52 protein-coding genes (2 of these 52 cut by a window edge) are annotated in these 56,400 nt (G+C 61.3%); 25 read left to right on the top strand and 27 right to left on the bottom strand.

The genetic code is table 11. The features are described 5' to 3' along the window. From AC07RO_RS12535 to AC07RO_RS12525, 3 genes are all read left to right on the top strand, one after another. Positions 1-1,269, top strand: partial view of a PqiB family protein gene (locus tag AC07RO_RS12535; protein WP_346628885.1) — the 3' portion only. The gene continues 408 nt to the left of window position 1, outside the view; only the last 1,269 of its 1,677 coding nucleotides appear in the window; the start codon falls outside the window, past its left edge; it ends in the stop codon at positions 1,267-1,269. After that, positions 1,266-1,889 carry a PqiC family protein gene (locus AC07RO_RS12530; RefSeq protein ID WP_495086179.1) on the top strand — a complete coding sequence of 208 codons (624 nt, stop codon included), beginning with the start codon at positions 1,266-1,268 and terminating at the stop codon, positions 1,887-1,889. The genes AC07RO_RS12535 and AC07RO_RS12530 overlap by 4 nt, the downstream gene beginning before the upstream one ends. Before the next feature lie 317 nt (positions 1,890-2,206). Beyond that, positions 2,207-2,677, top strand: coding sequence for a helix-turn-helix domain-containing protein (locus AC07RO_RS12525; protein ID WP_192172378.1), 471 nt, complete (start codon positions 2,207-2,209; stop codon positions 2,675-2,677). A gap of 71 nt (positions 2,678-2,748) precedes the next feature. On the opposite strand, the gene araH is transcribed toward AC07RO_RS12525, so the two are convergent. From araH to AC07RO_RS12500, 5 genes are all read right to left on the bottom strand, one after another. Next, entirely contained in the window at positions 2,749-3,714 is a 966-nt protein-coding gene (araH, locus tag AC07RO_RS12520) for an L-arabinose ABC transporter permease AraH (RefSeq protein ID WP_166650464.1), read from the bottom strand. 45 nt (positions 3,715-3,759) lie between these two features. After that, positions 3,760-5,289, bottom strand: a complete 1,530-nt coding sequence (gene araG, locus AC07RO_RS12515) for an L-arabinose ABC transporter ATP-binding protein AraG (protein ID WP_346627813.1) — start codon at positions 5,287-5,289, stop codon at positions 3,760-3,762. A 93-nt stretch (positions 5,290-5,382) separates the two neighbouring features. After that, entirely contained in the window at positions 5,383-6,393 is a 1,011-nt protein-coding gene (locus tag AC07RO_RS12510) for a substrate-binding domain-containing protein (protein WP_282371908.1), read from the bottom strand. 164 nt (positions 6,394-6,557) lie between these two features. Continuing rightward, positions 6,558-7,436: an SMP-30/gluconolactonase/LRE family protein gene (locus tag AC07RO_RS12505; RefSeq protein ID WP_495086178.1), complete on the bottom strand. Its 879-nt coding sequence runs from the start codon at positions 7,434-7,436 to the stop codon at positions 6,558-6,560. 76 nt (positions 7,437-7,512) lie between these two features. Beyond that, entirely contained in the window at positions 7,513-8,223 is a 711-nt protein-coding gene (locus AC07RO_RS12500; protein WP_495086177.1) for a FadR/GntR family transcriptional regulator, read from the bottom strand. A 345-nt stretch (positions 8,224-8,568) separates the two neighbouring features. On the opposite strand from AC07RO_RS12500, the gene AC07RO_RS12495 reads away from it, so the two are divergent. Next, positions 8,569-9,711: an aldose epimerase family protein gene (locus AC07RO_RS12495; protein ID WP_495086176.1), complete on the top strand. Its 1,143-nt coding sequence runs from the start codon at positions 8,569-8,571 to the stop codon at positions 9,709-9,711. A 258-nt stretch (positions 9,712-9,969) separates the two neighbouring features. Then, positions 9,970-10,194 carry a DUF6555 family protein gene (locus AC07RO_RS12490; protein ID WP_037011182.1) on the top strand — a complete coding sequence of 75 codons (225 nt, stop codon included), beginning with the start codon at positions 9,970-9,972 and terminating at the stop codon, positions 10,192-10,194. Between the two features lie 387 nt (positions 10,195-10,581). On the opposite strand, the gene AC07RO_RS12485 is transcribed toward AC07RO_RS12490, so the two are convergent. The 3 genes from AC07RO_RS12485 to AC07RO_RS12475 all read right to left on the bottom strand — a co-directional run bounded on the left by AC07RO_RS12485 (position 10,582) and on the right by AC07RO_RS12475 (position 13,149). Then, a complete protein-coding gene (locus AC07RO_RS12485; protein ID WP_346627816.1) occupies positions 10,582-11,322 on the bottom strand; it encodes an S-methyl-5'-thioinosine phosphorylase in 741 nt (246 codons plus the stop codon). A gap of 9 nt (positions 11,323-11,331) precedes the next feature. Next, on the bottom strand, positions 11,332-12,333 hold the full coding sequence (nagZ, locus tag AC07RO_RS12480; RefSeq protein ID WP_495086214.1) for a beta-N-acetylhexosaminidase: 1,002 nt from the start codon (positions 12,331-12,333) through the stop codon (positions 11,332-11,334). A 105-nt stretch (positions 12,334-12,438) separates the two neighbouring features. After that, positions 12,439-13,149: a TetR/AcrR family transcriptional regulator gene (locus AC07RO_RS12475; RefSeq protein ID WP_495086175.1), complete on the bottom strand. Its 711-nt coding sequence runs from the start codon at positions 13,147-13,149 to the stop codon at positions 12,439-12,441. A gap of 228 nt (positions 13,150-13,377) precedes the next feature. Here AC07RO_RS12475 and lexA point away from each other — a divergent pair, with 228 nt between their 5' ends. Further along, positions 13,378-13,986, top strand: coding sequence for a transcriptional repressor LexA (lexA, locus tag AC07RO_RS12470; RefSeq protein ID WP_065988571.1), 609 nt, complete (start codon positions 13,378-13,380; stop codon positions 13,984-13,986). A gap of 11 nt (positions 13,987-13,997) precedes the next feature. After that, positions 13,998-14,501 carry an SOS-induced cell division inhibitor SulA gene (gene sulA, locus AC07RO_RS12465; RefSeq protein WP_495086174.1) on the top strand — a complete coding sequence of 168 codons (504 nt, stop codon included), beginning with the start codon at positions 13,998-14,000 and terminating at the stop codon, positions 14,499-14,501. A 98-nt stretch (positions 14,502-14,599) separates the two neighbouring features. Here sulA and AC07RO_RS12460 read toward each other — a convergent pair whose 3' ends face one another. The 6 genes from AC07RO_RS12460 to fadB all read right to left on the bottom strand — a co-directional run bounded on the left by AC07RO_RS12460 (position 14,600) and on the right by fadB (position 21,981). Next, entirely contained in the window at positions 14,600-14,836 is a 237-nt protein-coding gene (locus AC07RO_RS12460; RefSeq protein WP_037011193.1) for a hypothetical protein, read from the bottom strand. A 75-nt stretch (positions 14,837-14,911) separates the two neighbouring features. After that, the gene (locus tag AC07RO_RS12455) at positions 14,912-15,433 is read right to left on the bottom strand and encodes a DUF6586 family protein (RefSeq protein ID WP_282371903.1); all 522 of its coding nucleotides are present in this window, start codon (positions 15,431-15,433) and stop codon (positions 14,912-14,914) included. 150 nt (positions 15,434-15,583) lie between these two features. After that, entirely contained in the window at positions 15,584-18,187 is a 2,604-nt protein-coding gene (gene topA, locus AC07RO_RS12450) for a type I DNA topoisomerase (RefSeq protein ID WP_495086173.1), read from the bottom strand. 109 nt (positions 18,188-18,296) lie between these two features. Continuing rightward, positions 18,297-18,533, bottom strand: a complete 237-nt coding sequence (locus AC07RO_RS12445; RefSeq protein WP_065988576.1) for a DUF1653 domain-containing protein — start codon at positions 18,531-18,533, stop codon at positions 18,297-18,299. Positions 18,534-18,634: 101 nt separating this feature from the next. Beyond that, positions 18,635-19,810 (bottom strand): acetyl-CoA C-acyltransferase FadA, encoded by a 1,176-nt coding sequence (fadA, locus tag AC07RO_RS12440; RefSeq protein WP_122534498.1) that lies wholly within the window; start codon positions 19,808-19,810, stop codon positions 18,635-18,637. 23 nt (positions 19,811-19,833) lie between these two features. Beyond that, positions 19,834-21,981 carry a fatty acid oxidation complex subunit alpha FadB gene (gene fadB, locus AC07RO_RS12435; protein WP_282371900.1) on the bottom strand — a complete coding sequence of 716 codons (2,148 nt, stop codon included), beginning with the start codon at positions 21,979-21,981 and terminating at the stop codon, positions 19,834-19,836. A 301-nt stretch (positions 21,982-22,282) separates the two neighbouring features. Between fadB and AC07RO_RS12430 the strand changes: the two genes are divergently transcribed. Next, positions 22,283-22,438, top strand: coding sequence for a hypothetical protein (locus AC07RO_RS12430; protein WP_495086172.1), 156 nt, complete (start codon positions 22,283-22,285; stop codon positions 22,436-22,438). A gap of 115 nt (positions 22,439-22,553) precedes the next feature. Here the strand turns inward: AC07RO_RS12430 and AC07RO_RS12425 are convergent, their stop codons facing one another. Next, complete coding sequence (locus AC07RO_RS12425; protein WP_495086171.1) at positions 22,554-22,991, bottom strand: hypothetical protein; 438 nt, start codon at positions 22,989-22,991, stop codon at positions 22,554-22,556. A 110-nt stretch (positions 22,992-23,101) separates the two neighbouring features. Here AC07RO_RS12425 and AC07RO_RS12420 point away from each other — a divergent pair, with 110 nt between their 5' ends. Further along, positions 23,102-23,548, top strand: a complete 447-nt coding sequence (locus AC07RO_RS12420) for a universal stress protein (RefSeq protein WP_192172363.1) — start codon at positions 23,102-23,104, stop codon at positions 23,546-23,548. A gap of 66 nt (positions 23,549-23,614) precedes the next feature. Here AC07RO_RS12420 and AC07RO_RS12415 read toward each other — a convergent pair whose 3' ends face one another. Further along, positions 23,615-25,525: an ATP-binding cassette domain-containing protein gene (locus AC07RO_RS12415; RefSeq protein ID WP_346627821.1), complete on the bottom strand. Its 1,911-nt coding sequence runs from the start codon at positions 25,523-25,525 to the stop codon at positions 23,615-23,617. A gap of 214 nt (positions 25,526-25,739) precedes the next feature. Here AC07RO_RS12415 and AC07RO_RS12410 point away from each other — a divergent pair, with 214 nt between their 5' ends. After that, the gene (locus tag AC07RO_RS12410) at positions 25,740-27,668 is read left to right on the top strand and encodes a transglycosylase SLT domain-containing protein (RefSeq protein ID WP_192172361.1); all 1,929 of its coding nucleotides are present in this window, start codon (positions 25,740-25,742) and stop codon (positions 27,666-27,668) included. A 169-nt stretch (positions 27,669-27,837) separates the two neighbouring features. On the opposite strand, the gene AC07RO_RS12405 is transcribed toward AC07RO_RS12410, so the two are convergent. Together AC07RO_RS12405 and AC07RO_RS12400 are read right to left on the bottom strand one after the other, a co-directional pair. Continuing rightward, complete coding sequence (locus AC07RO_RS12405) at positions 27,838-28,644, bottom strand: MOSC domain-containing protein (RefSeq protein WP_495086170.1); 807 nt, start codon at positions 28,642-28,644, stop codon at positions 27,838-27,840. A 117-nt stretch (positions 28,645-28,761) separates the two neighbouring features. Then, the gene (locus tag AC07RO_RS12400; RefSeq protein WP_192172359.1) at positions 28,762-29,688 is read right to left on the bottom strand and encodes a chemotaxis protein CheV; all 927 of its coding nucleotides are present in this window, start codon (positions 29,686-29,688) and stop codon (positions 28,762-28,764) included. 550 nt (positions 29,689-30,238) lie between these two features. On the opposite strand from AC07RO_RS12400, the gene AC07RO_RS12395 reads away from it, so the two are divergent. From AC07RO_RS12395 to AC07RO_RS12385, 3 genes are all read left to right on the top strand, one after another. Continuing rightward, complete coding sequence (locus tag AC07RO_RS12395) at positions 30,239-30,742, top strand: hypothetical protein (RefSeq protein WP_495086169.1); 504 nt, start codon at positions 30,239-30,241, stop codon at positions 30,740-30,742. A gap of 307 nt (positions 30,743-31,049) precedes the next feature. After that, positions 31,050-31,937 (top strand): sensor histidine kinase, encoded by an 888-nt coding sequence (locus AC07RO_RS12390; RefSeq protein WP_495086213.1) that lies wholly within the window; start codon positions 31,050-31,052, stop codon positions 31,935-31,937. Continuing rightward, entirely contained in the window at positions 31,934-32,596 is a 663-nt protein-coding gene (locus AC07RO_RS12385) for a response regulator (RefSeq protein ID WP_495086168.1), read from the top strand. Before AC07RO_RS12390 ends, AC07RO_RS12385 begins: the two co-directional genes overlap by 4 nt. 49 nt (positions 32,597-32,645) lie before the next feature. On the opposite strand, the gene yegS is transcribed toward AC07RO_RS12385, so the two are convergent. Next, the gene (gene yegS, locus AC07RO_RS12380; protein ID WP_192172356.1) at positions 32,646-33,554 is read right to left on the bottom strand and encodes a lipid kinase YegS; all 909 of its coding nucleotides are present in this window, start codon (positions 33,552-33,554) and stop codon (positions 32,646-32,648) included. Positions 33,555-34,009: 455 nt separating this feature from the next. Here yegS and AC07RO_RS12375 point away from each other — a divergent pair, with 455 nt between their 5' ends. Further along, on the top strand, positions 34,010-35,461 hold the full coding sequence (locus AC07RO_RS12375; protein ID WP_495086167.1) for a mannose-1-phosphate guanylyltransferase/mannose-6-phosphate isomerase: 1,452 nt from the start codon (positions 34,010-34,012) through the stop codon (positions 35,459-35,461). A gap of 892 nt (positions 35,462-36,353) precedes the next feature. Here AC07RO_RS12375 and AC07RO_RS12370 read toward each other — a convergent pair. Further along, complete coding sequence (locus AC07RO_RS12370) at positions 36,354-37,229, bottom strand: LysR family transcriptional regulator (RefSeq protein WP_495086166.1); 876 nt, start codon at positions 37,227-37,229, stop codon at positions 36,354-36,356. A 141-nt stretch (positions 37,230-37,370) separates the two neighbouring features. On the opposite strand from AC07RO_RS12370, the gene AC07RO_RS12365 reads away from it, so the two are divergent. After that, complete coding sequence (locus AC07RO_RS12365; RefSeq protein WP_495086165.1) at positions 37,371-38,900, top strand: MFS transporter; 1,530 nt, start codon at positions 37,371-37,373, stop codon at positions 38,898-38,900. Between the two features lie 25 nt (positions 38,901-38,925). Here AC07RO_RS12365 and AC07RO_RS12360 read toward each other — a convergent pair whose 3' ends face one another. Then, a complete protein-coding gene (locus AC07RO_RS12360; RefSeq protein ID WP_495086164.1) occupies positions 38,926-40,062 on the bottom strand; it encodes a glycerate kinase in 1,137 nt (378 codons plus the stop codon). A gap of 115 nt (positions 40,063-40,177) precedes the next feature. Next, positions 40,178-41,263, bottom strand: coding sequence for a CdaR family transcriptional regulator (locus tag AC07RO_RS12355; RefSeq protein ID WP_495086163.1), 1,086 nt, complete (start codon positions 41,261-41,263; stop codon positions 40,178-40,180). 188 nt (positions 41,264-41,451) lie between these two features. On the opposite strand from AC07RO_RS12355, the gene AC07RO_RS12350 reads away from it, so the two are divergent. Next, a complete protein-coding gene (locus AC07RO_RS12350; protein ID WP_495086162.1) occupies positions 41,452-42,615 on the top strand; it encodes an alpha/beta hydrolase in 1,164 nt (387 codons plus the stop codon). Between the two features lie 255 nt (positions 42,616-42,870). Here the strand turns inward: AC07RO_RS12350 and AC07RO_RS12345 are convergent, their stop codons facing one another. Next, positions 42,871-43,584 carry a FadR/GntR family transcriptional regulator gene (locus AC07RO_RS12345; RefSeq protein WP_495086161.1) on the bottom strand — a complete coding sequence of 238 codons (714 nt, stop codon included), beginning with the start codon at positions 43,582-43,584 and terminating at the stop codon, positions 42,871-42,873. A gap of 346 nt (positions 43,585-43,930) precedes the next feature. On the opposite strand from AC07RO_RS12345, the gene AC07RO_RS12340 reads away from it, so the two are divergent. The 5 genes from AC07RO_RS12340 (at position 43,931) to pncA (ending at position 49,410) form a co-directional block, all read left to right on the top strand. Continuing rightward, the gene (locus AC07RO_RS12340) at positions 43,931-45,280 is read left to right on the top strand and encodes an MFS transporter (protein WP_192172347.1); all 1,350 of its coding nucleotides are present in this window, start codon (positions 43,931-43,933) and stop codon (positions 45,278-45,280) included. Between the two features lie 86 nt (positions 45,281-45,366). Further along, entirely contained in the window at positions 45,367-46,710 is a 1,344-nt protein-coding gene (gene gudD, locus AC07RO_RS12335) for a glucarate dehydratase (RefSeq protein ID WP_192172346.1), read from the top strand. A 170-nt stretch (positions 46,711-46,880) separates the two neighbouring features. Next, complete coding sequence (locus tag AC07RO_RS12330) at positions 46,881-47,534, top strand: DUF1345 domain-containing protein (RefSeq protein ID WP_192172345.1); 654 nt, start codon at positions 46,881-46,883, stop codon at positions 47,532-47,534. A gap of 195 nt (positions 47,535-47,729) precedes the next feature. Further along, positions 47,730-48,695 carry a D-2-hydroxyacid dehydrogenase family protein gene (locus AC07RO_RS12325; RefSeq protein WP_495086160.1) on the top strand — a complete coding sequence of 322 codons (966 nt, stop codon included), beginning with the start codon at positions 47,730-47,732 and terminating at the stop codon, positions 48,693-48,695. Between the two features lie 64 nt (positions 48,696-48,759). Beyond that, entirely contained in the window at positions 48,760-49,410 is a 651-nt protein-coding gene (gene pncA / locus AC07RO_RS12320; RefSeq protein WP_192172343.1) for a bifunctional nicotinamidase/pyrazinamidase, read from the top strand. A gap of 782 nt (positions 49,411-50,192) precedes the next feature. Here pncA and AC07RO_RS12315 read toward each other — a convergent pair. Further along, positions 50,193-50,678 (bottom strand): GNAT family N-acetyltransferase, encoded by a 486-nt coding sequence (locus tag AC07RO_RS12315; RefSeq protein ID WP_463582161.1) that lies wholly within the window; start codon positions 50,676-50,678, stop codon positions 50,193-50,195. A 174-nt stretch (positions 50,679-50,852) separates the two neighbouring features. On the opposite strand from AC07RO_RS12315, the gene AC07RO_RS12310 reads away from it, so the two are divergent. The 3 genes from AC07RO_RS12310 (at position 50,853) to AC07RO_RS12300 (ending at position 54,149) form a co-directional block, all read left to right on the top strand. Next, entirely contained in the window at positions 50,853-51,776 is a 924-nt protein-coding gene (locus AC07RO_RS12310) for a formate/nitrite transporter family protein (protein WP_346627839.1), read from the top strand. A 320-nt stretch (positions 51,777-52,096) separates the two neighbouring features. After that, complete coding sequence (locus AC07RO_RS12305; RefSeq protein ID WP_062387311.1) at positions 52,097-52,780, top strand: response regulator transcription factor; 684 nt, start codon at positions 52,097-52,099, stop codon at positions 52,778-52,780. Beyond that, positions 52,758-54,149: a sensor histidine kinase gene (locus tag AC07RO_RS12300; protein ID WP_192172340.1), complete on the top strand. Its 1,392-nt coding sequence runs from the start codon at positions 52,758-52,760 to the stop codon at positions 54,147-54,149. The genes AC07RO_RS12305 and AC07RO_RS12300 overlap by 23 nt, the downstream gene beginning before the upstream one ends. An 85-nt stretch (positions 54,150-54,234) precedes the next feature. Here AC07RO_RS12300 and AC07RO_RS12295 read toward each other — a convergent pair whose 3' ends face one another. The 3 genes from AC07RO_RS12295 to AC07RO_RS12285 form a co-directional block, all read right to left on the bottom strand. Continuing rightward, a complete protein-coding gene (locus AC07RO_RS12295; protein ID WP_163022190.1) occupies positions 54,235-54,393 on the bottom strand; it encodes a hypothetical protein in 159 nt (52 codons plus the stop codon). After that, entirely contained in the window at positions 54,390-55,109 is a 720-nt protein-coding gene (locus AC07RO_RS12290) for a zeta toxin family protein (RefSeq protein ID WP_495086159.1), read from the bottom strand. The genes AC07RO_RS12295 and AC07RO_RS12290 overlap by 4 nt, the downstream gene beginning before the upstream one ends. Positions 55,110-55,418: 309 nt before the next feature. Next, positions 55,419-55,829: a PA0061/PA0062 family lipoprotein gene (locus AC07RO_RS12285; RefSeq protein ID WP_346627841.1), complete on the bottom strand. Its 411-nt coding sequence runs from the start codon at positions 55,827-55,829 to the stop codon at positions 55,419-55,421. Between the two features lie 206 nt (positions 55,830-56,035). Between AC07RO_RS12285 and AC07RO_RS12280 the strand changes: the two genes are divergently transcribed. Next, on the top strand, positions 56,036-56,400 hold the 5' end (the start) of the coding sequence (locus AC07RO_RS12280) for an efflux RND transporter permease subunit (protein WP_495086158.1). It continues 2,866 nt past the right edge of the window; 365 of the gene's 3,231 nt are visible here — the first part of the coding sequence; it begins with the start codon at positions 56,036-56,038; the stop codon falls past the right edge of the window.

Below are 56,400 nucleotides of genomic sequence, written 5' to 3'. Positions count from 1 at the left end.
GCTGACGCCGGCAGCTCGGAAGAAACCAAAAAAGACTTCACCGGTCTGGAAACCCCGCCGGCCGTGACCTTCGGCGAGAAAGGCAAGCGCTTCATTCTGCACACCGACGACCTTGGCTCTCTGGACATCGGCTCGCCGGTGTACTTCCGCCGCATTCAGGTGGGTCAGGTGGTGGCCTACGAACTGGCGAAGGATGGCAAGGGCGTCGATGTCGAAATCTTCGTCGGCGCGCCAAACGATCAGTTCGTTCTTGACGATTCACGCTTCTGGAACGCCAGCGGGGTAGACGTCACCCTCGGTGCTTCGGGCCTGAAAGTGTCGACCCAGTCCATGGCCTCGATCCTCTCCGGCGGTATCGCCTTCCGCGAACCCAAATACAGCCCGGACGCCAAACCAGCAAACGGCAACGCCGAATTCAAACTGTTCGAAGACCAAGCCACTGCACTGGCGCCGCCCGATGGCGAACCCAAATACATCCGCATGCGCTTCAACCAGTCGCTGCGCGGCCTGGTGGTCAATGCGCCGGTGGACTTCCTCGGCGTCAACGTGGGCCGCGTCGTGTCGGTGGACCTCGACTACGACCCGGCGACGGGCACGTTCCCCGGCATCGTTGGCGCGGTGATCTATCCGCAACGTCTGGGCGCAGCCAATGACAAGCTGAAGCAGCAGGCCGGCGGTGGCGATGACGAAGAACAGACCTCCAGGATCCTCGGCCAGTTCGTCGAGCGCGGGCTGCGGGCGCAAGTGCGCACCGGCAACCTGCTGACCGGCCAGCTTTACGTCGCGATGGATTTCGATCCGAAAGCGGCGAAGGTTGCCTACAACGCCAAGGCACGGCCACTGGAAATCCCGACCGTGCCCGGCAGCTTCGACAAACTGCAGGAGCAGTTGCAGGCGTTCGTCGACAAGCTCGGCAAAATCCCCCTCGACGACCTGGCGAAGAACCTCAACGGCAGCCTGATCGAACTTCAGAAAACCATGAAGCAGGTCAACAGCGACGTCTTGCCTCAGATGCGCGGCGCCTTGCAGCAAGCGCAGAAAACCCTGGGCACGGCCAACGAAGCGCTGTCGGATGACTCGCCAGCACGTCAGCAACTGGGTCAGGCCATGGACGAAGTCCAGCGCACCGCGCGCTCGGTTCGCGTGTTGACCGACTTCCTCAGCCGCCATCCCGAATCCCTGATTCGCGGTCGCACCGGCGATGCGGCGCCCGGCTCGTACAAAGGATCTTCCTCTTCCCGCGAAATCGCTCCGGAGCCTGCTCAATGACCTTGCGTAACTCTCTTCTTGCCCTGGCCTGCGTGCTGGGGGTGACAGCCTGTGCTTCCACGCCAACCCATTACTACACGTTGATCGCGCCCGCGACCCAGGCTCCGGCGAATGCAAGTCCGGCGCCGTTCCAGTTTGAAATGCAGGCGGTGCTCATGGCGGTGCAGGTCGATCAGCCGCCGCTGGTCATCCGCCAGGGCAACGGCAGTCTGGCGATTCTGGAGAATGAGCGCTGGGGCGCGCCGTTGGGCGATGAGTTCCATGACGCGTTGACCGGCCAGCTCGAACGCCGCTTCGGGTCCCGAGACCTGGCGGGCTTGCCTAAACAAAGTGACCAGCCAGTGCTGTCGGTTCGCACTGACGTACGTCGCTTTGAGTCGGTACTGGACCAATACGCACTGATCGACGTGGTCTGGAACCTGAGCCTGCGCGGCAGCGGTGCCGGTCCGGGTAGCAAGCGGCAGACCCTCACCTGCAGCAGCGTCATTCGGCAACCGGCGGGCACCGGCATGGAAAGTCTGGTGGTCGCGCACCAGAAGGCTGTCTCGACGTTGGCCGATACCATCGCCCGGACCGCCGCACAATGGGCGCGCCAATCCGACGCCCGCTGCCCGTCCTGACATCGAAAAAGCTGGGGCTCCAAGCCCCCGGCCGTTCGCCGACCCGCCCTTTTCTCAGGACGCTATTCAAAAACGCCCGCAAGTGACATCAAAAAGTCTTCATTCGGATAGTTATCATACAACTGTTTGAGAAAACTCCTACAAGCCGGTATGTTTGGATCCTCTTTCCCACCGGATGGCAGTATTGTTCGGAGTGAATAGATAAAACCGCCTAAGCTGCACCCGTTTGCGTTGATCTGCTCATGCTCCTGTCGAGTCGATCCAGGAAGTCGCAACCAGCAGCTTAATGTCAGGGATCGTCAAATGGAGTTGAGCACATGAAAGGCATTGGCCTGAGACTCAGGCAGGAACGCAACAGACTGAAGCTGTCACAGAGCGCATTGGGCGCAATCGGAGGCGTCGAGACCAACGCGCAGGGCAATTACGAGAATGGCACCCGGTCGCCGAAAGCCGATTATCTGCTACGCATCGCCGAGGCCGGTGTCGACCTGAACTACGTCATGAGTGGCAACAGAGCATCGCCGGACGCAGTAAACAGATCACTGGTGATCGATCCTGAGGAAAGGCCGGATGTCTATCCCCATCTGACCAAAGTCACCCATCAGCTGCACCGTAATTTATACGGACTCATTGAGGCATCGCTGCAGCTGACGCAACTCATCGAAGTGCGCAACCACGACGCCCGGTTCAGCGAGGCAAAGGTGCAGCTGGAGACGATCCGGGTTGAAGCGCAGTCGCTGGCCCAGGCCACGATGAAGTTGATCTTCGAGACCTCGAAGCTGGTATAGGGCGGCTTCGCAGGAGATGAGGCTGTGTGGGGGGACGCCTTCCCACACAGCGAACGACTGAGGACTTCGAATCAGCGACGCTTCAACCGGTCGATGATCACCGCGAGCAACAGGATCGTGCCGCGAATCACATACTGGTAAAACGTGTCGATATTCTTCAGGTTCATGGCGTTCTCGATGATTGCCAGAATCAACACCCCGGCGATGACATGGCGAATCATGCCGATGCCGCCGCTCAGGGACACCCCGCCCAGTACGCACGCGGAAATCACCGTCAGCTCGAAGCCCTGACCGATCATGGGCTGACCCGAGGTCATGCGCGAGGCCAGCACCACACCGGCCAACGCACCAATCAAGCCGTGGACTGCGAAGATGATGATCTTGGTTCGGTCAACGTGGACGCCTGCCAGCAACGCCGCTTCCTGGTTGCCACCGATGGCCAGCGTGTTGCGGCCGTAGGTGGTGTAATTCAGCAGCCAGCCGAAGAATACAAAGCACACGATCGTGATCAGGATCGGCACCGGCACGCCGAACAGCTGACCGTTGCCGAACACGAAGAAGGCCTCGTCGCCAACGCCCACCGCTTTACCGTTGGAGAAGATGTAGGCCAGGCCCCGGACGATCTGCATGGTCGCCAGCGTGGTAATCAGCGCGTTGATGCGCAGCTTGGCGATGACGATGCCGTTGATCAGACCGACCAGCAAGCCCATGGCCAGCGCCGCCGATACACCCAGAAAAACGCTGTCGGTGTCGCGAATGACGATCCCGGCAATGACGCCAGAGCATGCCAGCACCGAACCGACCGACAGGTCGAAATGCCCGGAGGCCAGGCAGTAGAGCATGGTGCAGGCGGCGATGCCGACCGTGGAAATCGCCAGACCCAGGCCGCGCATGTTCAGCGGCGACATAAAGTTGTCGATCAGCAGCGCACAGAGCACAAAAATGCCCAGGGCGGCCATGAGCATGGCCCAGTCGTCGACGAATCGACGCAGGTTCATGCCTTGGCGGGGAGCCGTCAGGCTGGATTCGGTAGACATACGCACCTCGTTCTTATTTTTCATAGCCAGTGTTCATAGCCAGGTTCAACCGCGCGTACGCGGCAATGCCAGTTGCAGAAGACGCTGTTCATTAGCCTCTTCGCGGGACAGCTCGCCGGTAATGGCGCCTTCACTCATGACCAGAATACGGTCGGAAATCCCCATCACCTCCATCAGGTCGCTGGACACCACGATGACCGCGATGCCATCGGCGGCGAGGTTGTGGATGATCTGGTAGATCTCGGATTTAGCGCCGATGTCGATGCCTCGAGTGGGCTCGTCCAGCAACAGCACCTTCATCGGCATCGACAGCCAGCGGCCCAGAATGGCCTTCTGCTGATTGCCGCCCGACAGAAACAGCATCTGCTGCTCAGGCGAAGGCGTCTTGACGTTCATCGATTTGATCTGATGCCGGGCGTTGTCACGCTCCCAGCGCCCCTGGATCAGGCAACCCAGGCTGACGTGCCGAGGCCGCGCACCGATGTTGATGTTTTCGGCGACGCTGGACAGCGGCACGATGCCTTCTTTCTTGCGGTCTTCCGGGCACAACAGAATGCCGGCGTCGATGGCGTCCCGAGGCGAACGCAGGTTCAGCGGCTTGCCTTCCAGCTGCAAGGTTCCGGCCTGACTGCGCGTCAGCCCCGAGAGCATGCGAAACATCTCCGTTCGACCGGCACCGACCAGGCCAAAGAAGCCGAGGATCTCGCCCTTCTCCACCGCAAAACTGGCGGGCTCCTGCAGGCCCGGGCCCATCAGGCCGGTCACTCGCAGGCTCGGTCCCTGATGCTGGCGCGTGCGGTAGTTGTAGATGTCCTGGATGTCGCGCCCGACCATGCAGGTGACGAGGCGGTCATGGTCCAGATCGGCCATGTCCTCGAAGGTGCGGACGAAGCGGCCGTCCTTGAACACGGTCACGGCGTCACAGACGCGGAAGATTTCTTCCATGCGGTGAGAGACATAGAGAATGACCCGACCTTCGTCCCGTAGCCGGGTGATGATCGCCATCAGCCGATCGATCTCCCGCGCCGAGAGGCTGCTGGTGGGCTCGTCGAAGGCGATGACGTGGGCATTGCGCGACATGGCCTTGGCGATTTCCACCAGTTGCCGCTGCCCCAGAGAGAGATCACCCAGGCGCGTGTTCGGGTCGATCTCGTCGGCCAGGCCTTTGAGCAACTCCCGCGCGCGCCGGACCATGGCCCGACGGTTGATCATGCCCCAGCGATTGGGCATGTGACCGAGCAGCAGGTTTTCCGCCACCGACATTTCCGGAACCAGGTGCAGTTCCTGGTGAATCACCGCGACGCCGGCCGCGATGCTGTCTGCGGTGGATTTGAACGCCAGATGCTGATCGCCGATCTGCAGATCGCCGCTGTTGGGCTGGTACGAGCCGCCGAGAATCTTCAGCAGCGTCGATTTACCTGCGCCATTCTCGCCCATCAGCGCATGAACGCTGCCTGGCCGAGCTTCGAAATTGATGTCCGACAGCGCCTTCACACCGGGGAAGGTTTTGCCGATCCCGTTGAAACGCAGGCTGCCGCCATGCTGAACCTGTTGCTGAACCGATGCCTGTTGCATGAACCACCTCCACCCCGCCCCACCCTTGCCGGGTGGGACGGGGCCTCGCAGATATCCGCCTGATTTTCAGGCGTCCCGACTCGACTGCCGCGCTTACTTGTACAGACCGATCTTGGTCAGCACGTCCTTGAAGTTGGCGCGGGTGATCAGCGTCACGTCGTCCATCGCGGTGTATTTCGCAGGTTCTTTGCCGGTGGTGACCCACTCATACATCTGCAGGGCGGTGTTGTAGCCTTCTTTGTCGGGGCTGGGCAGCATCGACCCGAAGAAGCCGCTTTCCTTCTTCTTCAGCTCGTCGATGGCGTCAGTGCCGTTGATGCCGATGCCGATCACGTTGGCCGCGGTGAAGCCAGCACCCGCTGTGGCGCGCACGCCGCCCAGAACGGTGTTGTCGTTCATGCCGCCGATGATGAGGTTTTTCGCCCCGCTTGGCAGTTTGGGCAGGGCCGCACCGGTGGAGTCCATGCTGCCTGGCACGTCGAGGGTCTTTTGCGGCGCGAAGAGGATGTGATCCTCAGGCAGACCGGCTTTCTTCAAGGCGTCCACCGAACCGTCGGTGCGCTTCTTGCCGGTGTCCAGCTCGTTGTAGGTGTTGATGATCGCGTAGGTTTCTTTCCAGTCCCACTTGCGGTTCTTCGCTTCGTCGGCCATGGCCGCGCCCTGTTTCTGGCCGACTTCGAACGCGGCCATCCCCAGATACGGCACGTCTTCCATGAACTTGCCTTTGGCGTCGACGAACCGGTCATCGACAGCCATGACTTTCAAATCATTGGCCTTGGCTTTGGCGACGATAGACGGGCCGAGGGAAACATCAGGCGGGCAGATGACAAAACCTTTGGCGCCGTTGGCGGCGAGGCTGTCGATGGCAGAAAGGGTTTTTTCACCGTCGGGAACGGCGATTTTGATGACTTCGAAACCGTGGTCTTTACCGGCCTTTTCGGCAAACTGCCATTCGGTCTGGAACCAGGGCTCTTCAGCCTGCTTGACCAGAAAACCGATCTTGACCTTTTCGACGTCAGCGGCGGATACACCGGCGCTCATGCCCAGAATGGCGGTGGCAACAGCAGCACAGCACAGGGAACGAATCCCGTGGCGACTCAACATAGCTAACTCCTTATTTTTATTGACTAGCTACAGCGTTCAGCAGTGAGTGTCAGAGCGGCATGCAGCAGAAAACACCGCGCGCCGATCGACTGAAAACAGTCATATCATATTATCAATGAAGCCTATGTAACCGAGTGTCACACCTCGACGACGCAGGGTTTGAGTCACCCCGCATAGCGGTGCGAGGCCATGCCCTTGATGCCAATTTCCATCTGAATCACAGCTCCATCCAGCGCCAGCGCGCCTTCTGCAGGTCGCGCGCTGGTGACAAACAACGTGGTCATGTCCGGCCCGCCGAATACGCAGCTGGTCGGATGACTGACCGGCAGCTCGACGATCCGGTCAACGCTGCCATCGGGGGCAAAACGGATCAGGCAGCCGCCACCCCAGCGGGCGTTCCAGACAAAACCGTCTTCGTCCATCGCCGAGCCATCGGGTGCGCCGCGAGAATGCTCATGGGCCCAGACCTCGCGGTCGCCCAAAGAGTGATCGTCGTTGATCGGGTAACGATAGATCACGCCGTCCAGAGTATCGGCGGTCAGTACAGCAGAATCGTTGTCCGGCCAGACCAGCGTGTTGACGATGCCTTGCCCACTGAGCAGAGGCGCGACTGAGGCATCGCCGTCGACGCGGTAAAGCCCGCCGGATCGACGCTCGATCGGCAGGTCGCCGCCCTCCTCGTCCAGGTTGTTCTGCATGGTCCCCAGCCAGAGACGGCCGTGCCGGTCGCAACGGGCTTCGTTGGCCCGGTTGCCCGGCACGGGATCGGCGGCGCACAGCAGGGAAATAACCGGTTTGTCGGACGGGGAGTCAAGGTCGAGACGATGGACGCCGCTGGCCAGGGTGACCAGTGCGTCGCCTTTCGAGGTGGGTATGAAGGCAGAGACTGGCTCGCTGAACTGCCAGTGGGACACCTCACCAGCGTGCAGGCGCAACGCGCGGAAGCCGGCAATGTCGACCCAGTACAACGCTTGGTGGGCGTGGTCCCAGAACGGCCCTTCGGCCAATTTGAAACGCTGGTCGCAGACCGGCAGCCATTTCATGGAAAATTTCCTGCTTATTATTGTAGGTCCGTGAGCCACTCAAAAGGCTCACCTGTAAAACGTCAAACGTGCCTGCTCAGGAATAGCGCGACAACGGTTGCTCCCGTGAACGCGCAATCACCTCACCGGCGTTTTCGATCAGGCTCATGCAGGCCCAGACACCCCGCGCCGAATCACGGTTGGCAATGGCATCCGCCAGATCCTTGTGCAACGGCAAGGTTCTGCCGAGCTCTCCGGGTACCGCCGACGACACTTCGAACGAGATCGCCAGCAACGCACCCAGTGCCGGCAACATCTGCTCGATGAACTGGTTATGACTCGCCGCGAGCACCGCTTCATGGAAGCGCTGATCCGCCGCGTTGTAATCACTCGAATCTGCCACGCTGGCCGCCAGCCGAACATAAGCCGCCTGAATCCCGGCAATCTGCTCCGGTGTCGCCCTTTCACAGGCCCAACGCACGGCCATCGGTTCAATGGCGCGCCTCAAATCCAGCAGGTCCAGCACAAAACTCTCCGGCAGGCCTTTCGCCGCCAGCCATCCCACGACCTGCGGGTCAAACAGATTCCAGCTGCGCACCGGCAATACCCGCGTGCCCAGCTTGGGTCCGACCTCCAGCAACCCTTTGGCGACCAAGGTCTTGATGGCTTCGCGAATCACCGTCCGGCTGACCCCGAATTCTTCACCCAATGCCGCTTCAACCTTCAGCGACTGTCCCGGCATCACATTGCCTTGAGCAATCCAGGCTCCCAGGCGGTCTACCGTCGACGCGTGAAAACTGCTGCTCATTAATCCGCCCCTGTTCGCGGTGTGTTCCGCAAATCGAGGCTAATGATCATACGATTAGGCGTCAATCACCTGTACAGAAGGCCATTCCTGGGCTAGACCTTCCCGCATCGGGACGGACACTGCCTTTCGCCAAATAGTATTACAGTTTATTTTTAAAGCGAGTGATTTTGATCTATAACTCGAAATATCGGGGCCTTCCAAGCTGAATAGTATGACCAATCGCCAGATCCAGGCCATTGACGTACTGCTTGGCGGTAGCGCTTCGAGTAAAGAGGCTAAAGCCTTCGGGCAACACCCCCGAAATACTCACCACAACACGCCTATAAAAACAAAAGGATCGACGCAATGAGAAAGACGCTTATCCCTGCCCTGGGCCTGTCGCTGATGGCCGCCGCCCTGCAAGTGCACGCCGCCGGACTGTCCACTGAACACGGCGCCTTCGGCAAACTCGCCGACGGCACCCCGGTCGAGAAATACACCCTGCGCAACAGCAAAGGCATGCAGGCCACGGTGATCACCTACGGCGGCACGCTGCAATCGCTGCTGGTCCCGGACAAGCACGGCAAGGCTGAGGATGTGGTACTGGGCTTCGATGACGTGGACGGCTACGTCAAAGGCACCGCATTCTTCGGGGCCACCATTGGCCGCTTCGGCAATCGTCTGGCAGGCGGCAAGTTCTCTCTGGATGGCAAGAGCTATCAGGTGCCGCTGAACGATAAGACCAATTCACTGCACGGCGGGCCGAAGGGCTTCGACAAGCAGATCTGGAAGGCTGAGGAGATCAAGGACAAAGGCTCGGTCGGGGTCAAGCTGACGTACGTCTCGGTCGATGGCGAGATGGGCTTCCCCGGTACGCTGAAAACCGAAGTCACCTACAGCCTGAACGACAAGAACGAGCTGCGCATCCAGTACCACGCGACGACGGACAAACCGACCGTCCTCAACCTCACCAACCACAGCTACTTCAACCTGGCCGGCGCGGGTAACGGCGACATCCTGGATCAGGTGGCGGTGGTGCATGCTGCGCATTACACGCCGGTCAACGAGACGCTGATCCCGACCGGCGAGCTGCCGCCAGTCGCCGGCACACCGTTTGACTTCCTCAAGCCGGTCGCCTTCGGCAAGCGCATCCGTGAAGACAACCAGCAGCTCAAGTTCGCTGAAGCGACCCAGGGCGGCTACGACCACAACTGGGTGCTCGATAACAAGGGCAAGCTGTCGAATCTGGCCGCGGACGTGGTCGATCCGAAGTCGGGTCGCCGTCTGCAGCTGTTTACCACCGAGCCTGGGGTTCAGCTGTACACGGGCAACTTCCTCGACGGCACCGTCAAGGGCAAGGCCGGCAAGATCTATCCGCATTGGGGCGCGTTCACGCTGGAAACCCAACACTATCCGGATTCGCCTAACCAGCCGGCCTTCCCTTCCACGCGTCTGGACCCTGGCAAGGCTTACACCCAGACCACTGTGTTCAAATTCCTGACCAAGTGATCGTTTGAGTGTAAAACCGACGCGGCAGGGCGACTTCAAACGTCGCTTCTGTCGCACCGGCCACTGCTTCAAGCCGCCATACCGTCACTGAAACCGCTCAAAACCGGGTGTGCCATTCATTTGTGAGGGTTAAAGACCTTGGGATCATCGTTCTGTACTAAAGCTAACCATTTGGCTTAGAACAGTGATTTCGAGTGAATTTTCCTGACGGTGACGACTCAGTTACAAAGAGAGTGACTGATAGGGAGGTTTGCAAGCGTGGCACAGTACAAGCATTTCAGAATCGATTACCTGCTGCATGGCAGCTACAAAAGCTTCTACATCAGCGCTGAAGCCATGGATAACGCATCTGCCTGGCACTGGGCGTCGGTGGATGCCGGGTTTGGTCAGATTCCCAAATACCGCTCCGACCGGGTGCCGAAAGTGACCAAGCCAAAAGCCGAGCAACTGGGCTTGACCGATGTTGAGTGGGCTGAATCCTGATCAACCCATCAGGGCTTCTTCTCCTCTGAGTTTTCGCTGACCTTCCACCTGACTTTCCCCTGCGGAAATCTGCCTCGGCAGCGCGTCATCCTCGGCGCGCTGGCGGGCAGTCCAATGCCTGCCCCCCTCGCTTAACCCCGCCCTTTTTAAAGCCTGATCTGAAGGGAATTCTGACCATTAACTCGCTGCATCGGCGCCATTGGCAAACCTGATCATTAAACGACCATTGCCGCTAACGCCTTGCAATCACCGGCTTACAGAAACTTATCCACAGAGATATTCACGCTTTCCGTGGACAACTATTTCAACGATATAGCGTTGACTTTGTTGCCCTTTCCGGCCTAGCCAGCGTTGAGAGAAAGCCCTCCAAACCCACGATTTCAGGCCTCAAGCGGCGCTGAGCACTCGCGCCAGTGTCGCCTTGACCTTGCCGATGCCATCGTGCAAAGCCTGCTCGATTTCCGCCATCGTGATGACCGCCGCCGACTTGCCTGCGGCCGGATTCACCACCAGCGCCAGGCAGGCATATTCCAGCTCAAGCTCACGCGCCAGTGCAGCTTCCGGCATGCCGGTCATGCCAACGATGTCGCAGCCGTCTCGCTCGAGCCGCGCAATCTCGGCCACTGTTTCCAGCCGGGGTCCCTGTGTGCAGGCATACACGCCGAAATCGCTGTGGGCGCAGCCTTCGGCCGCCAGCGCGGCAATCAGTCGAGCCCGCAATGGCGCGCTGTAGGGGAAGCTGAAATCGATGTGGGTCACGTGCTCCAGATCATCGGCAAAAAATGTGTGCTCGCGGCCGCTGGTGTAGTCCACCAGATCATGGGGGACACAGAAATGGCCAGTGCCCATGTCAGGGTGAATCCCGCCCACGGCGTTGACCGCCAGGATCGCTTCGGCGCCGGCCTGCTTCAGGGCCCAGATATTGGCGCGGTAGTTGACCTTGTGCGGCGGAAAGCGGTGCGGGTGCCCGTGACGAGCCAGGAACATCACCTCGCGGCCGGCGTATTCGCCGAGATGGATATCGCCTGACGGCGCGCCGTATGGGGTATTCACTGACAGGGACTGACGGATCGTCAGCCCTTCGAGCTGGGTCAGGCCGGTGCCGCCGATAATCGCGTAAACAGTCATGGGAGTTCCTTATTCGATCAGTTGAGCAGCGCGCAGGGCGGTCAGCGCCGCCAGCCAGCGGGGATGCTGCCGGTATTCGGTGGATGCCATGCCCTGCCCGCGCATCCTGTGAAGCCGCGCCGCCGGCGGCGAGACCTTCAAGCGCTGCGCCGCGCTCAACGCCAACTCAGCCGCCGCGCGGTCGTTGCACACCAGGCCCATGTCACAGCCGGCCGTAAGCGCCGCCTCGATGCGACTGGCGGCGTCACCCACGACATGGGCGCCAGCCATCGACAGGTCATCGCTGAAAATCACGCCATCGAACCCCAGCTCACCGCGCAGGATGTCCTGCAGCCAGCGGCGGGAAAAGCCCGCCGGCTGCGAGTCGACCTGGGGATAGATCACGTGGGCGGGCATGACCGCTGCGAGGTGTTTGCTCAAGCGCTGAAAAGGCACCAGGTCATTGGCACGGATCGTTTCAAGACTGCGCTCGTCATTGGGGATGGCCACGTGGGAGTCGGCCTCGGCCCAACCGTGCCCGGGGAAATGCTTGCCGGTCGCCGCCATGCCCGCTGCGTTCATGCCACGGATAAAAGCGCCGGCCAGTAGCGCCGCGCGCTCGGGATCGCCTTCGAACGACCGGGTGCCGACGACCGCGCTGCGCTGATAATCCAGATCCAGCACCGGCGCAAAGCTAAGGTCCAACCCCACCGCCAGCACTTCGGTTGCCATCAGCCAGCCGCAATGCTCGGCGAGGCTTTCTGCATTCGGATGGCCGGCAATGGCGCGCATCGGCGGCAACCGCACAAAGCCCTGGCGCAGGCGCTGGACACGTCCACCCTCTTGATCGACGGCGAGCAGCAACTCGGGACGAATGGCGTGGATGGATGCGCAGAGTTCACGAACTTGCCGTGGGCTCTCGATGTTGCGCGCGAAAATAATCAGGCCGCCCACTTCGGGCTGACGCAGAAACTGACGGTCTTCGGAGGTCAGCCAGGTACCGGCGACGTCCACCATCAGGGAGCCTTGCAGGCCAGAACTCATAGGAAGATCCTTCAACAACCAATGCTCAGGCCGGCATGGTGCGGGATCGAAGGATGTGATGCAAATTACGCCACCGCCAGCCCGTGGCGCGCCTCAGACCTTGGCAGGTGCCGGTGTCGAGATTTTGGTACGGGGCCGAAGTTGCGCGGTGAGCATGGCCGTGTCGGTGACGCCCGTTTCGGCGCGCATGCCGGCCGCCAGAAACGGCACCATCAGGCGCATGACCTGCTCGATGGACGTGTTGACCCCGAAATCGGTCTCCGCAATGGCGCGCAGCGCCTTGATGCCGGACATGCTGAAGGCCGCAGCGCCCAACATGAAGTGGACCCGCCAGAACAGCTCGATGGGAGGAATGCGCGGGGCTGCTTCGTTGACCAGCAGCATGTAACGGCGGAACACCTTGCCATACATGTCTTCGAGATAACGCCGCAAATGGCCCTGGCTCTGGCTGAACGCAAGGCCCAGCAGGCGCATGAAGATGGACAGGTCATTGTTGCTGCGCGGCTGAACCACCAGCGCCTGCTCAACGAGGATTTCAAGAAGCTCTTCAAGGGTCGGCTTGTGTTCAGGCTTGGCCTGGCGGCGCTCCAGCTCGCGGTCGAGACTGACGCAGAACGGCCCGAGGAAGCGGGAGAACACCGCTTGAATAAGGGCCTTCTTGGAACCGAAGTGGTAATTCACCGCTGCCAGATTGACTGACGCCTTGCTGGTGATCAGCCGCAACGAGGTTTCGGCAAAACCTTTCTCGGCAAACAGCTGCTCCGCTGCATCGAGAATTCGTTCAACTGTTTCCGACTGAGCCATGGTTCAACGCCTGACAAACACGTGTTTGAAACATACGTTTCATACACAGCACTGTCAACCCTGAGCGTCCCCTTTCTGTCCATGCGGTCACGGCATTTAACCATACAAACCGGGGCCTGTAGCCACTCATGAAGAGGGCTCACCGCAGGCTGGGCAAAAAGGACCATTGCCAAGACCCAAGCACTGTATATAATCCCAGTCACTGTATAAAAAGCCAGAGCGATGCACATGATCAAACTGACGTCACGCCAAGCCGAGATTCTGGACTTCATCAAGCGCTGCCTCGAAGACAACGGCTACCCGCCGACCCGCGCTGAAATCGCTCAGGAGCTGGGCTTCAAATCGCCCAATGCTGCCGAAGAACACTTGAAAGCACTCGCCCGCAAAGGCGCCATCGAAATGACTCCTGGCGCCTCCCGCGGCATTCGTATCCCCGGCTTCGAAGCCAAGCCCGATGACAGCGGCCTGCCGATCATTGGTCGCGTCGCAGCCGGCGCGCCGATCCTGGCCCAGCAGCACATCGAAGAATCCCTCGCCATCAACCCGGCCTTCTTTCACCCCAGCGCGGATTACCTACTGCGTGTTCACGGCATGAGCATGAAAGACGTCGGGATTCTCGACGGCGACCTGCTGGCCGTCCATACCACCCGCGAAGCACGCAACGGCCAGATCGTTGTGGCGCGAATCGGTGATGAAGTGACAGTCAAACGCTTCAAACGCGAAGGCAACAAGGTCTGGCTGCTGGCCGAAAACGCCGACTTCGCACCGATCGAAGTGAATCTCAAAGATCAGGATCTTGTCATTGAAGGCTTGAGCGTCGGCGTGATTCGTCGATAAGGAGAACGTAGATGCAGTTCCCACAGACACCGCAACAACATGCACAACTGCCCCTGTTCGAAGCATTCATGGCGCCCGGCGTGCCCATGCTCGACGTTCCGCTGTTACAGGTCCCGACCTTGGCAGAGATTGCCGAGTCGCCCTGGAGCAACGAACCGGAAGCCTTTAGTGAAGTGTCATTGCGCGGCGCTGCCGGGAACTGCCTCAACCTGTTGGCCCCGATCCTGCGTGAGTTGAGTGAGGACACCAACGACCGCTGGCTGACACTGGTTGCACCACCCGCCAGCGTGACCCAGGCGTGGCTGCGTGACGCGGGCCTGAATCGGGAACGCATTATTCTGATGCACCCGCGCGGGACGCAGAGTGCACTCGAACTGACCCGTGAGGTGTTGCGCCTGGGCCGCAGCCATACGGTGGTCAGCTGGATCAATCCCATCTCAGGCAGTGCGCGCATGCAACTGGCCAGCGCAGCACGTATCGGCGATGCGCAGAGCCTCAACATTCGTCTGGGCTAAGCACGTCGGCAGAACTATTCAGGGTATTTGGAGCGTATAGGCACTTCTTGCGAATCGAGAAGCGGAACGGCGTGTGGGCGAGCTGCGAATCCTGAGGATCAGTGCAGCACGCGCGGCCCTTCTTCATCCTTGGTCAATTCGCCTTCGGCGAGACGGCCTGCCATCTGCACACCAACGCTGAGCATCGCCTTGGCGACTTCAACGTGCTGACCCTGCAAGAACGCTTTGGCGTCTTCCGAAAAATTCAGGGTGACCAGCGATCCTTCATCTTCGGCGCGGCGCAGTTCTATGCGACCGTCAGGCAGTTCAACAATTTCCAGAAACGAAGTTGGCATCAGGGCAGTTCTCCACGAAAGGCTCGCATTGTAACAGCCAGATGACTGAGTCCCTAGCCCATCGATCACCCCGACTCAGCACTCGCTCAGGCCTTCTCTAAACCGGATTGCGAGGCCTTTGAGCTGCTGACGCCAGGTTTCCATCTCCTCGCGCGTCAACGCCTGCTCGGGCTCTTCTTCCGCCCCCACTGCGATGATAAGTGGCTGAGTGACGTCACCCTTGGGTTTGCGCGGCGCCCTCGGCGGCATGAACAACGCCTGGTAGGAGGCCAGTAATTGCGCCAGCCACGTTTCGCGGTTGTGGGCGAGCTCGACCAATTCGCCCATTTCCGGGATGGCGATAGCTTCCAGCACCTTCGGCGACAGCAGGTCCTCGGCACGCGGGGTGCTGGCCTGTGGCAGTCGGTAGAATCCGGCAATCTCGTGGCACAGCCCGAGCAAGGCGCCATAGAGATGAAAGATCGCCGACTCACGCTCCGCCTGCTCAAGCCCCTGGGCGTTCATCGCGCGGCTGTCCCTGGCCTTCGCCATCGCCTCCAGTGCCAGACCTGCGAAGAACAGCTTCTGGTTGGTGCGGGTGTAGAGTTCGTGAGCCATAACGGTGGTCTCTGTAGAGATGAGTGAAGCGCCAACCTGCCCGCAGCGAGTCAGTCGCAGACAAAAAAATCCCTCGGAGCGCACGAGCACGCCGAGGGATTCTTTTAACGCAAAGCGTCGGGGCTGACCAGTCGGATCGTGATCAAACGATCAACGCTTGTCCTCGACCTTCCACTTGCCGCCGTCGTAGAACGCACGCCAGCCAGTCGGCTTGCCGTCCACTTCGGTCTGCACGTATTGCTCCTTGGACTTGCGGCTGTAGCGGATCACCGCCGGGCGACCGTCGGGGTCCTTCTTCGGCGCTTCACACAGGAAGTGATACTTAGGATCGATCTCGTCCTTGTGCGGTGCAATCTCCGTCACCAACGGTGCACGGGTCTCGCGGTTTTTCGGGAACTGGCTGGCCGCCAGGAACAACCCCGAAGCACCATCGCGCAGGATGTAGGTGTCGTCGACCTTCTCGCACTTGAGCTCCGGCATCTTCACCGGGTCCATCTTCGGCGGCGCCGCTTCACCGCTTTTCAGCAGCTTGCGGGTGTTCTTGCAGTTGGTGCAGCCGAAGAACTTGCCGAAACGGCCGGTCTTGAGCTGCATTTCGCCGCCGCACTTGTCGCACTCGACGCTCGGGCCTTCATAGCCCTTGATGCGGTAGGTGCCCTCTTCGATCTCGTAACCCGAGCAATCCGGGTTGTTGCCGCAGATGTGCAGCTTGTGCTTCTCATCCAGCAGGTACGCATCCATCGCCGTACTGCAGATCGGGCAACGGTGCTTGCCACGCAGCACGCGGGATTCGGACTCGCCCTCATCGTCGTCGGCGATTTCGTCGCCCGGCGTGAGGTTGACGGTGGCCTTGCAGCGCTCTTTCGGCGGCAGGCTGTAGCCCGAGCAGCCGAGGAACACGCCGGTGGACGCGGTACGAATCTGCATCGGGCGGCCGCAGACCTTGCACGGGATGTCAGTCATCACCGGCTGGTTGGCGCGCATGCCGCTGTCGGGTGCTTCGGCCACTTCGAGTTTCTTCTTGAAATCGCCATAGAACTCGTCGAGGACGTTCTTCCAGTCGCGTTGGCCCTGGGCCACGTCGTCGAGGTTCTCTTCCATGCCGGCGGTGAAGCCGTAGTCCATGAGGTTCGAGAAGCTTTCGGACAAACGTTCAGTGACGATGTCGCCCATCTTTTCCGAATAGAAACGACGGTTGTGCAGCGCCACGTAGCCACGGTCCTGGATCGTCGAAATGATCGCGGCATAGGTCGATGGACGACCGATGCCGCGTTTTTCCATTTCCTTGACCAGGCTGGCTTCCGAATAACGTGCAGGCGGCTTGGTGAAGTGCTGGCTCGGGTCGAGCTTGATCAGCTTCAGCTTGTCGCCCTGGGCCATGTCCGGCAGTACGTCGTCATCGCCCGGCTTGCTCATCTGTGGCAGCACGCGGGTGTAACCGTCGAACTTGAGAATGCGGCCCTTGGCGCGCAGCTCGAAATCGCCGGCCGCGACGCTGACGGTGGTCGACAGGTATTGCGCAGGCGGCATCTGGCAGGCCACGAACTGGCGCCAGATCAGCTCGTACAGACGCTCGGCGTCACGCTCCATGCCGGTCAGCTTGCTCGGGTGCGTGTTGACGTCGGAGGGACGAATCGCTTCGTGAGCCTCTTGCGCGCCTTCCTTGCTGCTGTAGACGATCGGCGATTCCGGCAGGTACTTCTTGCCGAACTCGGTTTCGATGTAGGTGCGGGCCATGGCCACTGCGTCGGCCGACAGGTTGGTCGAGTCCGTACGCATGTAGGTGATGTAACCGGCTTCATACAGACGCTGGGCCATCATCATGGTTTTCTTCACGCCGTAGCCCAGGCGGTTGCTCGCGGCCTGTTGCAGCGTGGACGTGATGAAGGGTGCCGACGGCTTGCTGCTGGTCGGTTTGTCTTCACGTTTGCTGATGCTGTAGGCCGAGGCCTTGAGCTTCTCCAGCGCCGCCATGGCGGTCGCTTCGTTCAGCGGTTTGAAGGCCTCGCCTTTTTCGCGGGCGACTTCAAAGCGAACGTTGGCGCCCTTGGCAGTGCCGAGGTCCGCATGGATCTCCCAGTACTCTTCCGGGATGAACGCGCGGATTTCACGCTCGCGCTCCACCACCAGCTTCACTGCCACGGACTGCACACGGCCGGCCGACAGACCGCGGGCGATCTTCTGCCACAGCAGCGGCGACACCATGTAGCCGACGACGCGGTCGAGGAACCGGCGTGCCTGCTGGGCATTCACGCGGTCGATGTCGAGCTCGCCCGGTTTGGAGAAGGCTTCCTGAATGGCTTTCTTGGTGATCTCGTTGAAGACCACGCGCTTGTAGCGCGCATCGTCGCCACCAATGGCTTCGCGCAGGTGCCAGGCAATGGCTTCCCCTTCGCGGTCCAAGTCCGTCGCGAGATAGATGGTGTCGGCGTCTTTGGCCAGGCGGCGCAATTCGTCGATCACCTTCTCTTTGCCGGGAAGGATTTCGTACTTGGCTTTCCAGCCGTGTTCCGGATCGACACCCATGCGCGCCACGAGCTGGCGCTTGGCCTTTTCCTTGGGCGACAGCGCAGGCGCTTCGGCCACGGCCTTGCCGCGCTTGGCAGCAGGCTCTTTGGAGGCGCTAGCCGAACCGCTGGTGGGCAGGTCTCGGATATGGCCGATACTCGACTTCACCACGTACTGGTTGCCCAGGTACTTGTTGATGGTCTTGGCCTTAGCCGGGGATTCCACAATGACCAGCGATTTGCCCATGGATCGGAAAATTCCTAATGCGAGAAAAAAAACGTCAGAGCCGTCGAGGCCCCGCTATATATAGTGGCTGAAAGGTGAGGTCAAGCAATGGCTGCTGCAACGTCATGCCTCAGGGCCGTGGAAAAAGATCCGGTTCGGCCTGAACCAAAGCAAAGCGCGGCACTTGCTCGCCGTCAACCTCAACTGACTGCAGAAACATGCTCAAAGGGCGTACCCACAGGCCGTATTCGCCGTACAGCGCTTGATAGCACACCACTTCTTCTTCGGTCTCCGAATGCCGCGCGACACCGATAACACGGTATTCGGGCCCTTTGTAGTGACGGTAGAGACCTGGCTGTAGCGGCATGCGGGGGACCTCGGGTGTGACAGGAAAAAAAGTGGCGAAAATACATTTTCGGAAAAAACAAAAGCCGGGGCACCAGGCCCCGGCTTGCACACTCACACCGTTTAGACGCGTTCGAATACGGTGGTAATGCCCTGACCCAGACCGATGCACATGGTGGCAACACCCAAGGTGCCGCCATTCTGCTTCATCACGTTGAGCAAGGTGCCGGAAATCCGCGCCCCCGAGCAACCGAACGGGTGACCCAAGGCGATGGCGCCGCCGTGCAGGTTAACCTTCTCGTCCATCTTGTCGAGCACTTTCAAATCTTTCAGCACCGGCAGGGCCTGTGCAGCGAAAGCTTCGTTGAGCTCGAAGTAGTCGATATCGGCGATGCTCAGCCCTGCACGCTTGAGCGCTTTCTGGGTCGCCGGAACCGGTCCGTAACCCATGATTGCAGGGTCGACACCGGCCACGGCCATGGAGCGGATCACCGCCAGGGGCTGGATGCCGAGGTCCATGGCGCGCTGGCCGGACATGACGATCATGCACGAAGCACCGTCAGTGATCTGCGACGAGGTGCCGGCCGTGACCGTACCGCCTTTCGGGTTGAACGCAGGCTTGAGGGCAGCCAGGCTTTCCAGCGTAGTCTCCGGACGAATGGTCTCATCGAAGTCGAACATCTTCAGGAAACCATTCTCGTCGTAGCCCTGCATCGGGATGATTTCGTCCTTGAACTTCCCTTCCAGCGTGGCCTTCTGCGCAAGCCGATGGGAGCGCACACCGAACGCATCCTGCGCTTCACGGGTGATGCCGTGCATCTTGCCCAGCATTTCGGCGGTCAGGCCCATCATGCCGGAGGCTTTGGCGGCGTACAGCGACATGTGCGGGTTCGGATCGACACCGTGCATCATGCCAACGTGGCCCATGTGCTCGACACCGCCGATGACGAACACGTCACCGTTGTTGCTCATGATCGCCTGAGCCGCCGTGTGCAACGCGCTCATCGACGATCCACACAGGCGGCTGACCGTCTGCGCGGCGGAGGTGTGCGGAATCTGGGTCATCAGCGACGCCATGCGCGCGATGTTCCAGCCCTGTTCCAGGGTCTGGTTGACGCAGCCCCAGATCACGTCCTCGACTTCGGCCGGGTCAACCTTGTTGTTGCGTTCCAGCAATTTGCTGATCAGGTGCGCCGACATGTCTTCGGCGCGGGTATTGCGGTGCATGCCACCCTTGGAGCGGCCCATCGGTGTGCGACCGAAGTCGACAATCACGACGTCTCTCGGATTCAAGCTCATATCTTCACCTGTTCGTTGGGCACTTAGCCGAAGAAGCGTTGGCCGGTCTTGGCCATTTCACGCAGCTTCGCAGTGGGGTGGTACAGAGCGCCCAGATCAGCGTATTGGTCAGCCAGGGCCACGAATTCAGCGACACCGATCGAGTCGATGTAGCGCAGCGCGCCACCGCGGAACGGAGGGAAGCCGATGCCGTAGATCAGGCCCATGTCGGCCTCGGCAGCCGTGTCGACAATGCCGTCTTCCAGGCAACGCACGGTTTCGAGGCACAGCGGGATCATCATCCAGTTGATGATGTCTTCGTCGCTGACTTCACGCTGCTCGTAGATCACCGGCTTGAGCACTTCCAGCACGGAAGCGTCGACCACTTTCTTCGGTTTGCCCTGCTTGTCGGTCTCGTAGACGTAGAAGCCCTTGCCGTTCTTCTGGCCGAGGCGATTGGCGTCGTACAAGGCGTCAACGGCCGTGCGGCGATCGTCCTTCATGCGGTCCGGGAAGCCTTCGGCCATGACGTCGCGACCGTGGTGCCCGGTGTCGATGCCGACCACGTCCATCAGGTACGCCGGGCCCATTGGCCAGCCGAATTTTTCCATGACCTTGTCGATGCGCACGAAATCCACACCGGCGCTGACCAGCTTGGCGAAGCCGCCGAAGTACGGGAACAGGATGCGGTTGACCAGGAAGCCCGGGCAGTCGTTGACCACGATCGGGTTCTTGCCCATCTTCTTGGCGTAAGCCACGGTGGTCGCCACGGCGACTTCGCTGGACTTCTCGCCACGGATGACTTCAACCAGGGGCATCATGTGCACCGGGTTGAAGAAGTGCATGCCGACGAAGTTTTCCGGGCGCTTGAGGGCCTTGGCGAGCAAGCTGATGGAGATCGTCGAGGTGTTGGAAGCGAGAATGGTGTTTTCACCCACCTGCCCTTCCACTTCGGCCAGTACGGCTTGTTTGACCTTCGGGTTCTCGACCACGGCTTCGACGACGAGGTCGACGGTGCCGAAATCGCCGTAGGACAACGTAGGACGAATCGCGTTGAGCGCTTCGGCCATCTTCGCGGTGGTCAGGCGGCCTTTTTCGACGCGCTTGCCCAGCAGCTTCGATGCTTCGCCCAGGCCCAGCGCGATGGCTTCTTCACGGATGTCCTTCATCAGGATCGGCGTGCCTTTGACAGCCGACTGATAGGCGATGCCGCCCCCCATGATGCCGGCGCCCAATACAGCGGCCTGCTTCACGTCCTTGGCGACTTCGTCGTAGACCTTGGCTTTCTTTTTCAGCTCCTGATCGTTCAGGAACAGACCGATGAGGCTCGCAGCGGCCGAGGTCTTGGCCATCTTCACGAAACCGGCCGCTTCCACTTCCAGCGCTTTGTCGCGACCGAAATTGGCGGCTTTCTGGATGGTCTTGATCGCTTCGACCGGCGCCGGGTAGTTCGGGCCGGCCTGGCCTGCCACGAAACCCTTGGCGGTTTCGAAGGCCATCATCTGCTCGATGGCGTTGAGCTTGAGTTTGTCCAGCTTCGGCTGACGCTTGGCCTTGAAGTCGAACTCGCCGGAGATGGCGCGCTTGATCAGGTCCAGTGCAGCTTCCTGCAGTTTGCCGGGAGCCACGACAGCATCGACGGCGCCCACTTTCAGTGCGTCTTCAGCGCTGTTGTCTTTGCCGGACGCGATCCACTCGACTGCGTTGTCGACACCGATCAGGCGTGGCAGACGGACTGTCCCGCCGAAGCCCGGATAGATACCGAGTTTGACTTCAGGCAGGCCGACCTTGGCGGTTGCGGACATGACGCGGAAGTCAGCGGCCAGGCACATTTCCAGACCGCCGCCCAGGGCGATGCCGTTGATGGCAGCAAGGGTCGGTACGTTGAGGTCTTCGAAGGCGCTGAAGATTTTGTTGGCTTCGAGGTTGCCGGCGACGAGTTCAGCGTCCGGCAGCTTGAAGTTATCGACGAATTCGGTGATGTCGGCGCCGACGATGAACACGTCCTTGCCGCTGGTGACGATGACGCCCTTGATCGAGCTATCGGCCTTGATGGCTTCGATGGCCTGATTCAGGTCGTTGAGGGTGAGGCGGTTGAACTTGTTGACGGACTCACCCTTGAGGTCGAACTGCAGTTCGACGATGCCACTTTCAAGAGCCTTAACCGTGATGGCTTTACCTTCGTAAATCATCAACTGATCTCCACGATATGGAAGCTGAACAATACGCATCAGACGCTGAGATCCGGCGCTATGCACGACGTTGCCGTCGAGGCGAAACACCAAACGCCAGTCACCCCGTCGACGCGATTCGAGCGTCTGTCAGAGCATTCCTACGGCAAACGCTCAATTCATACGCCCGTTTGATTTGGGTGCGGCTACCTTCTGCCATATTCCAGCAATTGTCAATTCAGCAGACAGCGGGCAAAACCGGCAAATCGCAGGTAGAACGTGCGCCTGATAGAAGGCTATTCAGGCGCATGATCGCGGGGGCATGAAACTGAAGAAGATGGGCCGTGGCGGCGGGCAGCGGCTCGGAACGAAGCATGAAATAAACGGTGAGGCAGCAGACAAACGCACCATTAAGGTCTACATTCAGCGCACTGCGCATCAAGACGGGTCATTTGAGCGTCGTCAGCAAGTGATGTGAGACCCGGCGAGCGGCATTGCACCGCACCGCACAAGAATTACGGCCTGCCTGGCCAACCCCGGCCCGATGTTGTTATCGGGCTTTTTAATGCCCGCGATTCGGGCATCGGGACGGCTTACGCCAAGGCCTTCAGCACCGCTGCAATGTGCTGCAATACTTCGGGCTCGCCGCGCTCGGCCCAATACAGGGCAATCAACTGCTTGCCCGCCTCCACTTTGTAGACGTCCGCCGGCAGCTTCTTGAACGGCTCGAGCAGGCGCGGATCTTCACACGGCTCGCGCCACTGGTTAACCCACACGCCCGGCTCCATCTGCCAGTACACCCAGACATCGGTCGCCCGCGCGGCACGCGGCCGGTGATACTGCGGGCACGGGCTCGGCGGCTCGGTCGGCAACCAATGCGGCCACTCCTGGGGAATCAGCTGCATCGCCAGCCCCATGCGCCGCGCCTGCATGCGCATGGCCATTCTGCCGCTCTGCGAGCGCGAGGGGCGCAGCCAGACCAACGGACTTAAAACCACCGCAATGATTGACAGGATGATCCACACCGTCATATTTGTACGCCCCCCGCAGCGGCTGGCTGCTGGCGAACCACATCGGCGTGCCAGAGGCGCGTGAAAAGAGCCATAATCAAAACCATCGCAAACCTCAGAAGGAACACCCCATGTCCTATGAACACATCCTGGTAGCCGTGGACCTCACTGAAGAGTGCGATCCGGTTATCAAAAAAGCCATGGCGCTGGCGTTGGCCGGCCACTCCAAGCTTTCGCTGGTGCACATCGTCGAACCTATGGCCATGGCCTTCGGTGGCGATGTCCCGATGGACCTGTCGCAGCTGCAGCAACAGCAGTTCGATCAGGCCAAGGAAAAGCTGGAAGCGCTGAAACGCAAATACCCCGACGTAAAGACCGGCGACAGCCATTTGACCTACGGCCAGCCGCGTCAGGAAATCCACAACCTGGCGAAGGAACACCACGTTGATCTGATCGTTGTCGGCAGCCACGGTCGTCATGGCCTGTCCCTGCTGCTAGGTTCTACCGCCAACGACGTGCTGCACGGCGCGCCGTGTGACGTGCTGGCAGTGCGCCTGATCAAGCGCCCGGAGAAATAAGCGCGCCAATGCAAAAGCCCGGTCCTTGAAAAAGGGCCGGGCTTTTTTATTGCTACAGCTTAGCGATCACTCGTCCAGCTCGGCCCAACGCTCAAGGAGTCCGTCCAGTTCGCCTTGCAGGCTTTCCAGCTGCGCCATCACGGCTGTGGTTTGCTCCGCAGGACGCTGATAGAAACCAGCCTCGGCCATCTCGGCACTGAGCGCAGCCATTTGCGCTTCAACGCTGTCGATCTGCGCAGGCAGCGCTTCCAGCTCGCGTTGCAGTTTATAGCTGAGCTTCTTTTTGGCGACCGGCATTTCGGCCGCCGCGACCGGTGCTGCCTGAACCACGGCAGTGGCCAGCTCGGACTTGCCGGACTTGCTGTCGGTGACGCCCAGCAGACGCGGCGAGCCGCCCTGGCGAATCCAGTCCTGATAGCCACCGACGAATTCGCGGACCTTGCCCTCGCCTTCGAACACCAGGGTGCTGGTGACGACGTTGTCGAGGAATGCCCGGTCGTGGCTGACCATCAGCACGGTGCCCTTGAAGGTCAACAGCACTTCTTCAAGCAGCTCGAGGGTCTCGACGTCCAGATCGTTGGTCGGTTCGTCGAGGACCAGCAGGTTGGCCGGCTTGCTGAACAGCTTGGCGAGCAGCAGACGCGCGCGCTCACCGCCCGACAACGCCTTGACCGGCGTCCGCGCCCGCTGCGGGCTGAACAGGAAATCGCCCAGGTAACTGAGGACGTGACGGCTCTGACCGTCGATGTCGATGAAGTCGCGCCCTTCGGCCACGTTGTCGATCACGGTTTTTTCCAGATCGAGCTGGTGACGCAACTGGTCGAAGTAGGCGACATCCAGACGGGTGCCGACTTCCACTTTGCCGCTGGTGGGCTGGAGGTTGTCGAGCATCAGCTTGAGCAGCGTCGTCTTGCCGGTACCGTTGGCGCCGAGCAGACCGATGCGGTCTTCGCGCTGCAGGACCATAGAGAAGTCCTTGATCAGCATCGGGCCGCCCGGGTGAGCGAAGCTGACGTTGTCGAGCACCATCACCTGCTTGCCGGATTTGTCTGCCGTGTCGAGCTGGATGTTGGCCTTGCCGGTGCGTTCGCGACGGTCGCTGCGTTCAACGCGCAATGCCTTCAGGGCGCGTACGCGGCCTTCGTTACGGGTACGACGGGCCTTGATGCCCTGACGAATCCATACTTCTTCCTGGGCCAGACGCTTGTCGAACAGCGCGTTGGCGGTTTCTTCCGCCGCGAGCATGGCTTCCTTGTGCACCAGGAAGCTGGCGTAGTCGCCGTCCCAGTCGATCAGGCCGCCACGGTCGAGTTCAAGAATGCGCGTGGCAAGGTTTTGCAGGAAGGACCGGTCGTGGGTGATGAACAACACCGCGCCCTGGAATTCCTTCAGTGCTTCTTCAAGCCAGGCGATGGCGCCGATGTCGAGGTGGTTGGTCGGTTCGTCGAGCATGAGCAGATCAGGCTCGGAGACCAGCGCCTGGGCCAGCAACACGCGACGACGCCAGCCGCCGGACAGTTCGGCGAGGGTCTTGTCGGCCGGCAGTTGCAGACGGCTGAGGGTGCTGTCCACCAACTGCTGCAGGCGCCAGCCGTCACGGGCTTCGAGGTCCGACTGCACGTGCATCAGCTTGTCGAGATCTTCGGCGGTGACGATGTTCTGGCTGAGGTGGTGATACTGGGCGAGCAACTCGCCGACGCCATCGAGGCCTTCGGCAACCACGTCAAATACGGTACGGCCGTCAGCGACCGGCAACTCCTGGGGCAGCTCGCCGATCTTGAGGCCCGGCGCCCGCCAGACATTGCCGTCGTCGGGCATCTGAATGCCCTTGACGAGCTTCAACATGCTGGACTTGCCGGTGCCGTTGCGGCCAATGATGCAGACCCGCTCACCACGGGCGATCTGCCAGGACACCTTGTCCAACAACGGCATGGCGCCGAACGCAAGGGACACATCGCTGAATTTGAGCAGGGTCATGAGCTTCTCCAAAAACCGGGCGCGCATTCTACCTGAGATAACCCGGCAGATGGGCGGCTAATCGATGACAGGACGTCGTCCGGACCCGGTGGTCGGCCGATTGCAGGCCGGGGTTTGTTTCCATCTATCACGACGGACGAGGCAGCGCTTCAACCCGCGCGGGCAACAGGCTAAGCTAGCCGCACTTTTCACGATGCATCTGCACGGAAGTCTCATGCGCAGTCGTTTCTTCAGCCTTTTGTCCTGCCTGCTTCTGTCGGCCACCGCTGCCCAGTCCGTCCAAGCGGTCGATCTCACCACCCAACGTCAATATTACGATGAAGCCAAACGGGCTTTGGCCAAGGGCGACGGCGGCCCTTATCGTACGTACGCCGCTGCGTTGGCGGATTACCCCCTCGAACCCTACCTGGCCTACGACGAACTCACCGCCCGCCTGAACAGCGCGAGCAACGAGGAAATCGAGAAGTTCTTCGCCGAGCACGGCGACCTGCCGCAAGCCAACTACATGAAGCTGCGCTGGCTGCGACTGCTTGCCTCCCGCGGTGACTGGCAGCCCTTCGTCAAGTATTACGACCCCAAGCTGAATTTCGTCGAGCTCGACTGTTTGTATGGGTCGTATCAGCTCAGCCACAACCAGCGCTCGGAAGGTTATGCCAACGCCGAGAAAACCTGGATGACCGGCAAGACGCTGCCGGCAGCCTGCGATACGTTCTTCACCCAGTGGGCGGTCGAAGGTCAGTTGACCGAGCAGAAACGCTGGCAGCGCGCCAAGCTCGCCGCGCAGGTGCGCAACTACGCGCTGGCCAATCAACTGGTCAACAGCATGACCACCCTCGCGCCCCAGGGCCGTTTGCTGATCGCTGTGGCGCAGAAGCCGGAAATGGTCAACAACCAGGGCCAGTTCATGCCGGCCGACGAGGCGATGTCCGATGTGGTCGGGCTGGGGCTGCGTCGCCTGGCCAAGCAGGACCCGCAGCGGGCCATGGAGCTGCTCGACAGCTACGCGCCGGTGCTGCATTTCTCCCACGAGGAACAGGTGCAGATCGCCAAGGAAATCGGCCTGACCCTGGCTCGCAGTTATGACGGCCGCGCCCTTGAGGTCATGACCAAGTACGACCCGGACCTGCGCGACAACACCGTCACCGAATGGCGCCTGCGCCTGTTGCTGCGGCTCGGTCGCTGGAGCGATGCGTACGAGCTGACCCGTCGCTTGCCCCAAGACCTCGCGACCACGAACCGCTGGCGTTACTGGCAGGCCCGCTCTCTCGAGCTTGCTCAGCCCAACAGCCCGTTGCTTCCGGGGCTGTACAAGGCGGTCGCGAAGGAGCGTGATTTCTACGGCTTCCTTGCCGCCGACCGCACCCAGACGCCGTACATGCTCAACAACAAGCCGCTGGTGATGAGCCAGGCGCTCATGACCAAGGTGCGCAACACACCGGGCGTGCGCCGCGCGCTGGAGTTCTATGATCGCGGGCAGATCGTCGACGGCCGTCGCGAGTGGTACCACGTCACCCGGCGTTTCAGCCGGGACGAAATGGTCGCCCAGGCCAAACTGGCGTACGACATGCACTGGTATTTCCCGGCCATTCGCACCATCAGTCAGGCGCAGTACTGGGACGATCTAGATATTCGCTTCCCGATGGCCCACCGCGACACCCTGGTGCGTGAAGCGCAGGTTCGCGGGCTGCATTCAAGCTGGGTGTTTGCGATCACCCGTCAGGAAAGCGCGTTCATGGATGACGCCCGCTCTGGCGTCGGTGCCGCAGGCCTGATGCAACTGATGCCTGCGACCGCCAAAGAGACCGCGCGCAAATTCAGCATTCCCCTGGCCTCGCCGGCCCAGGTGCTCGATCCGGACAAGAACATCCAGCTCGGCGCCGCTTATTTGAGTCAGGTCCATGCTCAGTTCAACGGCAACCGGGTACTGGCTTCAGCGGCGTACAACGCAGGTCCGGGACGTGTGCGTCAGTGGTTGAGGGGCGCCAACCATCTGGCCTTCGACGTCTGGGTCGAGAGCATTCCGTTCGACGAGACCCGCCAGTACGTGCAGAACGTGCTGTCGTACGCGGTGATCTACGGCCAGAAGCTCAATTCCCCGCAGCCGCTGGTGGATTGGCATGAGCGGTTCTTTGATGATTTGTGAGGCTGCGCGGTCGTAGGACCGGCTTTAGCCGGGAAGACCTCGGGCTGCACGGCGGAGATTCGCGGCGTGACTGCCGGCCTCTTCCCGGCTAAAGCCGGTCCCACTATGCGAATCGCGTGCATCCAGTAGGACCGGCTTTAGCCGGGAAAGCTTAAGCGCAAGCGCTCAATCACTCGAGCACTTCAATCTCCATCCCGACCTCGACCAGCCCTGGGCCATCGCTCACCAGATTCTGGCCAAACCAGATCTCCCCTTCCCGCTCTCGATAGGTCTTCAGTGTGGTCATCGGTTCGCGATCCGCGCTGCGCTCACCGGTAGCAGGGTCGATCGTCGTCAGGATGCACCGCGAGCACGGCTTTAGCACCCGCAGTTCAACGTCGCCAATTCGAATCCGCTTCCAGCCATCCTCCGCAAACGCCTCGGCCCCGGACACCACCAGATTCGGGCGAAACCGCAACATTTCCAGCGGGCGACCCACCTTCTGCGACAAATCGTCCAGTGAAGACTGCCCGATCAGCAACAGCGGAAAACCGTCAGCGAACCCGACCCTGTCTTCCACCGTCCCGTAGCCTGAAGGCAACCAGCGAGCGCGTTCTTTCGGCACGTGCACCAGCCGCGTCGGCTTGCCCACCAGGGCGCTGACCCAACGCGCCGCGTCCTCGCCGGCGTCCGGCACCCGAAAAGTGTCGCGCCAGATCGTGATGCCGCGCAGATTGGCCTCTTCATCGACCGGCACCGGCACATCCAGACTGCCCAGGCCCGGCGCCGACAGCGTTACCCCATCGCCCTTCCACAGCACCGACAGCTGCGACATCTGCGGCAGCGCGCGCTGGCTGTAAAAGCGCCCACTGGCTTCGTCCACCAGCATCCAGCGACGATCGCCACTCATGCCCAACTCATCGAAACGGGCCTGCTGCAACGTCTCCGCCATGCAGGATTTGAGGGGGTACCGATACAGTGCGCTGAGGTGAAACATGTACGCGTCCTTATGCCAGAGCGGAAAGCCACCACTCTATACGAGACGCCGGAAAACCAAGCGGTACAGATGCAAAAAAGCCCCTCCATACAGCAAGGGGCTTGAAACAGAACCGGATCAGTTGTCGAGCATGAGCCGCTCGCGGACCACGTCGACCAATTTGTCCGGCTGGAATTTGGAGAGGAAGTTATCGCAGCCAACCTTCTTGACCATGGACTCGTTGAAGCTCCCGGACAGCGAGGTGTGCAGCACGACATAGAGGCCGCGCAAGCGTGGGTCGTTACGGATTTCCGTGGTCAGGCGGTAGCCGTCCATTTCCGGCATTTCGGCGTCGGTGAAGACCATCAACAGCTTGTCGGTCATGACCTCGCCGGTATCTGCCCAGCCCTTGAGCATGTTCAGGGCTTTCAACCCGTCGCGGGCAACGTGCATCTTCACGCCGAGCTGACCCAGGGTGTCACGCAACTGCGAGAGCGCCACGTTGGAATCGTCCACCAACAGCACTTCGCGGCCAATGGCCCGGGCGAGGACCGGATCTTCCAGCTTGTCGCGGGAGACCTTGGCACTGTACGGCACGATCTCGGCGAGGACTTTCTCCACGTCGATGATCTCCACCAACTGGTCATCGACCTTGCTGATGGCGGTCAGGTAATGCTGACGCCCGGCGCTGGTCGGTGGCGGCAGAATCGCCTCCCAGTTCATGTTGACGATACGGTCGACGCCGCCCACCAGGAACGCCTGAACCGAGCGGTTGTATTCGGTGACGATGATTGTGCTCGAAGGCCCCGGCACCAGCGGACGCATGCCGATGGCCTGGGACAGGTCGATCACCGGCAGGGTCTGCCCGCGCAGGTTGACCACGCCGCACACGAACGGATGACGCTGGGGCATCAGTGTCAGCTTGGGCAGTTGCAGGACTTCCTGCACCTTGAATACGTTGATCGCGAACAACTGTCGGCCGGCCAGGCGGAACATAAGGATTTCCAGGCGGTTCTCACCTACCAGCTGTGTACGTTGGTCTACTGTGTCGAGAATGCCAGCCATCTGTTGCTCCTGCAGGGTTCAAGTAAGTCCGCCTACCCTGTATCGGCAGCCCCATGACAGACCTTAATCGGGATAGAAACGCGCGCCGCGCATTTGATGTCACAATAACATCACCGCAGACTCATCGACAGACCCGAGCACTGTCAGACCGGCGAACGGCGCGGCTTTCAGATGCGCGGCCCGATGACCGCCCAGTGCAACCTGCCACCACGAGTAGGGGTAACCCCTAAGGGCAATCGGGGCGAACCTGATATTCGGCTTTTCCAATAGCCATTACTGTGACGCCCTTCTCGTAAATGAATGGAGTCAGGCATGCGGTTGCGCTCGCGGAAGTTTCCCCACTACTCGCCGGAACCCTTGCGAAGAACCCTTCTTTTGAGGCCTGTCTGCAGATGACCGTTTCACGCGGTCATGCTGATCACGCCACCCTGCCTGGCCATTCGCAACAATCAGAAACGCCCTACAGACTTTCCAGTGCCTTCAACATTAACTTTGGGCCACTCGCCCCACGCGACCTGACGTCGCCATTTGTGAAGAGTGGAGATTGCACATGCTGAACGGCAATGAATGGCAGCAGTTGCACGCAGAGTTTCTCAGCGATACCCAGACACTCATGTGCCGCGCCGATGAATGCCTCAGCCATCTGGAATTGATCAGCGATGATGGTGACGCGATGGAATGTCTGCTCACCACATTGCACCACCTTGCCGGCAAGGCAGACACCCATCGCGTGGAAACGGTCTGCGGTTTCGCACGGCAGTTGCGTTATCTCCTTTACTTCGCCAGCGCGGCCGGCCACTTGCAGCCAGAGGCATTGCCCACGCTCAAACGCTGCTTTGAGCTGATGGCCTGGCAGCTTGAACTCATCGACCCCCACACCGGATCGCTGGCGCTGGACGACAGTGAGCAGCGCGGTTTGCTGAACGCATTCGCCTACCAGTGCGGGGTGGGCAAGCCGGACAATAACGTCGCCGCCAATCCAGGCTGGTCGGTCAATCCCGGGCAGCGCGACGTGCTCGCCGCCAGGCACGCCGATCACAGTGAAACGCGATGAATGGCTGCTGATTTCCTGAACACGCACTCGCCTTCCGGACTTGAAAGCTGACTGAACGGACAACCGGCTCTGTTGTTTATGTGAGTCGGGTGTCAACCTCAGCCCTTAATAACGCCGACAATTAAGGTACTATCGGCGCGCTCGAAAGAGCGCTTCAACCAGCACTTTTTCTGTCCATTCGACGAGTCGTTCGAACACGCTGTACCCATACAGAGGAAGTACAGCATTGTGTTTTTCGCAATGCCCTTTCAAATGGCCTGGCAGATCCGTCAGGTGTAGACATCCATTATCGATGGCTTCATCCGCTATGCATGGCAGCAGCAAATTCCCTGGCTTTCTGCGAATGAACCCCGGCAGCACCGTTCGCTGGGCAGGCCTGCTGTGCCTGGCGACCACGGGCTGCAATGTGATCGCGTACCTGGCGAGCGGCGCTCTGCCGCTGGAGCTGGCCATCGTCAACGGGCTGGCATTTGCAGGCCTCTGTTACAGCATGACCCGCCCAAACCGGACCATTCAGTTCCAGCCCAAGGAACTCGCCGATCACATGCTGCAGGTTCAGGAAACCGAACGTCATCGCCTGAGCCGCGATCTGCACGACGACATCGGCCAGATGCTCACGGCAGCAAAGATGCAGAGCGACTGGCTGCAGCGCCGCGCCCCGCAGGAGCTGCACGCGCAGTGCTCGATGCTCATCAACACCCTTGATGAAACCCTGGCGAAGGTTCGCGACCTGTCCGCCATTCTCAACCCCCGACAGCTCACCAGCCTGGGACTGGAAGCCAGCCTGCGCGCGCATTTGCTGCGCACGCTGTCAGCCACTTCCGTGCAGTGGAGCCTGGAATGCCAGCAGCGCCTGGACGGTATTCCCGAAGAGATCGCGGTGGCGGCATTCCGCATTACCCAGGAAGCCGTGACCAATATGCTGCGCCACGCCCAGGCGCAAAACCTGCGCGTGCAACTGCAGCGCCGACCGGAAGGGTTGTGGCTGAACATTCGCGATGATGGTCAGGGATTCGCTCCTGCGCTGAGCCCCGCCGGTCAGGGGCAGCGCGGTATGGCGGGCATGGCCGAGCGCGCGAGCCTGTTGGGCGGTGAATTGAACGTCGCCAGCGAGCCCGGGCAAGGCACCTGCATTCAGGCGTTGTTTCCGTGGGCGCCGCGTGTCCGCGGACGCGCTGAAGGCCGCAAGCCGTGAGTGTCTGCAAAGTCCTTCTGGTGGATGATCACGCGCTGATCCGCGCCGGTGTCCGCGCGCTGGTGTCGGACATCCCGGGTTACGCTGTCATCGGCGAGGCCAGCAATGGCCATCAATTGCTGGAAATGAGCCTGCAGCTGGGACCCGACATCATTCTGCTCGACATCTCCATGGGCGACAGCGACGGGCTGGACGCGTTGCAACGCCTGCGTCAGACGCTGCCGGACAGCAAGGTGCTGATTCTGTCGATGCACACCGAGCCATGCCTGATCATGCGTGCGCTGGCGTGCGGCGCCCACGGTTACCTCCTCAAAGATGCAACCGCCAGCGAGATCGAACACGCGCTGAACGCCCTGCGCGATGGCGAACGCTACCTGAGCCCGGCGATCGCTCACACGGTTATCAGCCAGGCATTGGTCAGCAGCCAGATGACCCCCGTCGAACCCGCCGAGGGTCATAACCTCACCGCCCGCCAGCTGGAAATCCTGCGGCTGGTGGTAAGGGGCGCCTCAACCCGCGAGATCGCAGCTGGCCTCGGTCTGAGCGTCAAGACGGTGGAAACCCATCGCGCGCAGATCATGAAACGGCTGCACATCTACGACGTGCCTGGGCTGGTGCTGTTCTGTGTGAGGGAGAGAATCATCAGCCTGGATGACTGATGGCGTCAGATGAGCGTGCGGTCGCGGCTCATCTGGCGGTTGTTGATGCTCAGGCGAGTTGCCGCGTCTGCCCCAGCAACGGCGAATGCGACGGCAGGTGCACACGCAACGCGCCTGCTCGTGCCTCGAAACGGGTTGCTTCGCCGCTCAGCGGTTCGCCGTCGAGATTGATATTCAGCCCCTGCGCCGACTTGAGCTCGACCCACGGCAGCCGCGCGCGGACGAACATGTTGTCGAGGCCCAGACCGCCTTCGAGCAGGCTCTTCAGCGTGCTCACCACCTCCTGGGGCGCTGGCAGAATACTGATGTCCAGCAGGCCGTCATCGGCGAGGGCTTCCGGGCACAACGGATGGCCGCCGCCCGCCTGACGACCGTTGCCGATCCCCAGCGCCAGCATCTCGCCCTTCCAGTGAAAGTCCGGGCCGGTAAATTCGCCATAAGCCGCTTTCAACTCGCTGAAACGCGTAAGGCCGGTGAACAGATACGCCGCACCACCGAGGATCTTTTTCAGGTCTTCGGAGGTGTTGGCGGTGACCTGGCTGCCAAACCCGCCGGTGGCCATGTTGAGGAACATCTGACCGCCCACCGCACCCATATCAACCGCACGCGCCGGGACATCCAGCAGGTCGAGGGCCTGGTCGGGTTCCAGCGGCACACCCGCCGAACGGGCGAAATCATTGGCCGTGCCCAGAGGCATGATCACCAGACTGGCGTCGACTTCAGACAGCGCCAGCGCCTCCGCCACGTCGCGCAATGTGCCATCGCCGCCACCGGCGATGATCTGCCGATGACCGGCCTCCAGACCCTCACGTACCAGGCGCTGGGCATCGCCCGCTTCCCAGGTCACGCGCACGTCCAGTTCCCAGCCGTGTTTGCGCTTGCGCGCCACCGCCTCGCGGACATCCTCATTGAGCGCCTGCTTGCCGTGAAGAATCAGTAATGCCCTGCGCGCTGCCATGTCCCTTCCTTTTGCGTGTTCGAGTTGATGCGTGATGTGTTGACCGCGCGTGCTGCAAAAAAAGCCCGGTGGATGAAAAATCTTTTAACCCGGCGTCCTCGACAAGAAACGCTTTGGCATTCACCCGGACACGGCTGAAGTTGGATGTCAGCCCGCTCAGTGATGGCAAAAAGCCTTGAATGGCAGGGACTTACGCGCGCCGGCCTTGCCACCGCTTTGAGTTCACCTACGGGCAATGCCGAGTTGCCGGGGGTTTACGCCCCGTAAATAGGGGACGAGAGGCGTTAATTCCGCGTTACAGCCCCTTGAAATGCGCGGGCGGAAAGCGCCTAATCGACAAATAATTGGCTAATTCGACCGAATACTACGATAAAGTCATTAAATTGACTTTTCTCGGAATGATCGGGAATGCAGCCCCAGTCATTGATTCATGGATCGAAGAGGCGAGAAACCCCATGCAACTGATTCCCTGCATTATCGCTGGCGGCGCCGGCACCCGGCTGTGGCCTGTTTCACGGGAGGCGATGCCCAAACCCTTCATGCGCCTGCCGGACGGCGAAAGCCTGCTGCAGAAGACCTTCAATCGCGCCAGCCAGCTGGACGGCGTCGAAAGCGTCCTCACCGTCACCAATCGGGAAGTGTATTTCCGCACCGTCGATGACTACCGGCTGCTGAACACGCACCAGTTGGCGCTCGAGTTTCTGCTCGAGCCGTTCGGCCGCAACACCGCACCGGCCATCGCCGCCGCGGCGCTGCACGTTCAGGAGCGCTATGGCGACGACGCGCAGCTGTTGATTCTGCCGGCGGACCAGTTGATCACTGACGTTGCCGCGTTCGAGGCCGCCGTCCAGAGCGCACGCAAACTGGCCGACGAGGGCTGGCTGGTGACGTTCGGTCTGATCCCGTCCCGCGCCGAAACCGGTTTTGGCTACATCGAGAAAGGCCAGGCCCTCAGCAGCGAGGCCTATCAGGTCGCGCGCTTCGTCGAGAAACCCGATGCCGTGACCGCCGAGGACTATCTCGCGGGCGGTCTGCATTTGTGGAACGCCGGGATGTTCTGCATGCGCGTCGATGTGCTGCTCGCCGAGCTGGAAGCTCACGCGCCCGACGTGCTGACCGCCGTGCGCCATTGCCTGGCGCAGTGCAACAGCAAGGAAGGCCGCAACGAGTTGCAGATCGAGCTGGACAGCACGACCTTCGCCTTGGCGCCGGACATTTCCATCGATTACGCATTGATGGAGCATTCGCAGAAGGTGGCGGTGGTGCCGTGCGAGATGGGCTGGAGCGACATCGGTTCGTGGCAGGCCATTCGCGAGCTGAGTCCGGCCGATGAACATGGCAACCGATGCAACGGCGAGGTGGTGCTGCACGACGTGACCAACTGCTACATCGACTCGAAGAAGCGGCTGGTGGGTGCGGTGGGTCTGGACAACCTGATCATCATCGACACGCCGGATGCGTTGCTGATTGCCGACGCCGATCGCAGTCAGGAGGTCAAGGTTATCGCGCAGGCGCTCAAGCGTCAGGGGCATCCGGCGTACTTGCTGCACAACACCGTGACCCGGCCGTGGGGGACTTACACGGTGCTGGAGGAAGGCAAGCGTTTCAAGATCAAGCGCATTGTGGTCAAGCCGCAGGCGTCGTTGTCGTTGCAGATGCATCATCACCGCAGCGAGCACTGGATTGTGGTCAGCGGCATGGCGCGGGTTACCAATGGGGAGAAGGAGTTCATGCTCGACACCAATGAGTCGACCTTCATCCAGCCCGGGCACACTCATCGGCTGGTCAATCCGGGGGTGATTGATCTGGTGATGATCGAGGTGCAGAGCGGGGAGTATTTGGGAGAGGACGATATCGTGCGTTTTACCGATGTGTATGGGCGGGTGCCTGAAGCAGCCAAGATTTAGGCGTTTCGCAGGTCCACCGCTAGACCCGCGGGGTTGCGTACGAAGGTCAAAATCAAGAGCGTCTGCCTGGGGGCAGACCGTTTCGGCTTCGCCGAGTTACTTGGAAAAGCACCCCAAGTAACCAAGGGTGCTTGCTCTCGGTTTGGCCCGACTTCGTCGGGTTCCCTCACTCCGACGACGCTCCGTGGGCCCGCGCCGAACGGACATCCATGTCCTGACGGCGCTTTCGCGGCATCCATGCCGCTCGGTCCACTGCGCGTCGTCTGCGTTCGGCCTGCACCAAAGTCGCGATTTGTGTCGTCTGAACTTTCTGTGCATGAAGATCAAAAGCGAAAGCACATCAAGAGCTTCCCGGCTGAAGCCGGTCCTACGAGTACCCGCCGTTTGATCGTTCCCACGCTCCGCGTGGGAATGCATCCCGTGACGCTCCGCGTCATTTCCCGAGGCCCGAATGCGCGTCGTCTTAGGGACGCAGAGCGTCCGGAGGGGCGTTACCACGCGGAGCGTGGGAACGATCAGAAACAGCGGCGGCGACCTCGACCGTAGGACCGGCTTCAGCCGGGAAGCCTTTGATCTTGATCTTCATACACAAGAAGCTCAGTCACCGCCCATCGCGACTTGGGTGCAGGCTGAACGCAGGTCTCGCTGCGTGGGCCGAGCGGCATGGATGCCGCGAGAGCCGCCCCCCGCCATGGATGGCGGATGGCGGCGGGCCCACGGAGCGAGACCTGCGTGAAGGAACCCTGAGGAACGAAGGGCCAAACCGAGAGCAAGCACCCTTGGTTACTTGGGGTGCTTTTCCAAGTAACTCGGCGAAGCCGAAACAGTCTGCCCTTAGGCAGACGCCCTTGATCTTCTCTAAGCAGCACCACGCAATCGGGCGAGATTGAGTCTAAGGCGCCCGCGCGCCTTTGACGTACTCAATAAACCTCATCACCGCCGGGGCCTTTTCGTGGCGTCGGTGGATCAGCGACAACGACGAGCTTGGCTGGCAATCCTCAATCCTCCGATACACCACATTCGGCAGACGAATGTGATCCACCACCGACTCCGGCCCCACCGCCACACCCTGACCAAGACTCACCAGCGCAATCACCGACACCAGCCCGCCCGGCTGCGGACCCAGGGTCGGCGCGAAACCGCCGTGGGCCGCCACCTCCAGGGTGCCGGAAATCTGCTCAGGCAGGATGAACGTCTCGTTCTGCAGGTTCACCGCATTGATGAGTTTCAGCTTACACAGCCACGAACTGTCCGGCAGCGCCAGGGCAAACCCCTCCGTCAGCAACTGCACCGCGCTTACGGAATCGGGCAACTGCATGGGAGAGCGGATGAAACCCACGTCCAGCCGCCCCTCCTCTATGAGCCGCGGCAGTGTCGGCATCAGGTGCTCGTTGATGCTGAATTCGACGTCGGCGTAGCGCTCACGAAACTGGCTGACGTGGCGCTGCAGTACCCCGGAAAACACCGCTGAGGCGACGTAGCCCAACTCGATCCTGCCGGCCTCGCCACGGCCGGCGCGCTGGACGTTGTACTGCGCGGTTTCAAACTGACGCACCGCCAGTTCGGCCTCGATCTGCAGCGCGCGCCCCGCTTCCGTCAGCCTCACCTCCCGCTGTTCCCGCAAAAACAGTCGGGTGCCCAGCGCGTTCTCCAGGTCCTGAATCTGCCGTGTGAGCGTGGGCGGCGCGATGCCCAGTTGCTCGGCGGCGCGCGTGAAATGCCGATGGCGGGCAACGGCCAGAAAGTAGCGAAAATGACGGATTTCCATGGAGCGTTACCTGAGAGGTAATGAAAAAGCGGGGAGCGGGTAACAGAGCATAGGGCATATCCCCTTACTCTGTTCAGGCGACGAACCCTTTCATATCGACCTGCGTTAGTCAGCACCTAACAGCGTCCGGAGCCCCCATACATGTCTCGACCCAGCCCCCGCATGACCCTGCTCACAGCCTCCGGCGTGTGCGCGTTGATCGTGCTCGACACCAATATTGTCGCCGTGACACTGCCGAGCATCGCGCGTGACCTGGGCGCAGGTTTTGCTGATATCGAATGGGTGGTCAGCGCCTATATGCTGGCCTTCGCCGCGCTGTTGCTGCCAGCGGGCAGCCTGGCCGATCGCTTTGGCCGCAAGCGCATGCTGATCATCGGGCTGGTGCTGTTCATTCTGGCGTCGCTGGGCTGCGGCGCGGCGCCGGACATTCTGTTCCTCGACATCGCCCGGGCGATCAAGGGCGTTGGCGCGGCCTTGCTGTTGACCTCGGCGCTGGCGACCATCGGCCACGTTTTCCACGACGAAGCCGAGCGCGCCAAGGCCTGGGCGTTCTGGGGCGCGTGCATGGGCGTGGCCATGACCGCCGCCCCCACGATCGGCGGGTTGATTGCCGAGCTGATCGGCTGGCGCTGGATTTTCTACCTCAACCTGCCCGTGGGTCTGGGGCTTTTGGTGATGGTCGTGCGTAACATCCAAGAGTCGCGCAACGAGCAGTCGGCGCGTCTCGATCCTTGGGGCAGCCTGTTTTTCAGCACCAGCCTGCTGAGCCTGATCTGGGGCCTGATCGAAGCCAACCGAATCGGCTGGCACCACCCGCTCACGTCCATGCGCCTGGCAGCGGGGGCGGTGCTCCTCGTGCTGTTCGTCATCGCCGAGCGCCTGCAGCGTCGGCCGATGGTCGATTTGCAGCTTTTCAACTACACGCGCTTCATCGGCGCCCTGCTCGGCATGTTCGCCTACGCCGGCTGCGCCCAGGTGATGATGACGTTGCTGCCGTTTTACCTGCAGAACGGCCTGGGCTTCAGCGCCATTGATTCGGGCCTGGGGATGCTGCCGTTCGCGATCACCATGCTGCTGTTGCCGCGCTTCGGGCCGACGCTGTCACGGCACCTGTCGCCGGCCGCCATGATGGCGCTGGGCCTGACCCTTGTGGGCGTCGGCAACCTGCTGTGCGCCTGGGCCACCGGGATTGGCGGCTACCCGGCATTCGCCGCGGCGATGGCCGTGACTGGGGCGGGCGCAGGCTTGCTCAACGGTGACACGCAGAAGAACATCATGGCCTGCGTACCCCGCGAACGCACCGGCATGGCGTCGGGGATGAGCACGACCATGCGGTTCAGCGCGATCATGCTGGCGATCGGCGTCTACGGCGCGCTGCTCGCCAGCCATACGCTCGGATCGCTGAAGAACACACTGGCGACCGTTGCGCCCCACCTTGTCGATCAGGCCGAGCACATCGCCTCACGGGTGGTGGCCGGCGACATGAACGCTGCGCTGCAAACCGTCGATGCCAGCGCGCGGGGAATGATTCAGCCGCTGGCCCGCGACGCATTTGTCTCGGGCTTCGGCTCGGTGTTGTGGGTTGCGGGCCTGATCGCCCTGTTCGCGGCGGTGCTGGTAGGCACGCTGATGCGCAAGCCCATTCCGCTGATGCACCTGAAAACCGCCTGATCGAGGCGACCGCTCAAGCGAATCTTCAGCGGGCTGCGAGGGCCCACACCCGGGCGATATCCCGGGCGCGGTCGTGGAGCAACGTCGCGGCGTTGGCGCAGGCGAACTCCAGCGTCATCGGCCCGCTGGTCACGGCGAAGGCGGCGCTGATGCCGTGGGCATACAGGTCGGCGTAGCCCTCCCCCAGTGTCCCGGCCAACACGATCACCGGCACGTTGTTGCGTTGAGCCATCCGGGCGACGCCGAAAGGGGTTTTGCCGCGCAGGGTCTGGGCGTCGAAACGGCCTTCGCCGGTGATCACCAGGTCTGCATCCTCCAGGGCATCGGCCAGTCCGGTCAGGTCGGCGACCACCTCCACACCGGGGCGGAACGACGCGTTCAGATAGGCCTTGGCCGCGAAGCCCATGCCGCCTGCCGCGCCGCTTCCAGGGTATTCGCTGTCGTCGCGGCCCAGTGCCTGAGCCGAGTGCTTGGCGAAATGCCCGAGGGCTGCGTCCAGCGCCAGCACCTGCTCGGGGGACGCGCCCTTCTGCGGGCCGAAGATGTGCGACGCGCCCTGCACGCCGCACAGGGGATTGTTGACGTCGGCGGCGACCTCGAACTGCACACTGCTCAGGCGCGGGTCGAGCCCGGTCAGGTCGATACGCGCGAGTTGTGCCAGGGCCAGGCCACCGGGAGCGAGGGGCTGGTCGTCCCGGTCGAGAAAGCGCGCACCCAGCGCCGACAGCATGCCGGTGCCGGCATCATTGGTCGCGCTGCCGCCGATGGCCAGGATTACCCGCTCGGCGCCAGCGTCCAGGGCGGCCTTGATCAGCTCGCCAGTGCCAAACGTGCTGGTGATGGTCGCGTCGCGCTGATCCAGGCTCAGCAGTTGCAGACCGCTGGCCATGGCCATTTCGATGATCGCCGTGCGCGTGTCCGCCAGCCAGCCCCACTGCGCCTGCACGGGCTGCGCAAGCGGTCCGCTGACCTGATTGCTCATCCACTCACCGTCGCACGCCGCCAAGACCGCTTCGATGGTGCCCTCGCCGCCATCAGCCATCGGGCACTCGACCAGTTCGGCGTCAGGCCAGACGTCGAGGAGCCCGGCAGCGATGGCGTGGGCGACACTTTGGGCGCTGAGGCTGTCTTTGAACGAGTCCGGGGCGATGACGATTTTCATGTTGTTCTCCTTGTCTGATGGCCGATCTTCGCACCCTGAAGCGACTTTACCGCCTTACGCTTGCACAACAGGTGGCTCGCTCGGTTGTTCATACGAACAACGCTGCGAAAGCGCCTTACTTGACCACCATCTGCGCGCCGAGATAAAGGCGCAGCAGGTCCTCGGTCCGGTAGGGATCGCAGCCGGTCAGTTCGGCGATTTTCTCCAGCCGGTAGCGCAGGCTGTTGCGATGGATGCCCAGCGTGTCGGCGCAGGCCTGGCTTTCGCCGCTGTAGTCGAACCAAGCGCGCAGGGTGTCGAGCAATTGCGGGTTATCGAGCAGGCGCTTGATCGGCTCGGCGATGCCTTCGGCCAACCAGTCGTGGCGGTTGCGCCAGAACAGCAGCGCGACGCGATGGCTGGCCAGCCGCAGCAGTTTGACAGTCGGCCGCAAGTGGCGCGCGTAATCGAGCAGGTCGCGGGCGGCGGTGCAGGCGGCGCGCAGGGAGGCCAGGTCCGCCGAAGTTTCGACGGTTGCCATGCGTTGCACGGGCCAGCCCTGTTCGTCGAAAAGCGCCAGCAGCAAAGCGTCGTCGCGGTCCTTGCCCACCGCGCGGCACCAATAAATCAGACCCGGCTCGCACGGCAGGCACCAGCTGTTGGCGTAACGCCCCAACAGCCACGCACTCATCGCACCGGCATAGGTCGCGCCTTCAGGCAGTTCGAGCAACACGGCCTGGCGCGGCAACTGCGGCTGCAAACCCAGCTGTTCAGCTTCGGCGACCAGATGGGCAGCGCTGTCGCCGAGCAAGAGCCGCGACAGCAAGTCTTCACTGCGCTGATGCCGCCATTGCTGATCGGCCTGCTGGCGTCGATGCTCCATGAGCATCTCGGCGGTCATCTTCACCAGCTCCGCGTAAACCCGCACATCATCGGGCTCGCCGGTGATGCCGAGCACGCCGATCAGTTTCTGATCCAGCATTAACGGCAGATTCACCCCCGGGCGCACGCCGTCGAGCTGTCGGGCGGTGTGCGAATCGATCTCCACCACGCGGCTGTTGGCGAGGACCAGCTGCGCCCCTTCATGCCGGGTGTACAACCGCTCGGCCTCGCCGCTGCCAATGATGATGCCCAGGTAATCCATGACGTTGACGTTGCACGGCAAAATCGCCATCGCCCGGTCGACGATGTCCTGGGCCAGGGCGTGGTCAAGGGCGAACATGAGGGGTGTCTGCGCAGCGAAGGGAATGAGGGTTCATACACATCAGGTCTTGTTTTTGTGGGTGGTGGGAGTCTGCCTGAATTTTCCCAAGACTTCTCGCGCCAGACCCGCTGCGTTGATATCCAGCAGGGGCAGGCCATGGCAGAGTGCGACCATACCTTTATGGCCATCTCGAGAAATGTCTACTTATGTTGAGAACCGCCGTCAAAAAGCTACACCGCCTCACCCTCCTCCTCTCCGCCCTGACCCTTCAGGCCTGCGCCTCCACCGAGGTGCCCCTGGGACAGGCGAGTTTTGCCGAATATCGCCAGCAGACCATTGCCTGGATGGAGCAGAACCGGGCCTTTCAGACGCCTGATCACCCTACCGAGGTCGAGTGGAATGCACCTCGGGAATGGCGGCCCAAAGCGCCAGCCACGCGGGGGATTTTATTGGTCCATGGCCTCGGCGACTCGCCGTGGTCGTTCAATGACGTCGGCGAGGCGCTCGCGGCGCAGGGGTTTCTGGTGCGCACGGTGTTGCTGCCGGGGCACGGCAGCAAGCCGGCGGACATGCTGGATGTGACGCTCAGACAGTGGCAGCAAGTGGTGCGGGAGCAGACGCAGATTCTTGAGCGGGAGGTGCCGACGGTGTATCTGGGCGGGTTTTCGACCGGTGCGAACCTGGTGCTGGATTATGCGTACGAGCACCCGAATATCGCCGGCCTGGTGCTGTTCTCTCCGGCCTTCAAACCTGCGAACACCTACGCCTGGGTCACTCAATACATCGGCTGGTTTCGCCCCTGGCTGGCGAAACCGGATGATGGCGTGCGTCCGATGCAGACGCCGGTTCGCTACCTGAACGTGCCCACCAACGGTTTCGCCCAGTTCTACCGCAGCGCGCTGTTGGCCCAAAAGCACCTCGACAAAGGGGCCTACGACAAGCCGGTGTTCGTCGCCATTACCGAGCACGACTCGGTGCTGGATACCGGTTACGTGCTGGACAGCTTCAACGCGCGCTTCACCCATCCGCTCAGCCGGCTGATCTGGTACGGCAACGACCCGGCTGCGGCGCAGAAAAACCCGAAGGTGCGGGTGCGCAGCGATCTCCTGCCGGAATACCGCATCGCCCAGTTCTCGCACATGGGGTTGATGTTCTCACCTGCAAACCCGTTGTACGGGGTGAATGGCCGTCAGCGGATCTGCTGGAACGGCCAGTCATCCGCCGACATGCAGAAATGCCTGAATGGCGAGCCGGTGTGGTATTCGGATTGGGGCCATCGTGAACCGGGCAAAGCCTTCGCGCGGCTGACGTTCAATCCGTATTTCGAGTGGCAGTCGGGGGTGATGATGGAGGTTCTGGCGTCCCCATAGTGGGACCGGCTTCAGCCGGGAAGAGGCCAGTGAGAGCAACACACATTTCGCGGTGTGACACCCGACGCCTTCCCGGCTAAAGCCAGTCCTACAGGAAGACCGCGTTCAAATAGTGGGACCGGCTTCAGCCGGGAAGAGGCCAGTGAGAGCAACACACATCTCGCGGTGTGACACCCGACGCCTTCCCGGCTAAAGCCAGTCCCACTATTGGCCGCAGTCACTCTCACTTACTGCATTCCCATCAATCCCGCGCCATCACTCCACCGGCGCCAGGCGCTCCCGGCTATTGCTCAGGTGAGTCCACATTGCGGCGCGGGCGGCGTCGGGGTCCTGGCGGCGGATGGCGGCGAGGATGGCTTCGTGTTCGAGGTTGGCCAGATACGCACTGTGGGTGAGGCTCGCCCCGGCACGTTCGCTGGTGGCGATGCGGCTGCGCGGGATAACGGCGATGCCGAGGTTCTGCAGGATCTCCACGAAATACGGATTGCCGGTGGCCTCGGCGATCAGCAGATGAAAGCGTCGGTCCGCTTCGACGCAGCTGTCTTCCTTGGCCAGCAGGTCCTGATAATCATCCAGCGCGGCGCGCATCGCCGTTAGCTGTGATTGACTGCGGCGTTGCGCGGCCAGGGCGACGGCCTGGGTTTCCAGGCCCATGCGCAGTTCGATGATGTGCCGCACGCTGAACGCGGTTTCCACCTTCAGGTGCAGCCCGCTCTGCTCCGAACGCGCCAGCACGTAGGTGCCTTTGCCCTGATGGGTCTCGACCAGCCCGGACGCCTGCAATTTGGAAATCGCCTCGCGCACGACGGTGCGGCTCACGCCATGCTCGCGGACGATCTCGCTCTCCGACGGCAACTTCGCACCCGTCGCAATGGTGCCCATCAGGATCCGCTGACTCAGGTCGGTGACCAGGTCCGTCGCCAGGCTGTGCTGGCGACGCTTGGGTGGCAAGGGTCCGGTGCTGTTCAAATAAAGTCGTCCTATAAGTGCCGAAAAGAACGGCGGCCGCAGAGGCCTGCCATCCACTTGTATTTTCCTGACCACCCGCGCTCGATGCACGCACTCAGCCACTCGCCGGAAACTCATCGCGAAACGGCCAGGAACCCCGAAAACAGCGCCAAACAGCAGCGCCCAGCAACTCATTCCACTTGTCAGACAGGCGAGCCTAGCCCGACGAAATACTTCTTGCAACCCCCGTAAATCCGGTTGCCAAGGCCATCATTACTTGTATGATGACTGGCAACAAGGCTACACACCTTGTCACACACAACGTGCTTGACCACCCGCATAAAAATAATCAGTGGGAGTTACCAGAGTGAACACATCCTCAACACGGGCGGATGACGCCTCCGATTCCGTCCTGCAATCGGCGGTCTCGAAAGTCAAACGACACATCCTGCCGCTGTTCGTCATCATGTTCATCGTCAACTACATCGACCGGGTCAACATCGGCTTCGTGCGTAGTCACATGGAACATGACCTGGGTATCGGCGCGGCCGCCTACGGTTTCGGTGCCGGCCTGTTCTTCATCGCGTATGCGATGTTCGAAGTCCCCTCCAACATCCTTCTGCAGAAAGTCGGCGCGCGCATCTGGCTGACCCGCATCATGCTCACCTGGGGCATCGTCGCCGCCTGCATGGCGTTCATTCAGACCGAAACCCACTTCTACATCCTGCGCTTCCTGCTGGGCGTGGCCGAAGCCGGGTTCTTCCCGGGCGTGATCTACTACTTCACCCGCTGGTTGCCCGGCGTCGAGCGTGGCAAGGCCATCGCCATCTTCCTCAGCGGCTCGGCCTTCGCGTCGGTGATCTCCGGCCCGCTCTCCGGCCTGTTGCTGCAGATCGACGCGCTGGGCTACCACGGCTGGCAGTGGATGTACTTCATCGAAGGCATGTTCTCCGTCGGCCTGTGCTTCTTCGTCTGGTTCTGGCTCGACTCCAAACCCCACGACGCCAAATGGCTGACCGAGGCCGAGAAGGACGCGCTGGTCAACACCATCGACGCTGAACAGAAGGCTCGCGAAGCGGCCAACCCGGTCAAGCTGTCCATCGGCAAGCTGCTCAAGGACCCGCAGATCATCCTGTTCTGCCTGATGTACTTCTTCATCCAGCTGACCATCTACGCGGCGACGTTCTGGCTGCCGAGCATCATCAAGAAGATGGGCGACCTCACCGACTTCCAGGTCGGCCTGTTCAACTCGATCCCGTGGTTTATCGCCATCGTCTGCATGTACGGCTTCGCCTCGCTGTCGGCCAAGTGGAAGCACCAGCAAGCGTGGGTGGCCGTCGCGTTGTTGATCGCGGCAGCAGGGATGTTCATGTCGACTACGGGCGGTCCGGTGTTTGCCTTTGTTGCGATCTGCTTCGCGGCGATGGGCTTCAAGTCGGCGTCGTCGCTGTTCTGGCCGATCCCCCAGGGCTATCTGGATGCACGGATCGCCGCGGGGGTCATCGCGCTGATCAACTCCGTGGGCAACCTGGGCGGTTTCGTTGCGCCGACCACCTTCGGCATCCTCGAACAGCAGACCGGTTCGATCCAGGGCGGCCTGTATGGCCTGACTGTCACCTCGATCATCGCCGCGATTCTGGTGTTCACCGTGCGCACGACGCCCAAGCCCGGCGCGGTGCCGGTGGCCAAGGTCGACGTGACGCCCAGCCACACCTGAGTCAGGCGCTCCAAGCGCTGAACTCGACGTTCTGAACCTCTTAAAGAAAGCGCCACGCCGCGCTCGGTATTACCAAGGATTTAGCGATGAACACACAGACTTCCGGCAGCACCCCCGTCATCACCGACATGCAGGTCATTCCGGTGGCTGGCCACGATGACATGCTGCTCAACCTCAGCGGCGCCCACGGCCCGTATTTCACCCGTAACATCGTCATCCTCAAGGACAACGCCGGCAACACTGGCGTGGGTGAAATCCCCGGCGGCGAGAAAATCCGCCAGACCCTCGAAGACGCACGCACGTTGGTGGTCGGCAGCAGCATCGGCAACTACCAGAAGATCCTCAACGACGTGCGCCGCACCTTTGCCGAGCGCGATGCCGGCGGTCGCGGCCTGCAGACCTTCGACCTGCGCATCACCATCCACGCGGTGACCGGCATTGAAGCGGCGGTGCTGGATTTGCTAGGTCAGCACCTTGAAGTGCCGGTCGCCGCACTGCTCGGCGAAGGACAGCAGCGTGATGAAGTGAAGATGCTGGGCTACCTGTTTTACGTCGGTGACCAGACCAAAACCAACCTGCCCTATCGCACCGAAGCCGATGCTGACAATGCGTGGTTTCGCGTTCGTCACGAAGAAGCACTGACCCCGGACGCGGTGGTGCGTCTGGCCGAGGCGGCTTATGCGCAATACGGTTTCGAGGACTTCAAACTCAAGGGCGGCGTGCTCAGCGGCGATGCGGAAATCGAAGCCGTCACGGCACTGGCCGAACGCTTCCCGAAAGCGCGCATTACCCTCGACCCGAACGGCGCCTGGTCGCTGAAAGAAGCGGTGCGTCTGTGCCGCGATCAGCACAAAGTGCTGGCCTATGCCGAAGACCCGTGTGGCGCCGAGAACGGTTACTCGGGCCGCGAAGTCATGGCTGAATTCCGTCGCGCCACCGGCCTGCGCACCGCCACCAACATGATCGCCACCGACTGGCGCGAAATGGGTCATGCCATCCAGCTTCAATCGGTGGACATCCCCCTGGCCGACCCGCACTTCTGGACCATGCAGGGTTCGGTGCGCGTCGCGCAGATGTGCAACGAATGGGGCCTGACCTGGGGTTCGCACTCCAATAACCACTTCGATATTTCCCTGGCGATGTTCACCCACGCCGCCGCCGCTGCGCCGGGCAACATCACCGCCATCGACACCCACTGGATCTGGCAGGACGGCCAGCGCCTGACCAAGGCACCGCTGCAGATCATCGGCGGCAATGTGCAGGTGCCGAAGAAGCCCGGGCTGGGTGTGGAGATAGACATGGACCAGGTGGCCAAGGCCCACGAGCTGTACAAAGGCATGGGCCTTGGTGCGCGGGATGACAGCGTCGCCATGCAGTTCCTGGTGCCGAACTGGACGTTCAACAACAAGCAGCCGTGCCTGGTGCGCTGATCGACTGACCCGAGCCGGCCCCCCTGCGGCTGAACAGCGGCGACCGGACAGAATCACCTAAATTGCCAAATGGCGACCGGCGCGTAACCCCTTGCGCGCCGTTTTTCTTCATCATCTCCCATAGCGGCCGCGTGCTACTGTTTGCGCATCTCACTGCCCTGAAGTCCTCTATGTCCCGCCTTGCCAAGACCCACCCTCGCCTGACCATTGCCACCCTCGTCGGCGTCGCCGCCGGTATTGCAAGCGCGTTCATCGCCCCGGATATTTCAGTGATCAGCAAATGCCTGATCGGCTGGAACGTCGCCGGCTGGCTGTACATGGCGATGATCATGCGCCGCACCTTCAAATCCAGCGCGGATGACGTGCGCCGGGTCGCGGAAATCGAGGACGAGAACGCCGGCGTGGTCCTGTTCGTCGTCTGCGTGGCGGCGATTGCCAGCCTGGCGGCGATCATCCTGGAGCTGGCCGGCATTCAGGACATGAAGGACGCCGACAAAGCGCTGCATTACGCCTTCACCGGCTTCACCATCCTTGGCTCATGGCTGCTGATCGGCGTGGTCTTCAGCCTGCATTACGCCCGGGTGTTCTACACCTGGCGCGGCGACAAGCCGGCGCTGCGCTTTGCCGATGGCGAGGAGAACCCGGACTACTGGGATTTTCTGTATTTCTCCTTCACCCTGAGCGTCGCCGTGCAGACCTCCGACGTCGGCGTCGCCACCCGCGGCTTGCGCAAAGTGGTGCTGGCGCAGTCGCTGATCGGCTTTGTGTTCAACACCTCGATTCTGGGGTTCTCGATCAACATCGCGGCCGGGTTGTTTAACTGACATTTAGCGCAGGTACTGGCATCTTCGCGAGCAAGCTCGCTCCCACAGGATCCGGGTTGATTCGGGATCTGTGCCACGCCGGTCGCTCCCACAAAGAAGCCCACTCCAAGCGGTTTCGGGCTTCCAGAGCCGTGCAGGCAGGCGTACTGTGAGCGCCACAAAATCCAACATCGCTGCTGAACGAGGCCTCGCTCAATGACTCAGGATTCCGGGTTGAAGATTGCCGTACTCGACGACTGGCAATCGGTCGCTGAAAACGTTGTGGACTGGACCGTATTGAAGCCCATTGGCGAGGTCAGTTTTCTGCATGACTACCCGGCCGAAACTGATGCCATGGTCGCCCGCCTCAAGGACTTCCAGATCCTCTGCGTGATGCGCGAGCGCACGGTTTTCGATGACGCCCTGCTCAGTCAGCTACCCAACCTGAAACTGCTGGTCACCGGCGGCATGCGCAACGCGGCGCTGGACCTGAAGGCCGCCGCACGCCTGGGCATCACCGTGGTTGGCACCGACAGCTACAAGTACGCGACGCCGGAACTGACCTGGGCGCTGATCATGGGCGTGACCCGCAACCTGGTCGCCGAAGCCAACTCCCTGCGCGCGGGCGACTGGCAGATCGGCATCGGCAGCGACCTGTATGGCAAGACCCTGGGCATCGTCGGCCTGGGCAGCATCGGCCAAAAGATCGCCCGCTACGGCAAGGCCTTCGACATGAAAGTCATTGCCTGGAGCGAGAACCTGACAGCCGAACGCGCCGCCGAGCATGGCGTGACGTACGTCAGCAAGCAGGCACTGTTCGAGCAATCGGACGTGGTGTCGGTGAATCTGGTGCTCAGCGAGCGCAGTCGTGGGCTGGTGGATGCCGAGTCGCTAAACCGCATGAAGCCGACGGCGTATCTGGTAAATACCGCGCGCGGGCCGATCGTCGACGAAGACGCGCTGATTGAGGTGCTCACGCAGAAGAAAATCGCTGGCGCCGCGCTGGACGTTTACAGCGTCGAGCCGTTGCCGGCCAATCATCCGTTCCGCACGCTGCCCAACGTCCTGGCCACGCCTCACGTGGGCTACGTGACAGAAAACAACTACCGGATGTTCTTCAGCCAGATGATTGAGGACATTCAGGCCTGGCACGCTGGCGCGCCGATCCGCGTGTTTGCCTGACCGCGCTCTTCACTCATCGCCTCAAGACCCAGCCTCAAGACTCACTGCATCAAGGACTCAGATGATGACCACGCCGCTTTCCCGCTTGCCCTCCGACCCCCGCGCCGCGTTGCTGGTGATCGACATGCAATACGACTTCATGCCCGGCGGCGCGCTGGCCGTGGCCGAGGGCGATGCGCTGGTGCCGCTGATCAACCGCCTCGGCGCGCAGTTTCGCAATGTGGTCATGGCCCAGGACTGGCACCCGCGCGGGCATGTGTCGTTTGCGTCCAGCCATGCCGGTCGCGCGCCATTTGAAAGCATCACCCTGCCCTACGGCGCGCAGACGCTGTGGCCCGATCACTGCGTGCAAGGCAGCCACGGCGCTGCATTGCATGCGGATCTGAATATCACCCACGCGCAGTTGATCCTGCGCAAGGGCTGCAACGCCGGCATCGACAGCTATTCCGCGTTCGTCGAAGCCGACCGCACGACGCGCACCGGGCTGGCCGGGTATCTGAGCGAGCGTGGTATCGACAGCGTGTTCGTGGTCGGTCTGGCCCTGGATTTCTGCGTGGCCTGGACCGCGCTGGACGCCCGGGCGGCCGGTTTCAACACCTGGGTGATCGCCGACGCGTGCAAGGCCATCGACCTCAATGGCTCGCTGGACCAGGCCTGGAAAGACATGGCGCTGGCGGGGGTCAATCGGATCGACAGTGCAGAGCTCACTGAATAAACACACAGCCCCCTGTGGGAGTGAGGTTGTTCACGAAGAGGCCGGGACATTCAGCCACTTTCTCCGGCGGCTGAAAGTCAGTTTTCGCGAGCAAGCTCGACTCCCACGGGATGGTGGTGCGCCTCGGAATCTCAGGTTGCTGCAGGACTTGTGGGAGTGAGCTTGCTCGCGAAGAGGCCGGGACGGTCAGCCACTTTCTCCGGCGGCCGAAAGTCAGTCTTCGCGAGCAAGGTGGAGCGCCACCCCGGTCACTCCCACGGGATAGTGGACTGACTCATATTTCGGCCAGTTCGGAGGACCTGTGGGAGTGAGCTTGCTCGCGAAGAGGCCGGGACATTCAGCCACTTTCTCCGGCGGCCGAAAGTCAGTCTTCGCGAGCAAGGTGGAGCGCCACCCCGGTCACTCCCACGGGATAGTGGACTGACTCTATATTTCCGCCAGTTCGTAGGACCTGTGGGAGTGAGCTTGCTCGCGAAGAGGCCGGGACGGTCAGCCAGTTTCTCCGGCGGCTGAAAGTCAGTCTTCGCGAGCAAGCTCGCTCCCGCGCGATAGTGGACTGACTCATATTTCGGCCAGTTCGTAGGACCTGTGGGAGTGAGCTTGCTCGCGAAGAGGCCGGGACATTCAGCCACTTTCTTTGGCGGCCGAAAGTCAGTCTTCGCGAGCAAGGTGGAGCGCCACCCCGGTCACTCCCACGGGATAGTGGACTGACTCAATATTTCGGCCAGTTCGGAGGACCTGTGCGTGTCCGCATCCGCAGGCAGCTCCTACAGCAATAGGCCTCAATCCTGCCCCAATGCAAAGCGTTTCAACCCTTCCCCCTCCATCCGGTAACGCACCCACTCGTCCTGGGGCTCGGCGCCGATTGATTTGTAGAAGTCGATCGCCGGCTGGTTCCAGTCCAGCACGCTCCACTCCAGACGACCACAGCCGCTGTCATGGGCGATCCGGGCCAGATGGCGCAGCAGTTTCTTGCCGGCACCGGCGCCCCGATGCGCAGCGGACACGTACAGATCCTCAAGGTACAGGCCCTTGCGGCCCAGCCAGGTGGAATAGCTCAGGAAGTACACGGCGAAACCTATGGGCTGGCCGTCCAGCAGGCAGATTAGGGCCTTGGCCGGCGAAGCTTCGTCGAACAGGCTTTGCTCAATGTCAGCGACGCTGGCCTTGACCTCGTGCTCGGCTTTTTCGTAGATCGCCAGCTCGGTGATAAAGCCCAGGATGACGGCGGCGTCGTCACGGGTGGCATCGCGGATGTGAAGGCTCAAAGGGGGGCTCCCGGGTCAGTGAAAAGGCTGCCGCCGTTGGCGAACGACGGGTGACGGATTGTGTCTCAAGCAGCAGCGCCGCGCAGCAAGCACGTGCACGCCAGCCGCCGCCTCCCTCGAACATCGAAAGCAGAATGCTCTGACCACGAGCACTGAATCATCCAAAGGATCGCCATGGAACACGAACCAGACGGCAAGACCCCCGGCCTCACGGCGGAAGAAGAACGCGACATCGACGAAAACCAGCCGCCCCGCGCCGCCGTCCTCCACGAAACGATCCGCATGCAGGGCGATCAGGAACTGGAGCGCAACGTCGCCGCGCTGTTCTGGTCGGCCCTCGCGGCCGGGCTGACCATGGGCCTGTCGCTGATGGCGATGGGGCTGTTGAACTCTCGCCTGCCCGATGCCGAAGGCTTCAAAGTCATCGCCAGCTTCGGCTACTGCGCAGGCTTTCTGGCGGTGATTCTGGCCCGTCAGCAGCTGTTCACCGAAAACACCCTGACCGCCGTGCTGCCGGTGATGAGCAAGCCGACGCTGAAAAACGTCGTCCGCCTGTTGCGGCTGTGGACCGTGGTGCTGGTAGGTAACCTGTGCGGCACGCTGCTGGTGGCCTACGTCATGCTGCACCTGCCGATCTTCGACACCAAGACCGACCAGGCTTTCCTCGAAATCGGCCGCAAGGTGATGGAGAACGACAGCGGGCAGATGTTCGCCAAAGGCATTATCTCCGGCTGGATGATCGCCACCATGGTGTGGATGATCCCGTCCATGGAATCGGCCAAGGTCGCCATCATCGTGATGATCACCTACCTGATGGCCCTGGGGGATTTCACCCACATCGTGGTCGGCTCGGCGGAAGTCTCGTATCTAGTGTTCGCCGGCGAGCTGCCATGGAAGGATTTCTGGCTGACATTCGCAGGCCCGACACTGGGTGGCAACATCATCGGCGGCAGCTTCATCTTCGCGTTGATCAGCCATGCGCAGATCCGCAGCGAAGGCGAAACGCCGGACAAGAAAGGCCAGAAGAAAGTGCTGGACGAAAAGCTGAAGCAAGAGCTGCGTCAGCCCAAAGCTGAATCCGATCGAAAAGGCGCTTGAAGCGGTAGGAAATGTGACAGTGACCGTTGTGCCTGGGTGTGACACCGGTCATGTGGGAGTGAGCTTGCTCACGAAGGCGTCGGACCTGACAGTCAAGGGTCGCCTGATACAACGCATTCGCGAGCAAGGTGGAGCGCCACCCCGGTCGCTCCCACACTGATCGCTGACCTGTCAGGAATCGAGCGCCTGCCCACTCCCCCCGGCGCGCTGGCTAGCACCAAAACGCCCCTCATGCCCTTCTTAAATTATTTTTAAGAAATCCCGACTACGTTTAAAGGCAAAATGCAGCCTTCTGTCCTCTCACGTGGCCCTGATCTCACATGACGCGAATTCTGACAATCGAAGACGATGCCGTCACCGCGAAGGAAATCGTTGCCGAACTGAGCAGCCACGGCCTGCAGGTGGACTGGGTCGACAACGGTCGCGAGGGCCTGGTCCGCGCGGTCAGCGGCGATTACGACCTGATTACCCTCGATCGCATGCTGCCGGAAGTCGACGGTCTGGCGATTGTCACCACCATGCGCGCTCTGGGTATCGCCACGCCGATTCTGATGATTAGCGCGCTGTCCGATGTAGATGAGCGGGTGCGCGGGTTGCGCGCGGGTGGGGATGATTACCTGTCCAAACCCTTCGCCTCCGACGAAATGGCCGCCCGGGTGGAAGTCTTGCTGCGCCGCAGCAATCCGGGGACTCAGGCCGAGACCATGCTCAAGGTCGCCGACCTCGAACTCAATCTGATCACCCGAGAAGCCAGCCGCGCCGGGCAGCCGCTGAACCTGCTGCCGACCGAATACAAGCTGCTGGAATTCCTGATGCGCAACAGCGGGCAGATCATCACGCGCATGATGATTTTTGAAGAAGTCTGGGGTTATCACTTCGACCCCGGCACCAACCTGATCGACGTGCACATCGGTCGCTTGCGCAAGAAAATCGATCCCCCTACCCTGACGCCGCTGATACGTACCGTTCGAGGCTCAGGTTATGTCATTGCCGAACCCGTCTAAGGGCTGGCGCTCCTCCAGCAGCCGGCTGCTGGCGCTGTACAGTTTCCTGTTTGTGGCCTGGAGCAGCATCCTCATGGGGGTGCTGTACTGGGAAGTCACCAGTTACCTCAACACCCTCGCCCGCCACTCGTTGATGCAGCGCCAGCAGTTGTTCTCGCGATTCGAAGGCGCGCAGCTGGACGATGCGTTGCGCACCAGCGATAAATTCGACATGCGTTCGGTCGACGCCTACGGGCTGTTCGACAAGGACATGAACCCCATCAGCGGCCCGATCCAGAGCATTCCCGACGGCCTCAAGCTGACCGGGGAAATCCAGGAACTGGCCACCTGCATCGATTCCGACGACCCGGACCTGCCCAGCTCGGGCTGCGACGCCGTGGCGATCCATACGCTGGATGATCGCTGGCTGATTCTGGTGCGCGACAACGGTTCGCTGTTCGCCGTGACCACGCTGATTCTGCGCGCGCTGCTGTGGGGCATTTCGCTGACGATCATTCCGGGTATCGCTGGCTGGCACTTGCTGGGACGCCGGCCGCTGCAACGCATCCGGGCGATTCAGGCCAGCGCCGAGGCCATCGTCACCGGTGATCTGGCCCGCCGCCTGCCGGTGTCGGACCGCCGCGACGAGCTGGACATGCTCGCCGACATCGTCAACGCCATGCTCGACCGCATCGAGCGCCTGATGAACGAGGTCAAGGGCGTCTGCGACAACATCGCCCACGACCTGCGCACCCCGCTGACCCGTCTGCGCGCGCAGCTGTACCGGATTCAGCAGCAGTCACCGGAAGATTCGGCGCTGGGCGAGCAAATGGCCCAGGTGATCGCCGACGCCGACACGCTGATGGCGCGCTTTCGCGGGCTGCTGCGGATCTCGGAACTGGAAGATCACCAGCGGCGTTCGGCGTTCGGTCAGCTCGATCCGCAGCCGCTGTTGCAGGAGTTGCACGATTTTTACCTGCCGCTGGCCGAAGAAGGCCGCGTCTCTCTGCAGCTGAAAGTTGCCGAGCACCTGCCGCCGCTGGTGGGTGACCGCGCGCTGCTGTTCGAGGCGCTGTCGAACCTGCTGAGCAACTCGATCAAGTTCACCCCGCCGGGCGGGCAAGTCCTGCTCATCGCCCGCGCCGAAGGGGAAACCACCTTCATCGAAGTTCAGGACACCGGCCCCGGCATCCCCGATGCCGAACGCGAGGCTGTGTTCAAGCGCTTCTACCGCAGCGAAAACGGCAATCAGCAAAGCGGCTTCGGCCTGGGGCTGTCGATCGTCGCTGCGATCGTGAATCTGCACGGCTTTAAACTGCGCATCGGCAGCAGCCCGTCCGGGGGCGCGAGTCTGGTGCTGGAATGCCGACGGGTGCTGGCGTTGGGGTGAAGGGGTGGGGCTTTGGGCTGCAAGCTGCAAGCTGCAAGCAAAATCGACAAAGCCGCCTCAAGGGCGGCTTTGTTATTGGGGGGCGTTACATTTTCCGGGCTTGCTCGATGATCTTTTCCTGCCGCGCCCAGGCTTTCTCCATGACCTCCAGATAAACCCGTTCCTTCTCCTCGAAGGTGGCGTTGCGGACGAAGTCGGAAAGGGTCCTTTTCAGTTTTGGTAAAGGCTTGTCAGACGAACTCATTTCAATCCCTCGTGTGCATTCAGCATCCTGAGTAGTGACGCTGGATCGTAGTTTTCAGGGATGTGGTCGTCAACACGTTGAACATTTTCCTGATACAGCCGAGTCCCGCCCTTGTCATTTTTGAGAAGCATATCAACGGTGACCGCATGACCGAACTCGCTTTTGAGGCGGTTTACTGCGTCCCTTGCGCTGAAGTATTGCCTGACAAATTCCCTTAGCGGGATGTTGCGCCCCTCGACTTGCTCTCTTGCGGTGACGAATCTCCAGGCCAGTGCAGGGTCCTGATACACGTAGATGATGAGCACAAATCTTCCGCGCCCAACGGACCTACGGATGTTCCGCGCGACAATATCGAAATTCGCTGACGTCCCATCCAGTAGAAATGACTGCTTTTGCTTCAGTGCCTGGTCGTGAAGTTTCTCGACCAGCACTGAAACCGCATGTTGAAAAAGGCAGGCATTTCCACCTGTATACGTCGGAATCTCTGCCCTCAGAAGATCAGGGTCAATCCGCACGGTAGAAGACTCGAATCTGTTCATGAATTCGATGGATGTCTCCGTCTTTCCTGCACCCGGGGATCCCGCCATGAAGATTGAAACGGGACAGTCATCAGGCGCATAAACCGCAGGATCCGTCAGCCTCCTCGCAATCTCCTTCCTGTTCGCCTTGGCAAAAACAACAGCCTCTTCTGATATCCGTCGATCATCCGTATCCACAGTCACCCATCCTTTTATGAAGTCACGACAGTCCAGCGCCGCGCAGTATTCACGGGCGCTTCGACTGCGCCTATCCGACGTCACAAAACGAAACAGGATGCGCTGGTGAGCATTCACGGATGTGGATTCGTGCACACTGCCACGCAGGAAACACGAATCCTGTGGGAGCGAGCTTGCTCGCGAATAGGCCGGTACAGCCGCTCATTATCCGGCAGCCGGAATGCCGTCTTCGTGAGCAAGCTCCCACTTGGATCAGGTGTGCCGCGTGACAGTGCGCGACATCACCCGAACCACAAAGCAGCCTTCCCTTCACCCCGGCATGCACGTGAAGTCCACGCTGTGCCCCAGCGACTTCCCTTTCGCATCTTCAAGTTTCACCCGGTATTCCTCGCCCAGACTGGATTCCACCAGTTTGTAATGCTCACCCGCCTGAAACTGGCCGTATTGGATGCCGGTCTCGCAGTTCATCTCTCCGTTGTCGCCGCTGCGCTCCACGATCAGGTTGACATCGAGGGTATGGGCGCCGGGTTTGACTTCGAAGAAGCGCCCGTCATTCAGGCGCTTGCCATCCAGGTCCTCGGCCATCAGCACGTCGGCGGGCTGTTCCTGCAAGCTGATCCACGCCTCGCTCGGGTCGGCTTTGGGCATGGGACCGGCGCAGGCGGAGAGCAACACGACCAGACTGAACATAGGAACCAGCAATAACGATTTGGCTTTCATGGCACGACCTCGGCAGTTGAAAAAATCCCTGATGTGCAGGGTGGAATTTCGAGGGGCGCAGGGTGCGTGGGTCGCGGATGAACAACAAATGAATCCAGCATGAAAGCAACCTGCTCACCGCACTAACGTTTTGTTCATCTGGCTGAAAGCCGCGTGTTAGGTACGTCCCCCAAGACTGCGCCCATTCGAAATGGGAGGTTTACGGCATGCTCGGGCTGGTCAGGACTGCATTGCTAAAGCCGTACACGTTTATCGTGTTGGCGATTTTCATCTGTATTGTCGGGCCGATGGCGGCCCTTAAAACGCCCACCGATGTGTTTCCGGACATCGGCATTCCGGTGGTCGCGGTGGTCTGGCAATACGCCGGGCTGTCGCCGGACGCCATGGCCGGTCGGGTGATCTACACCTACGAGCGCTCGCTGAGCACCACGGTCAACGACATCGAACACATCGAGTCGCAGTCGCTGCCCGGCATGGGCATCGTCAAGATTTTCTTCCAGCCGGGAGTGGATATCCGCACCGCCAACGCCCAGGTCACGGCGGTCTCACAGACCGTGCTCAAGCAAATGCC

The sequence above is a fragment of the Pseudomonas sp. GW821-FHT07F05 genome (assembly GCF_059418765.1).
The sequence above is the reverse complement of the archived record's forward strand: the minus strand, read 5'-3'. Positions and strand labels throughout refer to the sequence as shown.

What these genes read in the sequence shown, in the direction of transcription:
- AC07RO_RS12530 (WP_495086179.1), top strand. Translation starts at nt 1,266, where the DNA reads ATGACCTTGCGTAACTCTCTTCTTGCCCTGGCCTGCGTGCTGGGGGTG.
- AC07RO_RS12525 (WP_192172378.1), top strand. Translation starts at nt 2,207, where the DNA reads ATGAAAGGCATTGGCCTGAGACTCAGGCAGGAACGCAACAGACTGAAG.
- araH (WP_166650464.1), bottom strand. Translation starts at nt 3,714, where the DNA reads ATGTCTACCGAATCCAGCCTGACGGCTCCCCGCCAAGGCATGAACCTG.
- araG (WP_346627813.1), bottom strand. Translation starts at nt 5,289, where the DNA reads ATGCAACAGGCATCGGTTCAGCAACAGGTTCAGCATGGCGGCAGCCTG.
- AC07RO_RS12510 (WP_282371908.1), bottom strand. Translation starts at nt 6,393, where the DNA reads ATGTTGAGTCGCCACGGGATTCGTTCCCTGTGCTGTGCTGCTGTTGCC.
- AC07RO_RS12505 (WP_495086178.1), bottom strand. Translation starts at nt 7,436, where the DNA reads ATGAAATGGCTGCCGGTCTGCGACCAGCGTTTCAAATTGGCCGAAGGG.
- AC07RO_RS12500 (WP_495086177.1), bottom strand. Translation starts at nt 8,223, where the DNA reads ATGAGCAGCAGTTTTCACGCGTCGACGGTAGACCGCCTGGGAGCCTGG.
- AC07RO_RS12495 (WP_495086176.1), top strand. Translation starts at nt 8,569, where the DNA reads ATGAGAAAGACGCTTATCCCTGCCCTGGGCCTGTCGCTGATGGCCGCC.
- AC07RO_RS12485 (WP_346627816.1), bottom strand. Translation starts at nt 11,322, where the DNA reads ATGACTGTTTACGCGATTATCGGCGGCACCGGCCTGACCCAGCTCGAA.
- AC07RO_RS12475 (WP_495086175.1), bottom strand. Translation starts at nt 13,149, where the DNA reads ATGGCTCAGTCGGAAACAGTTGAACGAATTCTCGATGCAGCGGAGCAG.
- lexA (WP_065988571.1), top strand. Translation starts at nt 13,378, where the DNA reads ATGATCAAACTGACGTCACGCCAAGCCGAGATTCTGGACTTCATCAAG.
- sulA (WP_495086174.1), top strand. Translation starts at nt 13,998, where the DNA reads ATGCAGTTCCCACAGACACCGCAACAACATGCACAACTGCCCCTGTTC.
- AC07RO_RS12460 (WP_037011193.1), bottom strand. Translation starts at nt 14,836, where the DNA reads ATGCCAACTTCGTTTCTGGAAATTGTTGAACTGCCTGACGGTCGCATA.
- AC07RO_RS12455 (WP_282371903.1), bottom strand. Translation starts at nt 15,433, where the DNA reads ATGGCTCACGAACTCTACACCCGCACCAACCAGAAGCTGTTCTTCGCA.
- topA (WP_495086173.1), bottom strand. Translation starts at nt 18,187, where the DNA reads ATGGGCAAATCGCTGGTCATTGTGGAATCCCCGGCTAAGGCCAAGACC.
- AC07RO_RS12445 (WP_065988576.1), bottom strand. Translation starts at nt 18,533, where the DNA reads ATGCCGCTACAGCCAGGTCTCTACCGTCACTACAAAGGGCCCGAATAC.
- fadA (WP_122534498.1), bottom strand. Translation starts at nt 19,810, where the DNA reads ATGAGCTTGAATCCGAGAGACGTCGTGATTGTCGACTTCGGTCGCACA.
- fadB (WP_282371900.1), bottom strand. Translation starts at nt 21,981, where the DNA reads ATGATTTACGAAGGTAAAGCCATCACGGTTAAGGCTCTTGAAAGTGGC.
- AC07RO_RS12430 (WP_495086172.1), top strand. Translation starts at nt 22,283, where the DNA reads ATGAAACTGAAGAAGATGGGCCGTGGCGGCGGGCAGCGGCTCGGAACG.
- AC07RO_RS12425 (WP_495086171.1), bottom strand. Translation starts at nt 22,991, where the DNA reads ATGACGGTGTGGATCATCCTGTCAATCATTGCGGTGGTTTTAAGTCCG.
- AC07RO_RS12420 (WP_192172363.1), top strand. Translation starts at nt 23,102, where the DNA reads ATGTCCTATGAACACATCCTGGTAGCCGTGGACCTCACTGAAGAGTGC.
- AC07RO_RS12415 (WP_346627821.1), bottom strand. Translation starts at nt 25,525, where the DNA reads ATGACCCTGCTCAAATTCAGCGATGTGTCCCTTGCGTTCGGCGCCATG.
- AC07RO_RS12410 (WP_192172361.1), top strand. Translation starts at nt 25,740, where the DNA reads ATGCGCAGTCGTTTCTTCAGCCTTTTGTCCTGCCTGCTTCTGTCGGCC.
- AC07RO_RS12405 (WP_495086170.1), bottom strand. Translation starts at nt 28,644, where the DNA reads ATGTTTCACCTCAGCGCACTGTATCGGTACCCCCTCAAATCCTGCATG.
- AC07RO_RS12400 (WP_192172359.1), bottom strand. Translation starts at nt 29,688, where the DNA reads ATGGCTGGCATTCTCGACACAGTAGACCAACGTACACAGCTGGTAGGT.
- AC07RO_RS12395 (WP_495086169.1), top strand. Translation starts at nt 30,239, where the DNA reads ATGCTGAACGGCAATGAATGGCAGCAGTTGCACGCAGAGTTTCTCAGC.
- AC07RO_RS12390 (WP_495086213.1), top strand. Translation starts at nt 31,050, where the DNA reads ATGCATGGCAGCAGCAAATTCCCTGGCTTTCTGCGAATGAACCCCGGC.
- yegS (WP_192172356.1), bottom strand. Translation starts at nt 33,554, where the DNA reads ATGGCAGCGCGCAGGGCATTACTGATTCTTCACGGCAAGCAGGCGCTC.
- AC07RO_RS12375 (WP_495086167.1), top strand. Translation starts at nt 34,010, where the DNA reads ATGCAACTGATTCCCTGCATTATCGCTGGCGGCGCCGGCACCCGGCTG.
- AC07RO_RS12370 (WP_495086166.1), bottom strand. Translation starts at nt 37,229, where the DNA reads ATGGAAATCCGTCATTTTCGCTACTTTCTGGCCGTTGCCCGCCATCGG.
- AC07RO_RS12365 (WP_495086165.1), top strand. Translation starts at nt 37,371, where the DNA reads ATGTCTCGACCCAGCCCCCGCATGACCCTGCTCACAGCCTCCGGCGTG.
- AC07RO_RS12360 (WP_495086164.1), bottom strand. Translation starts at nt 40,062, where the DNA reads ATGAAAATCGTCATCGCCCCGGACTCGTTCAAAGACAGCCTCAGCGCC.
- AC07RO_RS12355 (WP_495086163.1), bottom strand. Translation starts at nt 41,263, where the DNA reads ATGTTCGCCCTTGACCACGCCCTGGCCCAGGACATCGTCGACCGGGCG.
- AC07RO_RS12350 (WP_495086162.1), top strand. Translation starts at nt 41,452, where the DNA reads ATGTTGAGAACCGCCGTCAAAAAGCTACACCGCCTCACCCTCCTCCTC.
- gudD (WP_192172346.1), top strand. Translation starts at nt 45,367, where the DNA reads ATGAACACACAGACTTCCGGCAGCACCCCCGTCATCACCGACATGCAG.
- AC07RO_RS12330 (WP_192172345.1), top strand. Translation starts at nt 46,881, where the DNA reads ATGTCCCGCCTTGCCAAGACCCACCCTCGCCTGACCATTGCCACCCTC.
- AC07RO_RS12325 (WP_495086160.1), top strand. Translation starts at nt 47,730, where the DNA reads ATGACTCAGGATTCCGGGTTGAAGATTGCCGTACTCGACGACTGGCAA.
- pncA (WP_192172343.1), top strand. Translation starts at nt 48,760, where the DNA reads ATGACCACGCCGCTTTCCCGCTTGCCCTCCGACCCCCGCGCCGCGTTG.
- AC07RO_RS12310 (WP_346627839.1), top strand. Translation starts at nt 50,853, where the DNA reads ATGGAACACGAACCAGACGGCAAGACCCCCGGCCTCACGGCGGAAGAA.
- AC07RO_RS12305 (WP_062387311.1), top strand. Translation starts at nt 52,097, where the DNA reads ATGACGCGAATTCTGACAATCGAAGACGATGCCGTCACCGCGAAGGAA.
- AC07RO_RS12300 (WP_192172340.1), top strand. Translation starts at nt 52,758, where the DNA reads ATGTCATTGCCGAACCCGTCTAAGGGCTGGCGCTCCTCCAGCAGCCGG.
- AC07RO_RS12295 (WP_163022190.1), bottom strand. Translation starts at nt 54,393, where the DNA reads ATGAGTTCGTCTGACAAGCCTTTACCAAAACTGAAAAGGACCCTTTCC.
- AC07RO_RS12285 (WP_346627841.1), bottom strand. Translation starts at nt 55,829, where the DNA reads ATGAAAGCCAAATCGTTATTGCTGGTTCCTATGTTCAGTCTGGTCGTG.